Below are 57671 nucleotides of genomic sequence, written 5' to 3' on the forward strand. Positions count from 1 at the left end.
ACCGCCCGCTCGACGGCCCCCGCCCCTGGCAGCGCCGCCGCCCGCACCGGCCGGGCGCCGTGGCCGTGTCGGAGGTCATGGAGCACCTGGAGGAGCAGACCCAGCACGCCGACTCGGTGCGTCCCAGTATGTGATGCCGATCGCGGCCCCGCCCTCACCCGGAGGGCGGGGCTGCGCGTCTCACCCGGCGGCGGTGCGCCCGATCAGCTCGGGCACGGTTCACTCGGCGGCCGTGCGCCCGATCAGCTCGGGCACGGTGAGGCGCTGCCTGCGCAGTCGCCTGGCCAGCTCGCGATGGATGCCCGAGGCCCACAGCGGTCCCGCGTAGATCATCGCGGTGTACCCCTGGACCAGCGTGGCCCCCGCGAGCAACCGCTCCCAGACGTCGTCGGCGTTCTCGACCCCGCCCACGGACACCAGCGTCAGCCGATCCCCCACCCGGGCCCGCAACCGCCGCAGCACCTCGACCGAACGCCCCTTGAGCGGCCTGCCGGACAGCCCGCCCGTCTCGCCGTCGTGCTTGATCGTGGTGTTGGTGGCGATGATCCCGTCGAGCCCGAGTTCGAGTGCGAGATCGGCCACCGCATCCACGTCGTCGTCGGCCAGATCGGGCGCGATCTTCACCAGCAACGGGGTACGCCTCGGCGTCCCGTCGGCCACTTCCTTCACCGCGACGAGCAACGGCCGCAACAACTCGACGGCCTGCAGATTACGCAGCCCCGGCGTATTGGGCGAACTCACGTTGACGACCAGATAATCGGCCAGCGGAGCCAGCTCTTTCGCACTGCTCACATAGTCGGCGACCGCCTCGGACTCGGGCACGACTTTCGTCTTCCCGATATTCACCCCGACCACGACAGGCACCCCGCGAGTACGGCTCAGCCGCCGCGCCGCGGCCTGTGCGCCACCGTTGTTGAACCCCATGCGATTGACGACCGCATGCGCCTTCAGCACGCGAAACAGCCGGGGACGCGGATTACCGGGCTGTGCCTGCGCGGTAATGGTGCCGACCTCGACATGCCCGAATCCGAAAGCCGAAAGCCCTTCGGCGCACGCGGCGTCCTTGTCGAATCCGGCGGCCAGTCCCAAAGGCCCGGGGAAATGCACGCCGAAAGCACTGACCCGCAGGGCCGGATCACGCGGCGCGAGCACCCGGTGCACAAGGCGCTTGACGACCGGAAGGACCGACAACAGAGCCAGCGCCCTGACCGTCAGATGGTGAACGCTCTCGGCGTCGAAGCGGCTGAGAATCCAGGTGAACACGAGTCGATACATCGCGCCAAGGCTATCGCGCCCCCGCCTTCGGCTCACGCCCAACCCGCCCGCTACGGCACCAGCCCCGCCTCGTAGGCGATGATCGCCGCCTGCACCCGGTTGCGTACACCGAGCCTGGTCAGGATCGTGCTCACATACGCCTTGACCGTGCCCTCCACGATGAACAGCCGCCCGGCGATCTCCGCGTTCGACAGTCCGGCCCCGACCAGGGCGAGCACCTCGCGCTCGCGGTCGGTCAGCGCCTCGATCTGCTGCCGTGCCGCCGCCCCCTTGCCCATGCGGCCGTCCGCGAGCTGCCCGATGACCCGCTGGGCGACCTTCGGCGACAGGTAGGCGGCCCCTTCGGCCACCGCCCTGATCCCCGCGAGCAGCTCACGGGGATCGCCGGACTTCAGCAGGAAGCCGCTGGCGCCGACATCGAGGGCACCGGCGATGTAGTCGTCCTCGCCGAACGTGGTCAGCATGATCACACCGGTCCCCGGCACCGCACGCCTGATCTCCGCCGCCGCCGCGAGGCCGTCCAGGCGTGGCATGCGGATGTCCAGCAGCGCCACGTCCGGCCGGTGGGAGCGGCACACCTCCACCGCCTCGTGCCCGTCCGCAGCCTCGGCCACCACCTCGATGCCGGGATCGGCGGCCAGGATGGCCTTGATACCGGCCCTCATCATGGCCTCGTCGTCGGCCAGCACGATGCGAATCACGCCGTAACTATAGGTTTGGGGCATGACCCAAGTGAAAATCTACGGCCGCCGCGACATCTGGGCCGGGCGGCAGCAGGAGATCTCCGACCTCGTCCAGGCCGCCGTGCACACCGCCTGGCAGCTGCCCGCAGACAAGAGATTTCACCGGTTCCTGCTCCTCGACGCCGACGACCTCATCACCCCGCAGCGCGGCGAGCGCTATCTGATCGTCGAGATCCTCTGCTTCGAGGGCCGCTCGGACGAGGCCAAACGAGCGCTCATCCGCGACCTCTTCGCCCGGCTGTGCCCCGCCCTCGGCATCGGCGTCGAGGACCTGGAACTGACGATCATCGAAACGCCGAAGGTCAACTGGGGCATCCGGGGCGTACCCGGTGACGAGCTGGCCCTGACCTACCCGGTCTCGGTCTAGGACCGATCGGCCGGGACCCGTACGGCCGCGAGCTGGGTGGCCTGGGCGACGAGGTCCCCCTTGGCGTCCCAGGCCTGGGCGATCTCGTCCATCCGGTCGCCCGTGACATCGGAGGCCCGCAGCCGCACGCGCAGGGGCCCGGGCGCCGGGAGGCGGCGGATGTAGGCCGTGAGCTGGATCGTCGGCACCCAGCCTGGAATGCCCAGGTCGTAGGAGACCGGGGGCACCGGGTCGAGCGCGACCAGCAGCGACAGCGGGTCCCAGTCCGAGCCGTCGGCCAGGCGCTGCCACCCGGCGATGAGCCCGCGGCCCGACGGCGTGCCGAAGACGAAGCCCAGGTGACCCGGGTCGATCCGCTGCTCGACGACCTCCATCAGAGGCACGCGGAACCCCGCCCCCGGCGCGTCCGGCGGCGTGCGGAAGCACTCCTGCTCGTCGGGCAGCTCGACGGGCGTGTTGCCGCTCCACCAGGGACCGCCCTCCTCCAGGCGGCCCAGTGTGATCAGGGCCTCGACGCGGACCACGTCGCCCTGCACCAGCCGCGCCCTGGCCTGGGTCGCGCCGCGGCCCACCCGCAGCGGCTCGACGACGACCTCGGCGGGGCCCGGCTCGGGCGCGGTGACGAAGGTGCCGCTGACCGCCGTCACGTGCGGATGGTCGGCGCCGAGGCTCGCGACCGTCGCACGGCCCACGACGGCGAGCAGGTAGCCGCCGTGCAGCTTGGCGCCGACACTCCACTGGGCGTCCAGGACGGCCGCATAGGTGGCGGGCGCCTCGTGGACGAGGGTGACGGCTGTGGCTTCCTGGAAGGAGGGCATGGCTCTACGGTCCCTTCACGGATCGCGGGTCGATCCAGGTTGACACCGTTAAGCTGACGACGTCAACCTGGAGGCATGACGCCGACCGACAGACGGGTACGCGCCAGGCCCGGCGAAGGCGGGCGGCTGCGCGAGGAGATCCTCAAGGCCGCCGACGACCTGCTCGCCGAGACCGGGACCGAGGACGCGCTCACCATCAGGGCCGTGGCCGGCCGCACCGGGGTGTCGACGCCCTCGGTCTATCTGCACTTCGCCGACAAGGAGGCGCTGATCGAGGCGGTCTGCCTGCGCGCCTGGGACGAGCTGCACCGCCGCATGCGGGCACACGCCGAAGGCGTCGCCGACCCGTTCGCCGCACTCGGCCGGTGCGGGATCGCATACGGGCGCTTCGCCGTCGACCACCCCACGCAGTACCGGGTGCTGATGATGCGCTCGTCGTCGGCTCCCGCCGCGTCGGCCTGCTTCGGCTACATCGTGCAGGCCGTACGGGCCTGTGTGGACGAAGGAGTGCTCAAGGGCGATCCGGAGCGGCTCGCGCTGGGGTTGTGGTCGGCCGTGCACGGGCTGGCGTCGTTGCTCATCGCCCAGCCGTCCTTCCCGTGGCCCGACGACCTGGACGAGTTGATCGAGGACACCGTGCGGATGGCCGGGTTCGGCGCCGCACTGTCCTCACGCCTGCCCCGGCGCGCCCGCACACCCGCCGGGCTGGCCGGGGCACTCGACGACCTGGCCGAGCGATTGCGCTAGCCGGGCGTCTCCGTCCGGACGGCTTCCCTTTCTGTACGGCATGCGGATCGGTACGGCATTCGGATGACGACAGCACTCGGATCGACACGGCATTTCGGATGACGGTCGGAAAGGCTTTGGCCGACCCGGGCTCACAATGTCGCCCTGCCTGCCCGCCTGCCGCCCTTTGACGCTTCGCGAGTCGCGATTCGCGAAAGGAGGGCTGGAATGCAAAAAAGCCCCACACATGATGTGTGAGGCGATTTCGGAGTGCTTGTGGTGTGGTGGTCAGGGGCGGGGTCGAACCGCCGACCTACCGCTTTTCAGGCGGTCGCTCGTACCAACTGAGCTACCTGACCGAAGCGGTCCTGACGGGACTTGAACCCGCGACCTCCACCTTGACAGGGTGGCGAGCACTCCAAACTGCTCTACAGGACCTTGCTGTGCTGCTGTCTTGCTTTGCTGCCGTGTTGCTTTGGCTTGCTTAGCTTACCAGCTTTTCGGAGGTCTTCGACCCGCCGTTTCCCTGGATGAGCTTGCGCTTACCCGTGCCCCCAACGGGATTCGAACCCGTGTCGCCGCCTTGAAAGGGCGGTGTCCTAGGCCACTAGACGATGGGGGCTCAGGACTCGCATCCCTTGCCTGACGTCTTCCGTCGGAGACCTCTGAAGCATAGGGGACGATTGCCCCTAGTGCCAAAGTGGCGGTCCGGCGACCGGCGTCTGGCCACCTTCGATCGTTCCCGTTGGCGACGGGGCGTTCGTCGGTGCTGGGGAAATCATACGACTCGGCTCGTGCTCCAGGTGACGCTGGATGTAAACAGACTGCTCGCCGAGCCCGCCCAGAGTCACATCGTCCCAGGCCTGGAGCCTGTGGGTGTCGCGATCGAAGTACAGAACAGAGGCCTGGACGGGCGTCGGCTCGTCGTGTTCGAGCGCGCGCAGACCGGCTCCGCCGGTCGAACCCTGGACGAGTACCCGCGTGCCGGACGGCAGCAACGAGGTCGAGCGTTTGTGGGAGTGCCCGGCCAGCACCATGGGCGTGGCGCCGCTGAAGCCCTTGGCGATGTTCGGATCGTGCACGGCGACCAGGTCGACGGCCGCTCCCCCGACGACGGGACCGAGCCGCACCGCGCGCTCACGGCCGTACTCGACCAGCCGGGCCGGGTCGTTGTCCGACGCGACCGACTTGTCGGGGGTGAAGCGCGGATCGCCGAGCCCGTAGATGGTCAGGCCCGCGACCGTCTTGGTCGTGCCGTCCAGCACGACCGCGTTCTTCTGCCTGGCCACGGCGTCCTGCGTGACCTTGGAGTCGTGATTGCCGCGTACGAATACATACGGCACGCCGAGCTTGCCGATCTCGGAGACGAAGGCGTTCTCGGCCTTGGTGCCGTGGTCGGAGATGTCGCCCGTGTCGACGATGAGGTCGACCTTGAACTGGTCCTTGAGCGACTTGATGACATTCCACGCGATCGGATTGATGTGGATGTCGGAGACGTGCAGCACCCTGATGGAGGCCGGGTCGGCGTCGTAGACGGGCAGCGCCGAGACCGTGTCGTAGAGCTGCGAGACGTTCGTGACCAGCTTCGTCAGCTGGGCGCGGTAGCTCTCGAACTTCGTCACGATCGACTGCGCACTGCCCACCAGCGAGGGCGCGGCGGCCAGCAGCCCCGAGTACCTCGGCTCGACCAGGGAGCCCGGCCGGAACGTCATCGCGACGAGCGCCCCCGTCGCGGCCAGTCCGACCAGCCCCGCGAGCAGGCCGTACAGGGCGATCCTCGGTCTGCGGAACACCAGGAACGTGGCGATCAGGGCGCCGGCCGCCGCGCAGAGCAGTGAGCGGATGACCAGCGAGCGCACGCCGTCGCGCAGGTCGCGTTCGATCATGCCGGGCAGCCGGTCGGTCAGCCTGGGGTCCTCGATGAGTGCTTTGGCACGTTCCTGGTCGATGTTCTCCAGCGTTATGCGGAACTGCAGGGGCGCGTCGTGGCTGTCGAAGCGCAGCGTGCCGAGCGGTGAGACGTCGACGACGGTCTCGCCGCTCCACGAGGGCCGCAGCGACATCCCCGTCTCGACCGGGCCCACCTGGGCCTTCACCGTGCCGCTCAGCAGGATGCCCAGCCATGCTCCGGCCGCGGCGACGAGCAGCACCGCAGCCACCCACGCGGGTCGTCTAGTCCATCCCGAGAGCTTCATGCGACTTCATGCCTACCCGACGCAGGGCACAATGGCGAATGTGATCGAGGTCTCGCGACAGAAGTTCGAGGAACTCGTGGCCGAGGCGTTGGACACGATTCCCCCAGAGTTGACGCGCATGATGGACAATGTGGTCGTCGTGGTCGTCGACGACCCGCCCGAGCCCGATCTGCTGGGCCTGTACACCGGGATCCCCCTGACCGAGCGTGGCGACTGGTACGCCGGGGTCTTGCCCGATCGCATCGAGATCTACCGCTTGCCCATCTGTGAGATCTGCGACACGGAGGAAGCCGTGGTGGAGGAGGTGCAGATCACCGTTGTTCACGAGATCGCACACCATTTCGGGATCGACGATGATCGGCTGCATCAACTGGGGTGGTGACCGGGCTATAGCTTGGAGGCGGCAGCCCTGCTGACCTGGCGTAACAACCTGATATTTCACAATTTGTGATCGCCGTTTGCAAGAGCTTGGCTGCTTTCGGTTGCGAGTTGGCGCTCGGGCGGGCACCTTAGGTGACATACCGAACACTCTCAGTCAGGTTCAGCGAAGTCCTATGGGGGCCAGTCAGCCAGGACGGCTACCGGGGAGGCACCGCCGTGCGCCCGAACGCCAGGCGACCTACGGCGAGGTCATCGCCATCCGTGAGTTCCGCGCGCTCTGGTACGGCCAGGGCCTGTCTCTGCTCGGCGACCAGCTAGCCCAGGTCGCGCTCGCCGTACTCGTCTTCGAGCGGACGAACTCCGCGCTGGCCACGGCGGCCGTCTACGCGCTGACCTACCTGCCCTCGATCGTCGGCGGGCCGCTTCTGGCCGGACTGGCCGACCGGTTCGCGCGGCGCAGGGTGATGATCATCTGTGACCTGCTGCGTGCCGTGCTGGTGGCGGTGATGGCGCTGCCCATGACGCCGTTCCCCGTGCTGTGCGTGCTGGTGTTCCTCGTGGTGCTGCTCAGTGCGCCGTTCTCGGCCGCGCGTGCCGCGTTGCTGCCCGACATTCTGACCGGCGACCGCTATGTCGCCGGATCGGCGCTGCAGAACATGACGAACCAGGGCGTGCAGATGCTCGGCTTCGCGGCGGGTGGCGCCGTGATCGCCACCATGGGCCCGTACCGTGCGCTCGCGCTCGACGCGGCGACGTTCCTGTTCTCGGCCCTGATCCTCGTCTCAGGGGTGCGTCGCCGTCCCGCGATGGAGCGGCCCGAGGGCGCGCGGCCCTCCATGTGGACGATGACGAGGGCGGGAGCCGTTCTGGTCTTCGGGGATCGCAAGTTGCGGACGCTGGTGATGTTCGCCTGGCTGTGCGGGTTCTACGTGCTGCCCGAGGGGCTCGCCGCGCCCTACGCCGCCACGCTGGCGACGCCCGGGGGGCTGCCGCCCGAGGTGGTCACCGGGCTGCTCATGGCCGCGATGCCTACCGGCACGGTGATCGGCGCGTTCCTGTTCGGGCGGTTCGTCACGCCTTCGGGACGATTGCGGGCCATGGGGTGGATGGCCATGCTGAGCTGCGCACCGCTCATCGTGTGCGCGCTCCGGCCGCCGCTCCCCTTCGTGCTCGCGGCCTGGATGGTGTCCGGCATCGGCGGCGCCTACCAACTGGCGGCCAATGCGGCCTTCGTACAGTGCGTGCCCGCCGAACGGCGAGCTCAGGCGTTCGGGCTCGTGCACTCCGGCCTCATGGCCGTCCAGGGCATCGGCATCCTCATCGGCGGATTCGCCGCCCAGGCACTCGGTCCCGAGCCGGTGGTCGCGATCTCCGGTATCACCGGGCTGACCGTGGCCGCCGTGCTCGCGATGTTGTGGACCGAGTCCCGGGGCGACATCGTGGCCAAGGTCCGCGCCCAGGCGAGTGCCGGCTGACTCACGCCTGCGGCTTGGACTGCTCGTCCTTCGGCGCCTCAGGAGCCGCGGGAGCCTCAGGAGCCGCGGGCGGAGTGGCCGGGGCGGGCGGGGTGGCCGGCGGGTGGAAGGCCGGGCCCTGGTAGGTGGGCTCGTAGTAGCCGGGGCCCGCGGTGCTCGGCTCGTCGGCCTGTGACCAGGGGTTGCCCTGGTCGCCGTGGTTGTGCTGCTTCTGCTTCTGCTGGGCGATGAGATCCTGGGCGATGGAGTTACGCTTGCCCTCGTCCGGCATCAGCAGCCAGCCGACGGCGTAGACGCCGACGCCCAGACCGCCGAAGAACGTCGCGATGGCCAGGCCGATCCGCACGAGGTTCGCGTCGATGCCGACGTACTCCCCGATGCCCGAGGCCACTCCGGCGATGATCCGGCCCTCACGGGTCCGGCGCAGCTGCTTGGTGTTGGTTTCGCTCATGCCTCATACCCTGCCCTCGGAAGCGGGGTTGGCACATCGGGGATCCCCCCTGGTAGAACCCTGGTACGGCCCCGCAACCGAGAGGACGGCCATGGACGATCTGCTGCGACTCGACGACCGGCTCAGCGGCGATCAGAAACTGATCCGCGACACGGTCAGATCGTTCGTCGGCGACCGTGTCCTGCCCCACGTCGGCGACTGGTTCGAGGACGCCGTCTTCCCCGCGCGCGACCTGGCCCCCGCCCTGGGCGAGCTCGGCCTGCTCGGCATGCACCTGGAGGGCTACGGCTGCGCGGGCACCGACGCCACCTCCTACGGCGTCGCCTGCCGCGAACTCGAGGCCGCCGACTCGGGACTGCGCTCGTTCGTCTCGGTTCAGGGTTCCCTGGCCATGTTCCCGATCTGGAAGTACGGGTCGGAGGAGCAGAAGCGGGAATGGCTGCCCCGCATGGCCTCGGGCGAGGCCATCGGCTGCTTCGGCCTGACCGAACCCGACCACGGCTCCGACCCCGCCAACATGCGCACCACCGCCAAGCGCGACGGCTCCGACTGGGTGCTCAACGGCGCCAAGATGTGGATCACCAACGGCTCCGTCGCCGACGTCGCCGTCGTCTGGGCCCAGACCGACGACGGTATCCGCGGCTTCGTCGTCCCCACCGACACGCCCGGCTTCTCCGCCCCCGAGATCCACAAGAAGCTCTCCCTCAGGGCGTCCGTCACCTCCTCCCTGTACTTCGACGACGTCCGCTTGCCCGCCTCCGCCGTACTGCCCGGCGTCACCGGCCTGAAAGGCCCGCTCTCCTGCCTTTCGGAGGCCCGCTTCGGCATCCTGTGGGGGGTCGTGGGCGCCGCACGCGCCTGCCTGGAGTCGGCCGTCGACTACGCGAAGACCAGGGTCCAGTTCGGGCGGGCGATCGGAGGGTTCCAGCTGACGCAGCAGAAGCTGGCGTGGATGTACGTCGGCGTCGGGCAGTCGCAACTCACGGCGCTCCATCTCGGTGCGTTGAAGGACGCCGGCGAGTTGACTCCACGACAGGTCAGCTTCGGGAAGCTGGCGAACGTGCGTGCCGCCATCGACATCGCGCGGGAGGCTCGGGCGATCCTCGGGGGGAACGGGATCACGCTGGAGTACCCGGTGATTCGCCACATGAACAACCTGGAGTCGGTGCTCACGTACGAGGGAACCGAGGAGATCCACACGCTGGTGCTCGGGGAGGCGCTGACGGGGCTCGCGGCTTATCGGTAGGGGTGTCTCGTTCGCGCTGAGCGCTTGGTGTGCTTGGCGTATCGGAGGGGGACTCGCGTGAGGTATCGGCCGTCCTGGGTGCCAGAGTGCGTTATCGTGACCGGGCAGGCAGCCCGTCGCGTACCAGGCGGTACTCTCTGTACTCTTCCTCTATCGAGGGGCGTTAGCTCAATTGGCAGAGCTGCGGACTTTTAATCCGTAGGTTCCGGGTTCGAGCCCCGGGCGCCCTACCACCAAAAACCCCATCTGACCTGGGGTTTCTCGATGATCACAGGCTTCTGGGGCGGCCGAGATGGGGCGTTGGTTGTCCGGCGGTTGCTCTTCGGCACGGGTCCGGCACGCGGCCGACCGTTCCGCAGCCCGGATTGCCCCTGATTGTCATGCCAGACCCGCTAGAAGGCCAGGGGAACACCAAACCGGAAGACCTCACGAGGCACTCGATTCAGGTTGCGCCTGCGACCATGTCAAGAGTCGATCACGCCCTCGACCACGCCGAGGCGGCACGGCACCAGGGCCGTCGCCAGGCGGCTCGCGAGGCGCTCACCTCGCATGGGCGGCCTTTGCCGCCGCTTGACCAAGAGCCATCGGCAAAGCAGAGCTCCGGGCAAGGCCAGCGGAGTTTCACAGCAGGTCAATCAGGCGGACGCCCTCAACCGGATTGCCTTGCTCGCACACCCAAACGTTGATCAAACTCTCCGGCACGCCCACCTCCGGGACTCACAGTGGCTGACGTTCTGATCTCCTCTACGGAACGGAAGCTCAATGTTCATTCGCCTTACCCTGCTCGGCAGCGCCGTCCTGGCGCTGCTCGCATCCCCAGCCTCGGCCGGAACGCCTAACTCAGGCTGGACCAGCCAGTCCAACGAGGGATACGCCTACGTCTCCGCCGACCGCAAGCACATCACCGTGTGCGACCTGCGCGACGACGACAGGAAGGTCGACGCGGAGTACGCCACGTCCCTGCTCGACATCTACGCGGTGCCCGACCCGGACGGCCCACGGTCGGGGTGCGGGACCGACAGCACGTTCTTCTCCCGTATCGACGTCTTCAAGTTGTGCGTCACCGACGGCCTGAACCGGTATTGCCACAACCCCGTCTGGATCAAGCCGCAGTAGCCTGCGCTGCCCTGCCGGCCTGGCACGCTAAGCCTGAGCAGGTGGTGGTTCCCGGATGCTGCTGGGAACCTGTAACGCTTCAAAACTCGCGCACGTGGTCTGAGCTGGTGTTTCTTCAGATTAGTCAGGCGGCACGGTGGTACTCGCTGATGGCTCCGCTGAGCACCCTCCGGCGCTGAATCCGGCCTTCCCGCGGCATCACGACGTCCTCGTCTTGATCAGGTGGGCGTTGTTGGCGGGACTGGTGCGGGCGGTGCGCGTTGTAGTGCTCGACGTACTCGTTCAGAACCGAGCGAAGGTGGCGTTCGTCGTAGATCAGCATGCGGTCGGTGCATTCAGCTCGTACGGTGCGTACCCAGCGTTCGGCGTAGCAGTTGGCGCGGGGCGTTCGTGGCGGTGTCTTCATCACCGTGATGCCCTGACTGGTGAAGATCTCGTCGAAGGCGGCGGTGAACTTGGCGTCCCGATCACGGATGAGGAACCGAAATGACCTTGCCTGTCGGCCGAGATCCATAAACAGATTTCTCGCCTGCTGAGCCGTCCAGGCGCCTGTGGGGTGAGCGGTAACGCCCAGGATGTGCACACGTCGCGTTTCCACCTCCATCACGAACAACACGTATAAGCGCTTCAAGAAGACCGTGTCGACGTGGAAGAAGTCACAGGCGAGAAGCCTGTAACGCTTCAAAACTCGCGCACGTGGTCTGAGCTGGTGTTTCTTCAGATTAGTCAGGCGGCACGGTGGTACTCGCTGATGGCTCCGCTGAGCACCCTCCGGCGCTGAATCCGGCCTTCCCGCGGCATCACGACGTCCTCGTCTTGATCAGGTGGGCGTTGTTGGCGGGACTGGTGCGGGCGGTGCGCGTTGTAGTGCTCGACGTACTCGTTCAGAACCGAGCGAAGGTGGCGTTCGTCGTAGATCAGCATGCGGTCGGTGCATTCAGCTCGTACGGTGCGTACCCAGCGTTCGGCGTAGCAGTTGGCGCGGGGCGTTCGTGGCGGTGTCTTCATCACCGTGATGCCCTGACTGGTGAAGATCTCGTCGAAGGCGGCGGTGAACTTGGCGTCCCGATCACGGATGAGGAACCGAAATGACCTTGCCTGTCGGCCGAGATCCATAAACAGATTTCTCGCCTGCTGAGCCGTCCAGGCGCCTGTGGGGTGAGCGGTAACGCCCAGGATGTGCACACGTCGCGTTCCCACCTCCATCACGAACAACACGTATAAGCGCTTCAAGAAGACCGTGTCGACGTGGAAGAAGTCACAGGCGAGAAGCCCCTTCGCTTGCAGCCATAGAAACGTCCGCCAAGAAGTGTCGAAGGTTCGTGGCGCCGGCCGGTGTCGGCGTGAACGCAGGATCCGCCGCACGGTCGCCGCGCTGACCTGCAAACCAAGCCGAACCAGTTCACCGTGGACCCGCCGGTACCCCCATCTTGGGTTCTCACGGGCCAGGCGGAGGACCAGATCCCGGACCTCTTTGCTTGTTCCGGGACGGCCGGTGCGGTGGGGATAGGTCCAGGAGCGTTTGATCAAACGACGATGCCAGGCCAAGAGGGTGCCTGGAGTGACCAGCCGATGACCGCGCAGCACCGACGGCAGGAAGCGGGCCAAGGCCGCCAGGAGCGCCCGATCGGCCCAGTCCGGCCTCGGCCGCACAACCTGACGCTTCAACACGGCAACTTCGTGGCGGAGCACCATGATTTCGACATCCTTGGAAGCCTGGCCACGCCCCAGCAACACCAACCAGCCGAACACCCGGATCAAGGTCAAATACAGCAGACGAACCGACACGAACTGCGATCTTGCCCGTAGGGCCTGTGGAGGTCAAAGCCGCAGCTCAAGCATCACGCGATGAGTTATGAAGCGGTACAGGTCACGCCCAGGACGTGCACGCGCCGTGTCTCCACCTCCATCACGAACAACACGTAGAGGCGTTTCAAGGAGAGCGTGTCGACATGGAAGAAGTCGCACGCCAGCAGCCCTTTCGCTTGGAGGCGTAGGAACGTCCGTCAGGAGGTATCGATGTTCCTGGGAACCGGGGCAGGCCGACGGGCCCGCAGTATCCGCCGCACGGTCGCTTCGCTGAGCTGAATACCGAGCCCGACCAGCTCACCGTGCACCCGCCGATACCCCACGTCGGATTCTCCTGGGCCAGACGGACGACCAGGTCCCGAGCTTCCGTGCTCGTCGCGGGACGGCCAGAACGGTGAGGGCACGTCCAAGCGCGCTCAATCAAACGGCGATACCACGCCAGCAGAGTGCCCGGTGTGACAAGACGATGAGCTCTCAGCACGATCGGCAGGAAACGGGCCAGCGCCGACAGGAGCGCCCGATCAGCCCAGTCAGGCTTCGGCCGCGCGACCTGGCGCTTCAATACGGCCACCTCATGCCGGAGCACCATGATCTCGACGTCCTTGGACGACCGACTACGCCTCAGCAACACCAGCCAGTCGAACACCCGAATCAGGACCAGATACAGCAGACGAACCGACACAAACCGCGATCTTGCCCGTACCGCTCCCGTAGGTCAAAACCGCAGATCAAGCACCCCCGCGATGAGTTATGAAGTGGTACAGGGACACGGTGGCAAGACCACGGCCTTGTCTTCACCACCAAGACCGGCCTGCCGATGCAGCCCAGCAACGTCAACCGCGAGTTCCACCCGCTCCTGCGCGGTGCCGGACTCCGCAGAATCCGCTTTCATGATCTCCGACACTCATGCGCCACGCTCCTGCTGGAACAAGGCGTGGAGCTGGTCACCATCAAGGAGCTCCTCGGCCACGCCCACATCGCCATCACCGCCGACACCTACGGCACGTCCGGCTCCGCCTCCAGCACGACGCCGTCGAACGGATGGGCGACGCCCTGCGCCACACCGGACCGTTGCCGTCAGAAAACGATCATCCCTTACGTTGCCGTCAATGGCAGGAACTTTCCCGATTCACTTCTCCGATGAGGTACCGATTAGCCAGATGTCCGACCAATAGATCAGCTCAGTCCTCGGCTCATCGATAAGCGCAAGAGCGCACAATCCAGCGTTCAGATGGATTGAAATAAGGCGAACTTCATCTGTCGGATATTCATCTAGACACTGGATAAGCTTCTTGATTTCTTGGAACTTTATTGAGCCTTCATCTAGTCGACGCAACCTGTGAGCGTAGGTTCGTATTAGCTCATATGTAGAAATCGCCGGAGATGAGTCATCGACATGGCTAATCTCGCTCAGCAGCGGCAGGAGAGTTGGAGGCACAACCTTCCGCGCTATCGCCCGGACAGCCATAGCCTGGAAGGTCTCGGCCAACATCATCTTACCTCTCTAGCAGCCGGGTTGGCGCCACGGTCCATTGCCAATGCTGATCTCTGCACCGGGCAGAGGCCCAGAGATCAATATCTCCTTCTCATCGTAAATGTCGGGCGAGTCGAAGATTCGATCCTTGGGGACGGCGCTCTTCGGAATTCTCATGACGATACCTCTGGGCCCCATTTCTTCTGCTGCGTCTCGCGCAACTCCATCGAGGTCCGTTGTCCACGAGGTAAAGATACTGTGCGTATTTCCGCCGTTGTGGAGGCCAGGATCAGAATGACCGCCGCGCGGCGTCGCTATTCCTCGGAGCGCATCCCTATAGAACCAGTGGTTCTCTGGAACCCCTCTGTAGATATAGTCATCTTCGCCGTCATTATGAACCAGGATAGCCTGATCCCCGGCTACCACGTGGTAGGTGTTCAGGTCGTCTACGGTCAGGTTGTGGACACGTTGGGTGGCGGTCCGCTTTCCGACGGCCTGGATCTGGACATGAGTGCCTGCGGCGGTTCGAAGCCAGGTTCCCGGCTGAAGGTCTGTGGCGTTGACCCATTTGAAGAGTGCCGGAACCCAGAAGGGGTGCTCGGCCGTGGTGGTGATCGTGTCACCGGTTCGATTGCCGTTGCCGGGCGGGGTGATGGTGAGTTCGACGAGGGACTTCAGACCATCACCGGTGATGAGGGTCGTGACCGGGCGGGCAGCCGTGGTGTTCGTGACAGGATCGTGCGCGAGGACGAGGTCTCCGACACGAACGGATTCGATCGGTTTGGCCGAGCCGTCAGCCATGAGCACTCGGGTCCCGGCAACGAAGCTGTTGGGCGTGCGGCGGGTGGAACAGCCTGCGAGGTCCAAGCCGGGGATCTCGCCGATTGGAAGCTGAGGGGCGATGTTGTCGATGATCTCTTCGATGACCGACTCAGTGACGTCTTCGACGACGTCTTCGACGATTTCGCGTGCGCAGCCGTATCCGGAGCAGGTGGCGCTCGCCGTGGAGTCGCTCAGATCCGATCGAGTGCCGGGAGTTGAGTCCGCAGCCTCGTTGAGGCCATTCCTGACCGGATCATTGACAGGGTCCTTCTTGGTCGTCGGCTTGGCGGGGTCCCCTGCCTTCTTCGGTGGCTTCTTACCGTTGTCTCCGGCTTTCTTGGTTGGAGGCTTGGTGTCCTTGTCGCTCTTGGACGTCTTCTTCGGGGGTTTACCGGTGTTCGTCTTCTTAGTCGGCGGCTTGACCACGGCCGGCGACTTGGCCTTCGCCTTCGGCGGAGTCCATTTCGCCTTGACCGAGGGCTTGCTCTTCACCTTGGGAGAAGTTTTTGTTTTGACACCCGAGCACTTCTTTTTGCACGGGCCTGTCGGATTGGTCTTCAGTTTCCGTCCTACACCTTTGCCCTCAGCATTCCGAAGGCCCGCCGCCGCCTTCCGCATGTCCTCCCCCTCCATTCGGGCGCGGCGCTTGTCGAGCCAGCGATGGTAATCGATACCCTTCTGCTGCCCAGCACCAGCACTGGCAGTCAGAGGGGAGTCCTTTCTGATATAGCTCCCGACCGCTCTTCCGCCGGGGCCAGGTATTCTGCTCTCCAAGTGAGAGCTCGTAGCCTGCCCGATCCAGTCATTCCCTGAGAGAATCGGGTAGTTTCCGCTAGGGTCGACGTGGCCGAGCGGGTCTGCGTTGGCGTAGCCATAGCGATTGAGCTGGGCGGACGGATCAGCATCCAGTGCCATGTCGTCGCGTGATGTGAACCCCCCGCTGCCCGGCTGATACCAGCGGGCGTGCATGTTGACCTTGCCGGTGTCCGGGTCGGTGTACTCACCTTGATAGCCGAGGCTGGGTTTGGTTCCACTGGTAGCCATCACCTCGCCGAACGGGCTGTACGCGACGGAGTCGACGAGCGCAGAACCCGAGAACGTGCCCACAACGTCACCGTGTTGGTCGTTCATGACGCCGACAGCTGAGGCGGTGCCCTGCTTGATGCTGAGAACGCCTCCCATGGGATCGCGTCCGTACTTCGTCGATATCGCACCGGTGGCGTCGCTCACGCTGACCATGTCGTTGCTGAGGCCGGCGTAAGTGAACCGGGTCTCGGTCGTTCCCTTGACACGGCCTGACAGGCGGCCGAGGGCATCGTAACTGTAGGTGGCGTCACCGTCGGCGACCAGACGGTCGAAGGCGTCGAAGGCGAGGTTGCGAGTGCCGGTCACAGTGGTCTCGGTCGCCAGGGTGCCCCGTGGAGTGTAGGTATACGCGGCTCCGTTTCCAGAGCTGAGCCGGTTGCGCTCGTCGTAGGTGAACGTACTGGCTCCGGCCTGCACCCGGTTGCCGGCGGCGTCCCAGGTATAGGTGGTGGTGTTGCCGTTCGGAGCAGTCCATGACGTCAACCGGCCCGCGTGGTCATACCCGTAGGTGCTGCTCCCCGCGCCTGCTGTTCCCTGGGTGATCTTGGACAGTAGATTGTCGTCTTTGTCCCAGGCGTACGAGATCTTTGCGAGCTGGGTACCGCCGCTGTTCTTCAGTGTGTGAGTGGCGATTCGCTGGAGCGTGTCGTAGGTGTAGGCCTGGCTTGTCGCAGGGTTGGCCGACGTGAGGCTGGTCAGGCGGTCATTGTTGTCGAAGCCGTAGGTGTAGGTTCGGCCGCTGACCGGGTCGGCAGCGGTCGCCAGTCGGCTGTTAGCGTCCCAGGTGAAGGCAGCGTTACCGGAAGTGTCGTTGCGGGTCAGCGGGTTCCCGAGCGCGTCCCAGGTGAAGGCGGCGATCTGAGTTCCCTGCTTGCTGACCTTGGTGATCAGCCCGCGGTCGTTGTATTCCAGGCCGTAGTCCCCGATAGCGGTGCGCCTGCCCGACAGGTCATAGGTGTACACCCGCTCCGGGGTCGCGACGCTCGCCCCGGTGCCGGTCTCCCTGACGACACGCCCGAGGTGGTCGATCTCCCGTTCGACCTGAACACCGCCGGGCTCGGCGATGCCTGTGAGATATCCGGCGGCGTCATAGGAGCTGGTCCAGGTCCGATCGGCAAGATCGGGATAGGCGGTCGTAGTCGGCTCGATGAGCTTCTCCTCGAGCCCGAGGCTGTTGTACGTCGTCCACACCGCGTTACCGCGACCATCCGTGACACGCGTTTCGGCACCGGTGGCGTCATAGCCGAAGGTCGTTGTGATCGATTCGGTCGCCGACACCGGTTCCACCAGCTCGATCAGCTCACCGCTGGCGTCGAAACGCTGTCGGGTGACCCTGCCTTCACCGGAAGCGGTCTCGATCGGGTTCGAAGCAGCGTCGTAGGCGTACCCGACGGTGCGCGTCACGCCTCCGGCCACGTTCAGGTCCTTGACAGAGATCAACCGCCCAGCGAGGTCGTACTCTGACAGGCTGCCGTAGCCGAGCGGATCGACGCTCTTGAGGCTCCGCCCAGCCAAGTCGAATGTGGCCGTGGACGTGAGCTGCATGGGGTCGGTCAGCGAGGTGGTCTCACCGGCGGCATTGGTGACGTACGAGGTCACCTTGTTGCCAGGAAGGGTCTGCTTGACCAGGTCGTTCGCGTCGTTGTACTCCAGCTTCGTGGTGTACGAGGCTGTAGTGGGGCGTCGTTCGACCACAGTCCGGGTGATGGCGCGCCCCAGTCCGTCGTAGGTCGACTCGGTCCTCGCTCCGGTTGGGTCGGTCTGAGCCAGGAGCTCACCGACCAGGTCGTACTCACGCACCCAGCGCCCCGCAGTGCTTCCCGCAGGCGTGGGGTCCGTTACACGGACCGTATTACCTAGCGCGTCGTACTCGGCGCTGGTCTGGTGGCCTCGCGGATCGGTTGCTCGGACGAGACGACCCGCCGCGTCATACAGATAGGAGACTTGCGGCACCAGCGCTGTGCCACCGCCTGGCGGGGTGTAGGGGGCTCCGGTCACCGAGGACACCCGTCCTGCTCGGTCGAACGCGGTTGTGTTCGACCTACCTTCCGCATCGACCGTGTGTGTCTGCCTACCCACGCTGTCATAGCCATACTTGGTGACAGGGCGTCCGGCCTGCGCCGTCCCCTCCTTCTCGATCTGGACTTGTGGGCTGCGTACCTCGATCAGACGCCCGGCGGCGTCGTAGGCCAGGTCCGTAGTGAACGCGTCAGGATCTGCGCCGGCTACATGTCCCCGCGGATCAACGATCTCGACAACGTCGCCCCGATCGTTGACTGTCCAGCTGGTAATGAGGTCCTCAGCGCCATTCTCGACGGTTCTCCTGATCAGCCTGCCGTCGCTGTTGTACGCGTAGTCGGTGCGTTCGGTTCGCGGCGTGCCCAGCGCACTGCGGGTGGTGATCGTGATGTTGTTGTTCGCGTCGTAGACGTAGCTGATCTTGCGGCCCAAAGCGGTCGGATCGAAGGTGGAGCTGGTGATGCGGTTGGCCGCGTCGTAGACGTGGTCCGTCCGCTCCCGTCCGCCGCCTGCGATCTGACTGGTCAGATTCCCTGCAGCGTCGTAGGTATTGCTCTCAAGCACGATGTCACGTGTGCTGGTCGAGCCGTTGACCTTCACATCATCGGCGATGACCTGGGCCACTCGGTTGTCGCTGTGATAGGTGTACGCGGTCTTCCGCCCCATTGCGTCCACTTCAGCGGCGAGGCGGCCAGCGGGGTCATAGGACATGGCCCCCAGCACGATCTCCGCCGTAGGGGAGGGCGATACTGGGCTGCCCGTCCAGTTCTTCAGAGTTCGCGTGGCGAGCTCTCCGCGCTTGGTGTAGACGAAGCCGAACTGCGCACCCATCTCATCGGTTATCAAGGTGCGTGCACCGACGTGATCCCACGCGTAGCGGACCACGCCCCCTTCAGGTCCCGTGACCGTCTCCACACGTCCGTAGGCGTCGTATGTGTAGGTGTTGCCAGCTGTGGCGTCGCCTCCGGTCAGGTCGACTACCGCGTGCGTCAGGACGTTGCCGTCGGGATCGTAGGTGTAGCGGCTTTCGGAGGTGTGCGTAACGTCGGTCACCTCGTTCTTCACCGGAGCGCCTGTGTGGGTCGCGACCCTGCCCACATTGTCGTAGGCCACCGTCGTCCGGACGCCTGCCGGGAAGGTAGAGGAGAACACCGAGCGCGCCACCACGCGTCCCAGCGCGTCGTGCTCGAATCGGGTCACCTGACCACCCGGTTCCGCCTGCTCGGCGAGATCACCGGTTGCGGTGTAGCGAAGCGGCCACACTTCTCCCTTGGCGTCGCTCTGCTCCTTCACCAGACCGGCTGGCGTGGTTCCGCCTCCGACGGCAGGCTCGGTGCCGTCGGTATAGGTCGTCGTGGTTGAACGCCCGGCAGTGAAGTCCGGAGTTGCCGGGGTCGTCTCGCGTACCTGCTCGCCGTACTGGTCGTACTCGAAGGTGGTGCGGTAGGTGTTGTCGGCTTCGGAGGTTGAGCGCCCGTTGCGTATCGTCAGCACGCGGTCATTGCGTGGGTCGAACTCGTTGGTGGCGTTCAGGTGATGCGTGAACCACCGCTTTGCGGTGATCAGTGCTCCAGTCGAAGCGCCGTAATAGCAGTCATCGGGATTGGCCGGTTCGCTACCTACGGGCTGAGGCTTACAGGTGTACTCCAAGACGACGTTGCCACGTTTGTTTCGAGCTTGGCGGGTGACGATTCCGTTGGGATCGATACGGCTCACGCCGTAGCCCTTGGTGTCGTACTTGTACTCGGTTTTCTTCCCCAACTGGTCGACCTGTGAGACCAAGCGGTACCCACGCCAGGCGTCATGCTGGTAGGCAAGGGTGTTGTTGTGAGGGTCGGTGACTGTGGTGCTGGTCAGGCCCGTCTCAACATTGACGGGGGTAGGCGCGGCAAACTTCCAGAGGCCGCCGTTGTGGTCGGTGTGGGTTTTGATCTTGTCCTTGGCGGTGTCGTAGACGTTGTCGGCCCACACCCGCCCGGAGGGCAGCTCCACCTTGGCCAGCAGATGCGGTGCGGCCACACGGGCGTCGTAGTGCCCGGCCACCTCGGACGCGCCGAGCGGCCGATCGTAGACGGCGACCTCGTCGATGCGGCCGGTCAGCCCCCACCGGGTGGTCGTCTTCCCGGCGGCCGGGAGTTTGGCCGAGGGCCAGGCGGCGGTGCTGATGCCGTACCCGACGGAGGCATAGCGCAGCCAGTTGTGGTCGATCGTCCCGGCCAGCGTCCCGACGGCGGCCCCGTCCAGGTAGAGGGTCTGGGTGCTGCCGGAGCCGGTCAGCACGGCGTGGTGCCACTGGTCGTCGTTGACGGCTGCGGCCGTGGTGATGGGCGAGATCAGCGGGGTGCCGTTGGCCTGCAGGGTACGGAACTGGCCGCGCAGCTTGCCGTCGAGCCCGACGTAGAGCATCGGCGTGCCCGCCCGGTCGCCCACACCGTTCGAGCGGCGCTCCAGGAAGGTGGGGCCGACGTAGGCGAGGATGCCGGAGGTGGCGGTCTTGAACCACAGCTCCGCCGACAGAGCCCCGGCCGTCCTGGGAAACAGGTGGTCGGGCAGGATCACCTGCGAGTCGCCGTTGAAGCTCACAGAGGCGTCGGTGGAACCGCCCAGGGCGCCGCCCTGCTGCAGAGTCACCCCGTCCAGGCCACCCTCGCCGGAACCCCAGCCCAGATTGGCCGCAACGGTCGTCGGCACATCCGGGCACTGCTGCGGCGAGATCTCGCACAGTGTCGAGGGCGTCGGGGTCGGACCGGGCGACATGACCGGCTCGCCGAGCCGCCAGTAGCCGACCGGCTCGTCGTCCTCGACCAGGCCACGGTAGAGGGAGCCGTTGGTGTAGGTGTAGGCGGTGCACGCGGTGCCCGTGCCGGGGGCGCACACCTGGGTGAGGTTGTCGCCGGTGTAGGCGTACGTCCAGGTCAGCGGGGCACCGTTGACCGGATCGGTGGACACGGACGTCACGTGCGCGCCGGTCCAGGTGAACGTCAGCGACCTGCCGCCCACCCCGGCCGCCGTCGCCAGTTTGCCGCCGCCGTCGTAGGTGAGCGTCTGCTCACGCCCGCGCTGGTCGGCCACCTTCGTCAACCGCCCGGCGGCGTTGAAATGGTAGGTGGTCGACGACTTGTCCATCAGCTTCCACCCACCGCCCGCCACCTCGGCCAGCGTGGCGTACATGCCGGGCGGAGGCTCGAACAGGCCGCCCCCCTTGGGCGCGAACCGCAGCCTGCGCCCGTCCGGGTAGGTCACCAGCAGTGCACTGCTGGGCTCGGCCTCGACCTTCATGTCGAACCTGGTCGACCACCCCGCCCCGAACAGCCCGTCACGGCGCGCGTCCAGGCTGTTGTAGGAACGCACCACCGACAACGCCGGGCCCACCGTCGCCACCGAGGCGTCCTGCACTGAGGTCGTGTAGTTACCCGACAGCTGATGCACCTCCTGGCCCAGCTCACCCCGCGCCGCCAGCTGCGACCCGACCGTCGGCTGCCGCGAGCCGGTCACGAACCGCCGCTCCTCGGTCGTCCAACTCTCGGTCGCGGTGGAGATCGTCACCGCCCAGTCATAGGTCTTCCCCCACACCAGCTTGTTCGCCGGCACCTTCCACGTGTTCACCCCCGCGGCCAGCACCGGCGAATGCACCCACGGCATCCCCACGATCTCCGACTCATCACACTCGATCGGAGGCTGCAGCCCGTCCGGATACTCGTCCTCCGGTACCTCACACACGTGAAAGCGCAGGCTGTACGGCCCGCTGCCGCTGTCCACCACCACCATGGCCAGAGTCGGCGTCACCGACCCCACCTGCGCACCAGGCAACGGCCACCTATCAGCCACCGTCGGCGGATTCGAGGCCATCGCCGCGTCGAAGGCCTCGGCCCGCTCAACACCGGACGCCGGAGCAGATTCGGCAGGGGCGGGACTGGTCACCACCGAACGATCGTCGACACGGCTCACCCCGTCCGGACGCTCCACACCCGCCAGCTCTTCACCGGAAGGCTCGACAACCGCTGTCGTGGCAGCGCTGTCCACCAGCGTCGGCACACCCTCAGCCGAACCCGACTGCTGCTGCGGTACCTCCTCGCTGCCTCCCTCAACCGGTGTAGGCGACTCCGGAGGAGATGCCTGCGCCACCACGGCCCCAGCAGGGATCGCCACCAAGCTCGGCGCCAAGACAGCAGTGGCGGCAAACGCCACTGCCAACATCGAACGACTCAGCCGATCCCACAGGAGCCAGCGCATACGACTTCACACTCCGCACACAAGAAGACGACGCATCAAGAGGCTTGGAAGCGGTTCTCACTGGGCACAACTGGGGGCACATCCGCTATAGAACGCTCCAAAACACCCAAAACCTAGATCGGGCGCATTAGGCAGCACAAGATCCATTTTTGCTACCATCTAGGCACAGAAAGTCATAAAGTACGCATAAAGGGTCGTCCGTAGTAACTACAGAACCGACCTGGCCACACTTGGGGCCCAAGATCCAGTCCCTCAACGCTGCGCCTGCCGAAAACTACGTCCGTGCAGGTCATTCGTTCCAGAGCGGGCAGCGGTCCAGGAGTTCCCTGCAGCAGGTCTGCACCCACCGTCCATGAGGGAGTTCATCCGCGGCACCCGAATACCGGTGAACACGGCTTGGACACCGGCTTCGGCCGGATAGCGATGTTCAGCGCGTGCCGGAGAGTGGCGCGAATGCGGTGCATCGTGGTGGGCCCGACCGGACGCCCTGCACACGGGTGGGATCGCCGCTGGCGCGTTCGGTGGCGATGATCTCGTTGAACTCCTCGATCGCGTCGAACATGCCCACGATGTCGGAGACCTGGAGCCGGTCCAGCCGGATACCACCCAGGTACGGCTTCAAGTAGAGCCGGACATGAGACTCATACCCGCGCCTGGTGGTCGGCTCGATAGCCCGCTTGCGCTTAAGGAACTCCTCCAGCCACTCGGCCACGGTGACAAGGCGATGAGCTCGCCGCACCATCGTAGGTAGCAGGCCACCTGGCGCTTCACACAGCGATCTCGTGCCCGAGCATCATGATCTCGACGTCCTCGAACGCTTGGCTACGTTCCAGCAACACCAGCCAACCGAACACCCGAACACCCGAACAACGATCAGATACAGCAGACGAACCGACACAGTGCGCGCTCTTGCCCTCACCGCGCCTTAAGGTCCAAACCGCAGATCAACCAGCACGTGATGAGCAGCGAAGCAGTACAGGCCAGTCCTGATACGGAATAATCGCCCCCATCCACGAACCGCCGATCCGGGGGCGCGTCATGACTGAGCCTTTACCAGCGGGATGGTCCGGAATCGATGGGCATGGGTGGGCTGACCTCGCGGCGATCGGCGTCAGGCTGGAAGCGGGTGCCGACCCCAATGGGGGCGTCTACGCCTTCGGTGGTTACGAGGGAAGGCCCCTGCACTTCGTGGCCGAGTGGGGGACTCCTGAGACGGTGGTCGAGTTGGCCTGTCGTGTCGATGACGTCGATGCCGAGTTCGACGACCGGACCGCCCTGTGGGCGGCGGTGTTCGCCCGTCGGCTGGACAACGCCCGCGCCCTGGTGGCCGCCGGTGCGGACCCCTGGCGGGCCATGATGGCCGGGTGGTCTCCCGGGCGGCTCGCCCTCGCCGGTCCGGCCCCGGAACTGTTCCCGGTCCCCGCCGGGCACCCCGGCTTGACCCCCGGCGAGGCCGCGACGGCCGCGGAGGCGCACCGGTTGGTCGCCGCGCTGGCCGGCATCGACGACTACATGGGGGTGGCCTGCGTGGCGGATGTCACCACGGCCGAGGCTGTGCGGCGTCTGCAAGCCCTGCCGGTGGACGACACGACCATGGAGCCGATCCTGGAGGATCCTTGGGCCGATCCCGACGCCCGTCTGGGAATCGTGGGAATCACCGGCGTACCCGGAGGATGCGTCGTCACCCAACCCTGGGGGTACGTCCCCTCCACGCCTGAAGTGACCTTGCCGTTGTCGGAGGGAACGGTCTGCTACAGCCTGTTCGCCAATCCCAAGAGCGGCGACCAAGGACTCGTCAGCCGCGATGGAGCGATCGAGGACTCCGACACCCTTCCCGGCGGCGGCGACGCGGGCGGACATCTGACGGCCGACGAGATTCTGGCCGAATACCTCTACCAGGGCGAGGCTGTGGCATACATGTGCGCCAAGGCAGGGCTGCGACTGCTCGACGCCCGCGCCATCATCGGCCCGCCGGATCTGTGGGTGCGCCTGCCGGAGCGAGACCGCTGAAGCCGGATGATCAGGCCCGAGGTTCGAGGCCCACGGGCGAACCGGGCCGAGTCGATCATGTCGGCAGGACTTTGGGAGCTCGTCCTGCGTGGACACCCCCGAGACCATCTCCCGGGCGGGGAGATGCCGACCCTGCACGTTGCCGGCGCCGCTTCAGAGTCCGGTGGCGATGGCAGCCAAACGCCAGCCAGGATGCGGCATCGATGACCTCACGACGCAGCCTGCGCCACCCTCGCCTTCCTCGCCGGTAGGCAGAGCCAGCCGGACACGACCCCGCCGACGGCGCACACCGCCCACAGCGCCCATTCGTGCAACGCGTACACCACGCCGCCGACGATCGGTCCGAAGCCGGTGCCTGCTGTGATCGCTGCGCCGTACAGGCCCTGGTAGCGGCCGCCCATGCGGGGTGGGGCCAGGCCGCCGAGGTAGGCGCTGGCCATGGAGGCGTACAGGATCTCGCCCAGTGTCCACATGATCACTGTGGCGGCCAGCCAGCCCATGCCGCTGAACAGGCCGGTCATGGCCAGGCCGACGCCTGTCAGGATGTTGCCCAGGCAGAGTACGGGGCCGGGCTGCTGTTTGGAGACCAGGCCGGTGATCGGCAGTTCGAGTACCAGGACCAGTGCGCCGTTGAGGCCCATGAGCAGGCCGAAGTCGGCGGGCGACATCTGGTGCGCGTCGATGTGCAGCGGCAGGCCGACCGTGGACTGGATGTAGATGAACTCGGCGATCAACGTCATGACCAGGAAGCGGCGCAGGCGGCGGTCGGCGAGCGCCTGGCGGTAGTTCGGCTGCGGGCCGTCGTCGGCGTCGTCGCTCTCCTGCTCGGTGTGCGCGGGGGCCACGTCCCGCACCAGGATGACCGCGATCACCGCGAGCAACAGACAGGCGATCGCATTGCCGAGGAACAACGCCACGTACGAGACCGTGGCGAGGAAGCCGCCGAGCACGCCGCCGAGCGCCGCGCCGATGTTCATCGCGAACCGGTGTACGGCGAACGCGGCCAGCCGCTGCTGGTTGGTCGAGGTGGCGTCCACCAGCAGTGCCGCCGCGGCGGGACGGTAGATCTGGGAGGCCGTGCCCGCCAGGAACGCCAGGGCGATGAGCGTCGCCAGCAGGTCGAACATCGGGATGAGCGCCGTCGGCACCGCCGTGGCGACCATCGACACGACGATCGTCCAGCGCCGCCCGATCCGGTCGGCCAGGTATCCACCGATCCCGTTGCCGAGCACATTGCCGAGCCCGGCGGCGCCCAGCACCAGTCCGGCGGCGACGGGCGCGATGCCCTGGCCGGTCAGGTAGAGGACCATGAAGACCGGCAGGAAGTTGCCGATCCGCACGACCAGGATGCCGAAGCTGACGATCCACACGATGGGCGGCAGTTGCCGTACCGTCTGGTGGAAGCGGGGCTCGCTCTCGCCGGGTGGCGTCACGCTCACGAAGCCGCCTCGGTGCGGATGCCGATCCGGGCTGCCAGCCGCTCGCAGGCGGCGACGGCGTCCTCGGCCGTGTCGCCCCGGGCCAGGACGTGCGCGACGCGTTCCTCGCTCCAGGTGAGCGGCGAGACCTCGTCACCGACCTTGACCGAGATATCCAGTTCGACCAGTGCGGGGTCGTCCAGGATCTCGTCCACGCCGATGATCTCCACGACCCTGCCGGGCGGCGGGGTGAGGAACCGGATCGCGGCGCCGCCCTTCGGGCTCGGCGACTCCGGCAGCGCGTCGATCAGGCCGAAGCGCGAGCCCAGCGCATAGCGTTCCATGTCCACGCCGTAGGCGAGGTCGGTCAGTTCGTTGATCCGGTCGCCCCCGATGCGGGCATGGGATTCGACGATGCGCGGGCCCCGGCCGGTCAGCTTGACCTCCGTGTGTCCCGGGCCGTCTTGCAGGCCGACCGCGTCGAGTACCTGGACGACCAGGCGCGCGGCCTCCTCCAGCGACTCCCGCGCGATCCGGCTCGGCGAGGAGTGGCCGATCTCGAGGAAGCCGGGGCCGCCCAGCACCTTGTCGGTGAACCCGACGACGACGTGGCGACCGCCGAAGCTCAGCGTCTCCACACTGATCTCCGGCCCGTCCAGGTACTCCTCCATGAGGAACCGGTCGAGCGGCCCGGCGAGATCCTCCTTCGGGAAGGTCGCTTCGAGCTCCCGGAAGCGCCGCGGGACGGCGACCAGGTCGGCCTCGTCGCGGACGGCGAACACGCCGATGCTGCCCGCCTCGGCGACGGGCTTGACGAAGACCGGCAGGCCGTGCGCCTCGGCGAACGCACGCAGGTCCTGCTCGTTCTCGCCGATGGCGGAGGCGACCGGGCTGATGCCGAGGGCGTTGAGCCGCTGTCTCATCCGCCACTTGTCGAGCAGGACGTCCACGGTCTCCAGGGAGTAGCAGCCCAGTTCGAGCATCTCGTCGGCCTGGGCCGCGGGCTGGACGCCGAGTTCGTACAGCGACAGCACGCCGTCGAGGGGGTTCACCTGGTGCAGGGCCCGGATGAGCGGCAGCAGCTGCTCAGTGTCGGTGTAGTCCATGAGCAGCGCCTGATCCACGTACGGCCAATGATCTTGGCCGTACTGGTTGGGCTTCTGCACGTAGACCAGGCTCATGCCCAGTTCGTGCGCCTTGCGCAGAAGCTTGGGTTTGCCCCCGATCACGGCGATTCTCGGACGACCCGTCCGCCGTTCTGCGGTGTGCGCGACCTCGCGTGTCATCGTCGCTCCTCTTCAGTTGGCCGGTGACCGCACGAACGAAACGTTCGCGAGTGCCCGACGGTCGACCTTTCCGGGGCGGTTCAGGGGAAGACGGTCCAGCCACACATAGAAGCGCGGAACCATGTGGCTCGGCAATCGATTCCGGAGCAGGACCGCGATCTTGTCGTCGGGATGCTCCGCACCGACCAGGAAGGCGACGAGCGCCGCACCGCCCGGGGCGTCACGGCGCAGGAGCACCGCGGCGTCGACCACGCCGGGGACCTCGCGCAACGCGTGCTCGACCTCTCCGATCTCGACGCGGTGGCCGTCGAGCTTGACCTGGTCGTCGACGCGACCGAGGAAGACGTGGTCGCCCCCGGGCAGGCGGCGCACCCGGTCGCCGGTGGCGTACATGCGCTCGCCCGGGGTCACGGCGAACGGATCGGGCAGGAACACCGACCCCGTACGGCCGGGCAGCCCGAGATAGCCGCGGGCCAGTCCCGCACCGGCGATGTGGAGCTGGCCTTCCTCCCCGTCGGGCACGTGGTTCAGCTCCTCGTCGAGGACGTACGCGCGCACGCCCCGGTGCGGGCGGCCGATCGGCACCCAGGACGGCGTGGTGCGGTCGCAGCGGTGCCACAGGGGCGCGACCGTCGTCTCGGTCGGCCCGTAGCCGTTGTGCACCACGATCCGGTCCATCAGCTCGCCGAGCCCGGGCGCGTCGAGCTGGGAGCCGCCGGTGATCACCGCCCGGACTCCGGCGGCGGCCAGCCGTGGCAGCAGGGCCTGATGGTAGGGCCCGAGCACGGCGGAGGGGATCTCCAGCACGGTCGCGCCGAGCGTCCGCACCTCGTGCAGGATCCGGTTGGCCGCGAGCTCGCCCGCACCGGGTACGGCGACCGCGCCACCGGCGCACAGCGGCATCAGCACGTCGTGCATGGTGCTGTCCACGGTCGCGGCCAGTGTCCACAGCATCACGTCGTCAGGCCGGATCAGGTCGAGGTCCTCGATCGAGGCCGCCATCAGGTTGAGGAGCGCCTGGTGCGGCACTCCCACGGCTTTGGGCCGGCCGGTCGAGCCCGATGTGGTGATCGCGTACGCCAGGTCGAGCGGGTGCGGCGCCGGAAGGGGAACGATCGGCTCGTCATCGAGCGTGGGGTCGTCGATGAGCTGGGCGTCAGGCAGCCAGCTCGCGGGGGCGGCGACCAGCGTCTGGTCGCACCGGGTATCGGCGAGGATCTCGCGGACGCGCCTGGGCGGATCTCCGGGATCCAGCGGCAGGACCGCCGCACCGGCGCGCAGGACGGCGACGAACCCGATCAGCGCCTGCGGGCCGCGCGGAGCGATCACCCCGACGATGCCGCCCGGCCGGACGCCGCGACGCCTCAGCCGGGCCGCCAGCCGGGCTGTGACCAGGCCGAACTCCGCGTAGGTCCAGGTGCGGCCCGCGGTCCTGACCGCGGTGGCCTCCGGCCGGGTCGCCACCTGTCGTGCGAACAGGTCGCACACCGTACGGTCGGCCGTGTGCGCACGCCGCGCGTCGGAGGGAGCGGGGCCGTGTCCGTGCCGGCGCAGGCTCAGCGGCCGCATGTCGGTCCAGGTCGCGTCGATGTGGGCCAGGCACCGTTCCTTCGGCCCCGGCGGGCCGGTGACCTGCCATCCGTCGGGCGCGTCCCGGTCGGCGGGCCAGATCGAGTACTGCTCCTCGTGGTTGACCACGACGTGGAACTCGCCGTCATCCGACATCTCCAGCACGGTCCTCTCTCAGCGCCCAGGTGATGGCTCGCGGCAGCGCCGCCTCCCAGGCGGCGTAGGTGTGACCGCCGTCGCCGTACTCGCAACGCACCACGTGTCCCCTGGCGGCCAGGTCCTTTCCGGTACGTTCGACCGCTTCGACCAGGTTGAGGCCGTCGTCGAGGTCGATGGCGGCCTCCTCACGACCGGCGTACAGGAACAGGCGGGACGGGACGGCGTCCGCGGGGCCGAGCCGATGCTCACTCAGCGGGCCGGACAGGGCGAGCGCGCCCTCGAAGACGTCCGGCCTGGTCAGAGCGGCGCGGATGGCCGCCACCGCGCCGAGGCTGGCGCCCAGCACACTCGCCCGGCGCGGCAGCCGTCCGCCCAGCCACTCCCCCAGGTACGGGATCAGCTCGTCGGCGAGCAGGTCGGCGTAGGTCTCGGCGAGCAGTTCCCCCCGCCGGGCCGACCAGTCGGGCGGGCTGACGAAGAGCGCGGCGGTGGGCGGTACGCGGCGCTCGTGCACGAGCCGGTCCAGGATCGCCGGGAGCCGCATGATGTCCGCGAACTCCGATCCGTCCAGGACCACCAGGACGCGCCGCTCCCCTTCCGGCTCCCAGCCCGCCGAGAGGTAGAGGTCCACCCGCCGCTCGCCGCCCAGTGTGCTGCTGTGCCAGGTACGGCGCTCCAGGCGGGAACCGGCGTCGAGGCCGGGCACGGTCTCCGCCAGGAGGGCGGCGGTGTAGTCGGCGGCGGTGCGGTGGCGCAGCATGAGCCGGAGCGGGACCTCGCGGCCGAGCAGCCGCCGGATCGCCGCGGTCGCCCGGGGCACGAGCAGGGAGTGGCCGCCGCTGTCGAAGAAGTCGGCCGTCACCGGCAGTTCGGCGCCCAGGACCGCCGACCACGCCTGCGCCACGCGGGCCTCCAGCCCCGTCGCGGGAGGCGCCACCGGCTGCCGGTCCCGGTGCGCCGCGGTGACCGGTGGCAGCGCCGCCCGGTCCACCTTGTTGTTGGCCGTCAGCGGGACGCGCGGGATCTGGACGACGTGGCCGGGCACCATGTACGCGGGCAGTTCGGCCTGCAGACCGGCCCGCAGTCCGGCCTCGTCCACCGGGGTGGCGGCCACGACATAGGCGACCAGGGCGGGCCCGGTCTCCAGGTCGGCGCGGAGCACGACCGCCGCGCTGATGCCCGGACGGCGGAGCAGGGCGTGCTCGATCTCGCCGATCTCGATGCGGTAGCCGCGGATCTTCACCTGGCGGTCGGCCCGGCCGAGGAAGTCGATGGCCCCGCCGGGCAGGAAGCGGCCCACGTCGCCGGTGCGGTACATCCGCGCGCCTGGCGGCCCGTAGGGGTCGGGCAGGAAGGACCGGGCGGTCAGGCCTGGACGCCCGAGGTAGCCCCGGGCCAGCCCGTCGCCCGCCAGGTAGATCTCGCCCCGCATGCCGACCGGGGCCGGGTTGAGGTCGCGGTCCAGGATGTAGGCACGGGTGTACGGGATGGCGTGTCCGATGGGCACCCGGGCGCCGTCGTGCTCGCCGTCGAAGACGGTGGCCAGCACGGTGCACTCGGTGGGCCCGTACGAGGCCATGACGCGGCAGCCGGGCAGTGCCTCGCGGGCGACACGGAAGCTCTCGGGGTTGACCACGTCACCGCCCACGACGAGCGTATGCAGCGAGGACAGCGTGCCGACACCGCGTTCGACCAGCAGATCGAGCTGCGGTGACACGAGTTTGAGCGTGGTCACCCGGTGCTCGCCGACGATCGCGTCCACGTCTTCCAGGAGCGCGCCGGTGCCGGCCACCACCACGCGGCCGCCGTGGCACAGCGGTGTCCACTCCAGCACCGACACGTCGAAGGTCAACGGCCCGGCCTGCATGAACGTCGTGCCGGGACCGACGTCGAGATAGTCCGGCGCGCCGGCGACGAGCCGGGTCAGCGCCCGGTGCGGGATGGCGACGGCCTTCGGCGTCCCGGTCGAGCCCGAGGTCGAGATCAGGTACGCCAGGTCGTCCGGCCGGGCGACGAGGGGCGGGTCGGCGTCGTCGTAGGCGGACAGGTCGTCGTCGCCGACCACCAGGAGCGGTGTCGCGTCCGGTCGCAGCCGCTCGCGCAGGGCCGGGCTGACGACAGTGACGACCGCTCCGGCGTCCGTGAGCATGAAACGGAGCCTGTCGGGCGGAAAATCGGGGTCTATCGGGAAATAGGCGGCACCGCATTTGACGACGGCCAGCAGCACCACGAATCGCTCGACCGTGGCCTCCAGGCAGACGCCCACCACGCTCCCGCCGGTCACACCATGTGCCGACAGATGCCGCGCGAGCCGGTTGGCCCGCGCGTTCAGCTCCCCGTACGTGAGCGCGCCGCCGGTCCCGACCACGGCCTCGGCCTCGGGACGGAGGGCGGCCTGCGCCTCGACCAGCTCCACCACCGTGGCGACCGGCGCCGGATCCACGCGGGGCGCCGCGGCGACGTCGGCCAGTTCCAGCTCACCCAGCGGCCTGCCCGGCTCCCTGGCTCCCAGGCCGAGCAGCCGGATGTAGCGTTCGGCCAGCGCCTCGACCGTCGAGGCGTCGAACACGGCGGGCCGGTACACGAACGTGGCCCGCAGCCGCCCGTCCACCACCTGTGTGGTGAGCGACAGGTCGAACCGGGCGGTGACCGGCAGGTCCGGATACCACCAGACCGGTGCGCCCGGCGCCTCCGCCAGCGCGGCGCGGTCCCCGGCGTGGTTGACGACGACATCGAAGATCGGGTTGCGCCGATCCTCCGTACCGGCGTTCACCGCCCCGACGATGTGCTCGAAGGGCACGTCCTGGTGGGTGTCGGCCGCCATCCAGGCGTCGCGGGTGCGGACCACCAGATCACGGAAGCCGAGCTCCCGGCCGGCGGCGTCCACCCGCAGCACCACGGTGTTGACGAAGAATCCGACGAGGTCCTGCAACTCCGGCCGGGGCCGGTCGGAGACGACCGCGCCTAGCACGACGTCGTCCTGCCCGCTGAACGCGCTCAGTGCGGCCACCATGGCCGCGGTCACCACCACGGCCTGACTCGCCCTGGCCCGCCAGGCCACGGCCGTCATCGCGGCGGTGTCGTCCTCCGACAGCTCCACCACGACGCTCGCGCCGACGCTGTCGTCGGTGGCCGTGCGGGGCCGGTCGGCCGGAAGCTCCAGCCGTTCGCTGCCGGCCAGCGCCCGCTTCCAGTACTCCAGCTGCGGTCGGAGCCGCCCGGAGTCCAGCAGGGCGCGCTGCCAGCGGGCGAAGTCGCCGTACTGGACCGCCAGTTCGGGCAGCTTCGGCTCGCGCTTCTCCCTGGCGGCCTCGTACAGCTCGAAGAGATCGCGGGCGAGCACGTCCATCGACCACCGGTCGGTGACGATGTGATGCATCGCCAGGAAGATCGCGGGCCCGTCCTCCAGCTCCGCCACGACCGCCCGGATCAGGGGCGGCCGTGAGAGGTCGAACGGCTCGGCCGCGGCCCGGTCCACGGCGGCACGCCAGGCGCGTCCCGCCCGGACGACCTCGATCTCGACCTCGTCCACGACCTCCTGTGCCGTCGTGCCGTCCGGCAGCAGGGCGAACCCCGTGCGCAGGATGTCGTGGCGCCGGGTCAGACCGGCGAGCGCGGCGGCGAGCGCCGTGGGTTCGAGCCCCGCAGGAAACCGCCAGCCTCCTGTGATGTGGTACTGGTCGTGCGACGAGTCCAGCTGGCGAAGCCACCACAGCCGCTCCTGTCCCGCCGACAGCGGGAAGGCACGTGCCGTGGCGTCGCGCCGCAGCGGGTACGGATTCGTCGGGCGTGGCTCGAACCTGGGCATCCGTCCTTACACCTTCGTCCCGGACACGGGCCGCGCGGCGTCGACGGCCTTGGTGATCGTGCCGACCGTGCGGAACGTGGCCTCCTGGAGCGCATCTTCCGGCAGCTCGATCCGGAAGGTGTCCTCGATGGCGAGCATGAGGCCCATGCAGCTCAGCGAGGTCATGCCCAGCGACCACAGGTCGTCGTCGACGCCGAGGTCGACGCCGTGTGCCGACAGGTTGAGCTGCTTGTCGACGAGGCCGCGCACCGTCTCGACCAGCGAGTTCTGCGAGATGGTCATCCTCACGCCTCCTTCGCCACGGCGCCGACGGGGTGGGCGCCGTTCCTCGCCGCCAGGCGGTGGAAGTAGCGGGCGACGCGGCGCCCGCCGAGCAGACTGCCCTGCGCGTACCAGAGGATGTCGGGGCCGAGGCCGTAGTCGATGCCGACCGTGTCGTAGAACCGCACGGCCATGTTCCGGTAGTAGTCGGCGATCTGCTGGGTGGTCATCTGCGGCGCCGCCTCGGCGCCGGGCTCGAACCAGGCGGCGAGATTGTGCTCGACGTACTCGTTGATCGACCACTCGATCGTCCTGGTCTCGATCGGCGCCCGTGTCGGCTTGAACATCGGGTCGATCGTGCCCTCCTTGCCCTGCAGCTCGTTGGCGACGTGCTCGGCCAGCAGCGGGGCGCAGTGGAAGCCGTCGCGGTAGGTGCCCGTCATCAGGTACAGGCCGGACAGCGGCAGCCAGCCGATCAGCGGGAAGCCGTCGAGCGTGACCGGACGGTTGCCCGCCAGCCAGCTGACGACCTCGTGCGAGGCGACCCGCTCGTCGAGCTGCTGCATCGAGTACTGGGCCAGGAAGCGGACATCGGCCATCCACGTCACGCTGGAGATCTTGTCCACCAGCCGGTTGGTCGCGCCGTAGTACTCCAGGTCGCCGGGGCCGGGCACGACGTGCAGCCCGCAGGCGAAGCCCCGGTTGGGCGTGCGGACCACACTGCGGAACTTCTCTCCCCCGGTACGCCTGGCCAGCATCGCGAATCCGAGACCGGGGAACAACGGCACCGTGTCGAGACCGTCGAGCACGGTCTTCACCAGCGCCTCGCTGTGCGCGCCTACCGCGACGACCACGGAACCCGCCTCGATGACATGGCCGTCGTCCAGCTCGACGCCGGTCACCTCGCCGTTGTTCCTGATCAGCTTGCGTACCTTCTGGTCGACCAGCGTCGTGCCGGTGGCGCGCAGCCGGTTCTCCAGCGCGGACAGCACGCCACGCGCGTCGACGGCGCCTTCGGCGGGCAGGTGGACGGCGCGCAGGGCACGGGTGTCCGGCCTCGGGCGGTAGGCGGGGATCTCCCTGGGGTCGATCTCCTCCCACGGCTTGCCGTACTCGTCGAGCGCCTTGAGCATGGCGTGGAAGTTGACCGTGTCCAGGTCGGCGCCGATGGAGTTGAGGACCACGTGGGTATCGGGCGTGACGAGCAGCGGCGACCCGGTCTTCGAGTACGGCTCCAGCCGCTCCAGCACGCCGGGCCAGCGGTCGTGGGCGGCGACGCCGAGCTCGAAGCGTTTGCGTGAGGCATCGGTTCGCAGGGATTCGGTGGTGGCCTCGCCGAAGCAGCCGAGCATGGCTCCGGCGGCCTGGCTCGCGCCCGCGTCACGGTCGCTCGGTCCTACGACGACGACGGATCCGGCCTGACGGGCGGCCAGCTCGTCGGCGAGGAACAGCCCGAGCACGCCGTTGCCGACGATGACGAAGTCGGCCTGGGCAGGTGGTCCCACGCCGTTCGCATGTCCTGTTACCACAGGAAACCCCTTTCAAGAAATGGGTGGAGCAATTGCGATTTCACGAGCGTTCTGCTGGGGGACGTTTTTATCGCGGGCATGGGAAATCGCCCACGGTTCAGAATGAGGCGCCGTAGCGCAGGGGCGCCGCGAACGAATGCGTCCGCGGGCGTGAGGTCGGGAATTCAGACGCTCTTGGAATGTCGTGAGGTGCGGGCAGATCGCCGCACACGCCTCACGGACGGTGACAAAGTCCGGCTCCACCCCCTGTTTCGGCCATTCACCGGTACTACCGCCCCCGGCGACTCGGTGAATGGCTTCGATGGATTGAGCTACAACGGGTGTCACTGTAACCATGCCCCGAAGAATCATGCAAGGGCGCGCATTTCGGTCACTCGTCTAGTAAACGCCGCCCGTCCGCCATGAATGAGATGACACATATTCACGACCGAAATCAAAGCCCCAGGTCAAGACGCAACCGGAAATGATCCCCGGCGTGACGCCAGACGACCTGCGCAAGATCACACAAGATGGAAAGGATCACCCGGAAATGTCAGCGCTCAGCGATCGGTGGAGATCAACAACTCACGCATGGTGTCGAGTCCCGCGGGCCCGCTACGGAGCGCACGGGTATGGAAATCCTTCAGGTCGAACGCCGCCCCCCGGCGGGCCTTGTGCTCCTCGCGCAGTTCGAGCCAGAGCTTCTCCCCGACCTTGTACGAGGCCGCCTGCCCGGGCCAGCCGAGATAGCGGTTCACCTCGTCGGCCGCCCGCCGAGGATCGGTCAGCGTCCTCGTGGTCAGGAACTCCGTCCCGAGTTCGGGCGTCCATCGCTCGCCCTCGTGAAAGCCGGAACCGGCCGGAATCTCCAGCCGCAGATGCATCCCGATGTCGAGCACCACCCTGGCCGCCCTGAACAGGCTCTTGTTCAGCATGCCGAGCAGCGTGCCGTCATCGAGATAGCCGAATTCGCGCATCAGCCGTTCGGCATAGAGAGCCCATCCCTCGCCGTGGCCGTCGATGAAACACAGCAGTCGCTGGAACCGGTTGAGCCCGGGAGTGCCGACGGCGGTCCCGATCTGCAGATGATGACCCGGCGCACCCTCGTGATAGACGGTGCTCGCCTCCCGCCAGGTGGGGAATTCCGCCTTTCCCTCCGGAAGCGACCACCACATCGTCCCCGGCCGGCTGAAATCCTCGGCGGGATTGGTGTAGTACGCCCCCGACCCGCCGCCGGGAGGCGCGATCCGGCAGTCCAGGCGCATCAACTCATCGGGAATGTCGAAATGCAGGCCCCGTAAATCGTTCATCGCCTGCCCGGACAGCTGCTCCATCCAGTCACGAAAGCCGTCCCGCCCGCGTACGAGATGACGTGGATCGGCGTCCAGCACGGCCGCCGCCTCGGCGGGACCGGCTCCACGGCGAATCCGGCCGGAGACCTCGGCCATCTCCGCCTCGACACGGCAGAACTCCTCCCAGCCCCACGCGTACACCTCACGCAGGTCCGGCCGTGCGCCCAGGAACGTGCGCGACCACAGCCCGTACAGCTCCGCACCGACCGCGTCCTGGCTCGTGGCCGTCGGCCCCATCTCCTCGCGCAGGAACGCGCCCAGCTCGGCATAGGCACCGGCCGCCGCCCCCGCCGCCGCGTCCAGCTCGGCACGCAACGCGGCGCCCACCTGCGCGTCGTGCGGCAGCGTCGCGAAGAACCCGTCGGCCGCCGACCACGTCTCGCACTGGGAGACCACCTCCCGTACCTGCCGTACGGCGGGCACCCGCCCGTCGCCCGCCGCGGCCGACAACGCCTGCCGGTAGCCGCTCAGCGCACCCGGCACCGCGCGCAACCGCCGGGCGATGACCGCCCAGTCCTCGGCGGTCTCGGTCGCCATCAGGTCGAACACCCAGCGCACACTCTGCACCGGACTGGCGATCACATTGAGCGCCGCACCCGGCAGCCCCGCCTCGTGCAGCTCGACCTCCAGCCCGACCCGCTCGGCGAACACCGCCCGCGCCACGCGCTCGCTCTCGTCGGCCGCCTCGGCGGCGGAGATGTCGGCCAGCGCCCTCCTGGCCAGATCCGCGCGGGCACGATGGCCGTCAGGGGAAAGATCGGGAAGCTCGTCGTCGTGGCCGCCGATGCCCTGCTCCGTCGCGGCGACGGGATTCAGCCGCGTGTAGGCATCGACGTAAGCGTCGCAGATGGCGTGCACGTTTAAGCCGCTCATGCCCTGCACGATACCCAAGCGCCATTGGAATGGCGCGGAACGAAGACAGGGAGCAGGCCGCGCCCGGCTTGACCTGCGATGGCCGCCCTGCCGTACGGCAGCCGCCATGCCAGAGGGACGCGGCGGCCGCCCTCTCCGACTCTTCGACACCCCGCAGGCGGGACGGCGACCGTCCGACGTCACGCCGTTCCGAGAGCCGCAGCCGCCTGTCGCCCGACAGGGGCAACGGTGGTGTATCCCACGTCCACCTTGCCGGACCTATCGAAAGTCGATAGATTGCCATCGTAACTCGATGGGAGGACGGAGTATGGGAAAGCTGACAGTGCGGGCGCTGCGCGTCGTGCTCGTGGTGGTGTTCGCCGGGACCGTGTTCATCCAGGCGGGGATGGTGTGGGCGTCGTTCACCGAGCCGGAGGACGCGTCGCTCCCGCTGCGCCTGCTCGCGATCGCGGGCATGGTGACGGTCCAGGTGGGCCTGGTCTGCGTGTGGCGGCTGGTGACGATGGTGCGACGCGGCACCGTGTTCTCGCACGCCGCCTTCCGGTACGTGAACATCGTGATCGGCGCGATCGTGGCGGCCGCCCTCGTGTGGTTCGCGGCCACCGCCTTCAACGCACCGGACCAGCGGGACGACCCGGGCGTCACCGTCATCATGGGCGGAATCGGCCTGGCCATCCTGGGAGTCGCGCTCTTCGTCCTCGTCCTGCGCTCGCTGCTCGAACAGGCCGTCGCACGCGACGTGCAGGCGACGCGGATGCAGGACGAGCTGGACGAGGTGATCTGATGCCGATCGCCGTCGACATCGACGTGATGCTGGCCCGCCGCAAGATGTCCGTTGGCGAACTCGCCGACCGCGTCGGAATCACTCCCGCCAACCTGGCCGTACTCAAGAACGGCCGCGCCAAGGCAGTCCGCTTCACCACCCTCGCCGCCCTCTGCGAGGCCCTCGACTGCCAGCCGGGCGACCTGCTCCGCTGGGAGGACGACCACACCACGGAGGGATGACGATCGCCGCAGTACGGCACGCACAGCGCGGCACTTCGCCGCAACGGCGTCTGCGGATGGGACACCCGATGGGCGTCCGACTCGGCGGGGACGCTCTTTCGACGGTGATCAGAACGTCTCGAACTTGACGGCGAACAGGCTGGCGACCCCGTACCGGAAGTAGTCGTAGTTGCGGCGCCTGGGCATGTCCGGCCTTGTCGGCAGCGCCGGTTGCGAGCGGTCCAGCGCCTGGATCCGGGACTTCTCGTCCCCGGCATGAGACCACGGCCGGTTCGGGAGGGTTGTGATGCAAGCCAACGACGTCGACGACCTTCCCCACGAACAGTGGATCGGTCGACCGTTCGAAGGTGCCAGCTTGGTGGGACTTAAGGCCGAAGTCGCCATCAGGCTCTGTAACCGGAGCCAGACGAACGCCGACGCCATGTGGAGACCGTGTCACGGTGGACCTTCAGGGCGGCGGCGATCTCGATAGTGTCCCGGCCGTCCGCGTACGCCAGCACGATCTTCGACCGCAGGGCCAGGAACCGCGAGGGTTTCGCCTGCCGTGCCCACCGCTCCAGAGTGACCCGCTCGTTGGTGGGAGTGTCACCGGAGTCCTGGGCTGCCCATCCGCGCCATGAAACCCATTCCAGACCTAGCGGACGAATCCTCAGCGCGTCCCACTAGCCACAGGCGGTCAGCCGGTTTGTAGCGCACCCGTGGGCCCTGACGGTACAGAACTCGCGTTCTCACGCCTTGGCATCAGCGACTCCGCCCCCTGAAGAAGTCACCGCGAAACGGCAGCCCGGACTACGGCAGCAGCCGTCGCGTGACGGCGCACACCGTGGACACGAGCGCGAAAGATGATCCAGGCAACCCGGGCCAGCCGCTCGACGACCTAAGGGATGCCCGATCCCACGAGGCGAAGGACTTTCGCATCGGCGATGATCCGCGCTTCTGCACCCCAAAGAGCACGGTGCCTGGAGGTCAAAGCCGCAGATCAAGCATCACGCGATGAATTGCGAAGCAGTACAAGCGCTTGCGACCAAGCAGCAGCGCGATGGCGTGCTCGAGTTCCTCGGCCTTGAGACGGAGGCTTCGGAAAAGAATTCGACGTCCTTGAACACCTGGCCGCCGCCCAGACACCCTTCCGCCGAGCCGCCCAGGAGTCTAGGACGCCGTCGCATGAAAGGAAACCCCTAAATAATGAGATCACACATATTTGTTCTCCGCGAACAAAGTAGGCATAAGCGATAGCACCCACGACAAGGGCCCAATCAGCAGGATCGTCCGCAGGAAATAACGCGACCAGGGCGGCGACCGGCATCTATGACGGAGGGCGGCTTACCGGTCGCATAAATGATATTTACATTGCCTTTATAGGCTGCCACGATCGCCACGGTATGCCGTTATGCCTGAAAGGGTGAAAATGAAAACCACTCGATCGGCGTCCGGTCTATCCACCGCGACGCGCTGCGGGACCTTGTTCTTGGCCACTTTTGCGATCACTGCATCGACCCTGGTGGCACCTGCTGTCGCCGTACCCACCCCGCCACCCGAACCGGCTTCCACAACTGCACCGGCTGGGCCGAGCTACGTCGATCTCGCCAAGACCGAGGCCAAGCGGACGGGCAAAGAAGTGGAGATTCCCAGCCTCCACACCGAGAACATGACCACCGTCGCCATGCCCGGCGGCAAGACGGTCAGAACCTATGTGTCGAGCACCGTCATTCGCGTCCAGCGCGACGGCACATGGCACAAGGTCGACCCGACACTCATCGTGGAGAACGGCGTCGTCAAACCCCGCATGGCCAAGCTGGACCTCAAGCTGTCCAACGGCGGCGGCACCGCGCCATTGCTGACCGCGAAGGGCGAATTCCTCGGCCCTCAGCAGGGCAAGACCGGCGAAATCAGCATCGCCCCGCCCGGCACGTTGCCTGTGCCCGAGCTGTCCGGCCAAACCGCGACCTACCGGGCCGCCTACGGTCGCGGCATCGACCTGGTCGTCACCGTGACTCCCACTGGCTACCAGCAACAGATCGTGATCCGCGAACGACCTGCCCAGCGCCTCAAACTACCCGTGCGGATCGACCCGCCCTCCGGAATGAGCCTCGGCAAGGCCTCCGACGGCAAGCCTGCGGCGCTCGCGGGCGGCAAGGAGATCGCCGACCTTTCGGCGCTTCCGATCATGGATGCCAAGGAGAGCGCCCGACCGGGCAGCGGCAAGGCGGGCAGCGCAACGACGACCCTCACGGGAAGCGGTGACAACGCCACCCTCGTGCTCTCCCCAGACCCGGCCTTCCTGTCCGACCCTACGGTGACCTACCCGGTTACGGTGGCCGCCGGTAACCCGACGCCGTGGCACGGAGCCGGCGCTCCCGCCGACACGTTCATCGCCAACGGCGGCGCCTACGTCAACGGCAGCTACTCGGCCAACAGCAACGCGCTCTTCGCCGGACGCCGGGACGGCTACAACTACCGTTCCTACCTGAAGTTCGATCTCAGGAATGCGCCGTTCTTCGGCCGTCAGATCATCGACGCGAACATCACACTGTGGAACTACATCTCCAGCGCCTGCGGCGAAGTCGGCGGCATCTCCATGCACCGCGTCGCCGCCGACTGGACCCCCACTACGATCAAGTGGTCGGATCAGCCGCTCGCCGTGGCCGACGGCCACGTGGTCAACCCTTACGGCAAGGACGCGAACTGCTCCGACTGGATGGCGGAGGGCGAGCTCTGGTACTCCATCGAGCAGATCGCCCAGGCCTGGGCGGACGGGACGCCCAACCACGGCTTGATGGTCCGCTCGGTGGCCGAGTCCGGCGCGAACAACTGGCGCCAGTACCTGTCGGGCAACTACCCGGAGACCGCTCCGGATGGCAGCCACCACCCCTACTTCTTCCTCGAGTACGAGGTTCCCGCTCCTCCCAAGGTCGATGGCTTCACGTTCATGTCACCCGACCCGATCACGAGCCTTCCGACGTTCGAACAGGCCCGCGCCCAGTCGATCTACGAGCCGGAAGGCAGTGAGCGAACCGGAATCGACAACACGTTCTCCGGCCAGATCGCCGGTCAGCGCGACGGAGAGCCCTTCGAGGCCATACCGGACGAACTCGACCGCCGTCCCGAGGGCAGCGACGACGAGGACGGCACGGGCGAGGACACTCTCGGGCCACGTGTGGTCAGCGTCGAGCCCTCGAACGGCGCGGCCGACGTCCCTCTGAACACGAAGCTCAAGGTCACCTTCTCCGAGTCGGTCAACGAAGCCGCCGTGATGCTGAAGGACGCCAGTGGCGTCGAGGTGCCGGCGGCAGCGGCATACGACAACTCGGGGACGGTCGTAACGTTCACGCCGGAGCGTGCGCTGAGCGCGGGAAGCACATACACAGCGGTGCTCTCGGACGCGGCCGACGAGGCGGAGAACAGGATGATCACCTACACGTGGTCGTTCAGCACCCCGAAGCAGGCCGCGGGTCATTGGACGTTCGATGAGGGCTCAGGCGATACCGCCGGCGACTCGTCGGGCAACGGGCACGATGCGAAGCTGAACGAGACGGCTTCGTGGACGCCGGGCAAGCATGCTACTGGGCTGACCAACACGCCCACTGCCGCGCCCACGCCCATTGCCGCGTCACCCTCCCGGCAAAACATCATGGCGGCCGCCGCTCCCACGGTCACCGGGCTCAGCCTGTCCCCGGCACAGACGGTCGGCGGCGGCATCGTGACGTCGTCGTTGACGCCGACGCTCAAGGCGACGGCGACCGATGCCACGTCGGGCGCCTCGACGGTCGAGTTCCGCGTGCTCAAGTACTCAGACGACAGCCACGTGTGGTCAGGCTCGGTGCCCAATGTGCCCTCGGGTACGGCGGCGTCGATCGCCGTGCAGGCGGGCAAGCTGCTCGACGGCATCAAGTACGAGTGGCAGGTACGCGCGACGTCCGCAGGTGGTGCTTCCGCGTGGTCGTCGTACCAGTTCTTCACGGTCGACGTGCCCGAGGCCGTGCTGGACCAGTTCCAGCTCAGCCCCTCGACAGGTGTCGGCGCTGACATCAGGAGTTCGTCACTGACCCCGACGGTGAAGGCCAGAGTCACCGATCCGCTCGGCGGCCCGGCCACGGTCGATGTCCAGATGTCGCGCTACGTCGATGATGTGGTCGTGTGGTCGACCAGCCTGACCGGCGTGGCATCGGGCTCGCAGATCTCCGTGACGGTTCCGGCCGGGAAACTGCTCGATCTCACGAAGTACGAGTGGCGGATCAAGGCCACCACACCGGGATCCACCCCTGCCTGGACGCCCTATCAGTTCTTCACGGTGGACGCCGCTCCCGCGGTGGACCAGCTTCAGGTGACCCCGGCGACGGGCACCGGGACCGACATCATCACCTCCAAGCTGACGCCGACGCTGCTGGCCAGGCTCGTCGACAAGCTGGGCAACAGTGGTGTGGTCGACTTCCAGGTGGCGCGCTACGTCGACGACGTCGTCGTGTGGTCGGGTTCGGCGACGAATGTCGCCTCAGGTGCTCAGGCGTCGATCGTGGTGCCTGTCGGCAAGTTGCTCGACGGCACCAAGTACGAATGGCGGGTGAAGGCCACCTCCAGCGGCGCCACCTCGGCGTGGACGCCGTACCAGTTCTTCACCGTGAACGTACCCGAGCCGGTGGTGGACCAGTTCCAGCTCACCCCCTCATCGGGCTCCGGCTCCGGCACCGTCACCAGTTCCCTGACCCCGACCTTGCGCGCCCGGGTGACCGATGCGCTCGGCGGTCCGTCGACGGTCGAATTCCAGGTCGCCGACTGGCTCACCGACACCGTGAAGTGGTCGCTCTCGCTGAACAACATCCCGTCGGGGAGCAACGCCACAGTAGTGGTGCCCAGTGGCGTCCTGATCGACGGCGTGAAGTACGAGTGGCGGGTCAAGGCCACCACACCGGGTTCCACTCCGGCCTGGTCGTCCTGGCAGATCTTCACCGTGAACGTGCCCGAGCCCGCGGTGGACCAGTTCCAGGTCACGCCATCGGAAACGGTCGCCACGAGCACGGTGACACCGTCCCTGACCCCGACCTTGCTGGCCCGCGTCACCGACGCGCTAGGCGGCGCGTCCGCGGTCGAGTTCCAGGTCGCCGACTGGCTCACCGACACGGTGTTCTGGTCGACGACGGTCACGAACGTGGCCTCCGGCTCGTTGGCGTCGACGACAGTCCCCGCTGGGCGGCTGTCCGACAAGATCGACTACGAGTTCCGGGTCAAGGCCACCACGCCTGGCTCGACGCCTGGCTGGTCGTCCTGGCAACGGTTCCGGACCGACATCTTCGATCCAGCCACCGATCCGGCGGTCAGCCAGCTCCAGGTTGTTCCTTCGCAGACCCAGGACGGAGTGGTGGTTTCCACGTCGCTCACTCCTGAGCTGAGGGCCCTCGTGTCCCATCCGCAGGGTGGCGCCTCGCGGGTGGAGCTCGAGTTGGAGCACGACCCGGCCGCGCCACAGGGTCAGGGCAGTGGCCAGATCTGGGCCACCGCACTGGACAACGTGGCATCCGGTACGGCCGTCGCGGTGCCCGTCGCGGCAGGCATGGTGGCCGACGGCTGGCTGGTGCGCTGGCGGCTGCGCTCGCTGGCGGGCGCCAACTCTTCCACTTGGACCGCCTGGCGGCAGGTGAAGGTCGCCGTGCCGAAGCCCGGTGTGAGTCAGTTCCAGGTCACGCCGTCGCAAGTGGTCGACGGCAAGACCGTCACCACCGTGCTCACCCCGTCGTTGCACGCGCAGGTCACCTACGCGCCCGGCGGTAACCTGCGGGCCGAGTTCGAAATCGAGCACGACCCCGCAGCCCCCGAGGGCCAAGGGGCCGGGCAGATCTGGGCCAGTGCCGCCGACAGTGTCCCGGTCGGGACCCAGGCGTCGGTGACCGCGCCGGCAGGCAAGCTGACCGACGGCTGGGCCGTGCGCTGGCGCGCGCGATCCGTCACGGGCACGATCGCATCGGCGTGGTCGGACTGGCAGCAGTTGCTGGTGGACCAGCCGGACTCGGCTCCCGCCGTACAGGAGTTGCAGGTCACTCCGTCGCAGCAGGTGGACGGCCGGACGGTCACGCACACGTTGACCCCGCAGATGCGGGCCACCGTGCTCGATCCTCGTGGTGAGGCGCTCACCGCAGAGTTCGAGATCGAACACGACCCGGCCGCTCCCGCCGGTCAGGGCAGCGGGCAGATCTGGACGGCCAACGTCTCCGAGGTGCAGCCCGGCGCCCAGGCATCCGTCGCCGTCCCCACTGGAAAGCTGACCGACGGCTGGCTGGTGCGCTGGCGCGTCCGTGCGGTGTCCCCCAGCGCGGCGTCGGCCTGGTCGGGCTGGCAAGTGCTTGCGGTCGTGATCCCCAAGCCCGAGGTGGATCAGCTTCAGGTCAGCCCGTCAGAGCAGGTCGACGACAAGACGGTGACCCCGGTGCTGACGCCGTCGCTGCAGGCACGGGTCATCTACGGTCCCGGCGGCAACCTGCGGGCCGAGTTCGAGATCGAGCACGACCCCGCAGCCCCCGAGGGCCAAGGGACTGGGCAGATTTGGACGACCTCGGTCGAGGGAGTCGCGGGCGCGCAGGTCGCGGCTGCCGTACCTGTTGGGAGGCTGACCGACGGATGGACGGTGCGCTGGCGTGTCCGCTCGCATGCCGGCACGTTGCCCTCGGCTTGGTCGGATTGGAAGCAGCTCGTCGTGGATCGACCGGACTCGGTGCCCGCGGTGAACGACCTCAAGGTCACGCCGTCCAAAAAGATCAACGGTCAGACGATCACGCGGGTCGAAACGCCAGCACTCTCCGCGACCGTCACCGATCCCCGGGGCGACGCGCTCGCCGCGGAGTTCGAGATCGAGCACGATCCCTCCGTTGAGGGTCAGGGGACCGGGCAGATCTGGGCAGGCAACGTCGCCGACGCCGAGGTCGGCTCCCCGGCCGTCCTCGCCGTACCTACCGGAAAGCTGATCGACGGCTGGCTGGTGCGCTGGCGCGTCCGTGCGGTGTCCCCCAGCGCGGCGTCGGCCTGGTCGGGCTGGCAGACGCTCAAGGTCGACGTCATCCACCCAGGTGAGGAGCCGCTGGCGCAGACCACCGGCCCGGTGATCCAGACGGACGAGAGTTTCACCGTGGCTTCCTGGCTGCGGTGGAGCGATGCCAACGGCGACTACGACGTTGTCGCGCAGAAGGGTGAGCATCAGGCGCCCTTCCGGCTTGGCAACGATACCGAGGACGGGCTGGTGTTCACCTTCACCAGCGCGGACGCTGCCGGCGCGACGGTCGAGGGTGCTCTCTCGGGCACGCGGGCACCGGTCGACGAGTGGTTCCACCTGGCGGGTGTGTACGACGCGGAGGCCAAGACCGCCTCCTTGTACCTCAACGGTGTTCTGGTCAAGCGCTCGCCCGTGAGCTTCACCACCTGGAACTCCGCCACGGCCATGGCGCTTGGTATGCGACTCCAGGGCACGCTGGACGAGGTCCAGGTCTTCCAGAGAACTCTGGACGCCACCCAGATCCTCGCCCTGCTGACGGCCCCGGCCGCTCAGCCGGCATCCCCACCGTCCTCGCAGCCTTTCTCACCGGTCTCTCCGCGGACGCCCGCTCAGGCGAAGGCGTCCGCGGCGCCCGCGATGGTCGGCAACTTCCAGTACAACCATCCGTCGTTGGAGACCTGCTACGCCACCCAAAGGGCGCCACGGCTCCTCGACGCCTACTCGCGGATGCAGGAGCGCCCGCATTCGGCCTGCTGGACCACCTGGATCGGGCACGGCGGATGGGAGGAGGTCGACGAGAACGGCGTCAAGAAGCGCAAGAACCGGACCGCTTGGTGGGTCAAGCTCTTCCCCGGACCGCTGCGGATCCCGGCGGCTTTGCTGGACAAGGTGACCGACGACGACGTGTTCACCTTCCGCGCGACGTGGGTGGCGCACTCCTACATCGGCAACCACACCGGACAGAGCGTCTACAAGGGCGGTTCCGCGGCCAACGGCCTGAAACCGCAGGACATCAAGTTCTTCCTGAAGCTCTCAGATTTCGGCATCTGGAACAGAGGCGTCAGGCAGACCCATCTGGATTCCGATCTGAACAATGTCCAGATCGAGTTCGAACTCGGTATCCAGGGCGGTTGCAAGGTGTCGAGTGACAGCCCCAGCCGCACCCAATTGAAGACGATCTCCAACTGGCGTTCCACGGCGTACCTCCAGTACCTGATCAACACGACCAAGCCGGCGAACCATGACAGGGAGGTCTGCCAGCTCCAGCCCGCGATCACCAAGTACGAGGCGAAGCGCGGCCGACTTCCCCTCTGGGACCAGGACATCCTCAGCGACGCAGGCAAACGACTGGGCGTTGTGCGGTGGGGACAAGGCATTCCGGTCTACCCTTTGTGGTCGCCCAGCTTCCGCTGCGACTGGAGGGAGCTCGGAGTCCTCGGCGAGAACGGGAACACCGGCGGGTGCGTCTACATCAGAGCCGACCGGGTGTTCACGATGTCCAAGAGCAGGGATGACGAATTCCTGGATGTCATCAACCATATCGAGAAAGCCCTGGACCCGGCGCGGAACCATCTCACCTACCCGCCCTATCGCCCTGGAGACACGACCGCGGGCCGAATAAAGAGCCGTCCACCGGTCAAGGGGCCACTGCACAACGAACTACCGAAGGTCATCGGGGGCAACTACACCGCAGCCCCGGACAGCAAGGAGGGAGAAGCATTGTGGAGAGCTGCGATAGGCGTTCCCAAGAAGAACAGGAGAGTGTTCGGCGGAACTCCCTACGCGGTGCCTGAGGACAACTGGGATCTACCCTTCGGAGGGTCCTACTGCAGGTACTACACCAAGGAGGTCTACCAGCAATGGGGCTACCGGAACGTGGAGTGCGACGAATACCCCTTCGCGTCGACCGAGCAGGGAGCAGCGAAGGACAAGATCCACTATTCGATTCAAGGAGTTCGAGAAGCGCACAACCAGGATCACGGAGATGCGCTGAAGGCGTTCTACGGCCACTATCGCCTTCTCGACTACGACCCTGAGAACACCATCACCAAGGTCAGCGACAGCCCATTCTGGGTGAAGATCGTAGACTAGCCGGACATCGAATGCGGGGCTGGAGTGCGCAGCCCCGCATTCCCGTTGGACAACAGGATGTGAACCATGACGAACACGGAACAGGCCCTCCCCGCAGCCAATCAGTGGGACTTATTGGTCGAGCACGGCCGTGGACTCCAACGGGGCTTCCATGCCCTCTGGGTGGAGAGCGACGACCCGGAAGAGCTGGCCGGCCGATTCCGCGTGGATCCGGGCTCACGCCTGGAGTGCGATGTGGAAACACTCGTCGGCACGTACAAAGGCCCTCCGGCGAAAGCGATCTGGGTCGGCCCGCACGCACCAGGCTGGACTCATGTCTTCGTCTTCGGGATGACCACCGCCTATCCCGGGATCGACAATCTCGGAAAACAGCGAGTTCTTCAGATGAAATACACAGGGGAGGTGGGTGAAGGACTCGGCCCGCTGAACCTTCTCTACGACGGGGAACTGCTCGGCGACGTCAATCCGCCGTACGAGGAGGGCGGCTACATGTCCCTCCCCGACTACCGGCCCTTCACTGAAGGGCTGGCGCTCGACCCCGAAGCTGACGAAGGGCACGATGTCCACACCTTGTGGTGTGTGGCCGGGCGGATCACCGGGAGGTTCGCGGACCGGGAGTGGTGGGGGCGGGCTCGTACCTTCTACACCATCCCGGCGAACGCTTGGTAACGCCGACCCGGTGTGCTTTTCGGAGGAGTAGGCGGGATCTGCAAGCCTGGCGAACGGTCAGGGTGATGGGTTTGCGGCCAGTCGGGACGTCGCCGCCGGCTTGGGGCTGGATTCGGATCGGGCAGTCGATGACCTTGCGGGCGTGTGGACTGTCGGGTGCGGGAATGCCGAGCCGTGGTCGCCCTCGATCACGCTGATGCTCCGCCGGGCCACAAGACCCGGCGGAGTCTTGCCAGGACGTCGGCCGGTTGGGCGAGATGCTCCAGGGCGAAGCAGGCGAACGCCTGGTCGAGGGGGTTGTCGGCGAGCGGCAGCCGGTACAGGTTGGGGTGCTGGAAGCGGACGTCCGCAGGCGGGGCCGATGCGGTGAGGTGTTCGCGAGTGCGGGCGTGTTTCAAGGACGTGGCGTCGCGGTCGACGGCAGTGATGTGGATACCGGGACTACGGCCGACCAGATAGGCCGTCTGCGCATCTCCCCCACAGCCGACCTCCTACATCGGGCGAACCTGTCGTCTCGATCCCTGCCGCCAAAAGCGCCTGACCTGCGGGTTCTGGGTCCTAGTCGTCGGTGATCCGGTCCTCGTTGGCCAGGTGTGGGAATCCCGGTCCTCCGCAGGCTTCAGGTGCGCGAGGTTCCATGACAAGAACCCTCGATGGGGCCGTCACCGCAGCAGTCATCACCGCCCCCCTGACAACACCGCAGGTCCGCGCCGATCCTCCGCCCGGCGCCACCGCACCCACCCCCCGCAGGTTTCACCGTGCGGAACTCGCGATCCACTCCCCTCCCACTCCGACCTATGCTCATCGAAACCCAGGGGCGGTTCGTCCGCATGGTCATGGTTTCGGTGCGTTCAGGCGGGATCGCAGCGGAGTCCGGTGGCGCCCTCATCCCGTCGGAACAGAAGTGAAAGCAGGCGATCCCGTGTCGGCGACAGCACCACACGCACAGATCATCGGCGCGGGGCTCGGCGGGCTGACCGCGGCCGCGGCGCTGGCCCAGCGCGGCTGGACGGTACGCCTTCATGAGCGCGATCAGGAGATCAGGGCGATCGGCGCCGGTATCTACCTGTGGAGCAACGGCCTGTCGGTCCTTCGCGCGCTCGGCGTCTTCGACGAAGCGGTCGAAGGGGCCCATCTCGGGCCGCTGATGGAGAGCCGCGACCGCAACGACCGGGTCGTCGAGAGCATCCCGATCAACGGTGAGCACGGCCCTGAGCTGTACACGATCCTGCGCAGGCGGCTGATCGACGCGCTGACCGGAGCCGCCGTACGCGCGGGGGTGGAGATCGTCACCGGTTCCACCGCGGTCACCGCGACGCCCGACGGCGAGGTGGTCTTCGCCGACGGCACCCGCTCGCGCAGTGACCTGGTGGTCGCCGCCGACGGCGTCAACTCGCGGTTGCGCGACTCCCTCGGCCTGCTGCGCCGCCGGGTCCGGATGCCGCAGGGCGCCGCCCGGCTGCTCATCCCCCGCCGGGCCGGTTTCGTCGCCCCGGCCGACGACGCCAAGTACATCGAGTACTTCTCCGGCAGCCGTCGCATCCTCTACACCCCGTCCAGCGCCGACCAGCTCTACATCGCACTGGTCTGCTCCACCGGTGACGAGCGCGCCCAGCGCGTGCCGATCGACAAGGACACCTGGCTGCGTTCCTTCCCCCTGCTGGAGGAGCTCATCCAGCATCTCGACGGGGAGAGCCGCTGGGACCAGTTCGAGTACCTGGAGCTCAAGCAGTGGTCGGCGGGTGCGGTCGCCGTACTCGGGGACGCCGCGCACGCCCAGCCGCCCTACCTGGGCCAGGGCGGCGGGTGCGCGATGATGAACGCGCTCGGGCTCGCCGAGGCGGTCACCTACGGCGCGGGCGACCTGGCCACGCAATTGCGCAGTTGGGAGGCGGCGGAGCGGCCGGTGATCCAGCACACCCAGCGCTTCTCGCACCGTCTCGGCCACCTCAACCCGCTGCCCGACCGCCCGCGCTCGGCGCTGCTGGCCGTACTGAACCGCTCGCGCACCCTCGGCAGGATGCGCCTGCGCGCCGCCACCACCGTCCCCACCGGTATGAACCGTTTCCCGGCGTGAACCGGACTCCCGGCACCAGCACACCGGCGGAAGGAAACACCATGAAGACCTTGAACCTCAACGGCAACCCGATCGACTACGACGTCACCGGTACGGCCGGCCCCACGCTGGTCCTGCTCAGCGGGTGGTGTCAGGACCATCGGCTCTTCGACGCCGTGCTCCCGTCTCTGGCCGAACGGCATCAGGTGATCCGGGCCGACTGGCGTGGGCACGGCGCCGTGCGTACGGTCGAGGACGACTTCGGGCCCGCCGAGCAGGCCGACGATGTGATCGCACTGATGGACGCGCTCGGTGTGGAACGTTTCATACCGGTCTCCACCTCGCACGGCGGCTGGGCCAACATGGAGGTCACCAACCGCCTGGACACCGATCGGGTGCCCGGCTCCGTGGTGATCGACTGGATCATGGTCGAGGCGTGGCCGGAGTTCATCCAGGACCTGCGTGACATCCAGGACCCGCAGGTGTGGAAGGCGGGCAGGCAGCGGCTGTTCGACTTCTGGCTCGGCGGCACCGCGCACCCGGCGGTCGCCCACCACCTCGACGACGAGATGGCCTCGTTCGACTTCGACATGTGGGCCCGTTCCTGCCGTGTCATCGAGCGCGCGTACGCCACCTGGGGCTCCCCGATGCGCAGGATGGCGGAGATGGCGCCGCAGCGGCCGATCACCCACCTGTTCTCCCAGCCGGACCGCCCGGACTACGAGGCCCTCCAGCGGGAGTTCGCCGCAGCCAATCCGTGGTTCGCACCCCAGCACATCCCCGGACGGACGCACTTCCCGACGCTGGAGTCGCCCGCCGTACTGGCCGCGCACATCGAGACGTTCGCCGCCTCGGCCATGCGATGAGCCCCAGGGACGACGCCGACCGCGCCTACAACGTACGGGCGACCGTACCCGTTGCGGTTTTCGACGAGAACATGCACCGCTACCGGTCGTGGTCGGACTCGGCGGTGCGCGGTCTGCGCGGGTACCCGGGCCTGGTCTACGACGAGGTCAGCGGTGAGCGGCTCGACATCTGGGGGGTGGGCGACCGGCCCCGGCCGGTGTTCGTGTTCGTGCACGGCGGGTACTGGCGGGCGCTGTCGCGGGCGGACTCGGCGTTCATGGCCGCCATGCTCGACCAGCAGGGCATCGCGACCGTCGCCGTCGACTACACCCTGGCCCCGCACGCGACGCTGGAGGAGATCGTCCGCCAGGTCCGCGCCGCCGTGGCCTTCGTGCACCGGCACGGCGAGCGGCACGGGCTCGACCCGAGCCGGATCGTGGTCGGCGGCAGTTCGGCCGGAGGGCATCTGACCGGCATGCTCATGCTGCAGGACTGGCAGGAGCCGCTCGGCCTGCCGCTCGACGTGGTCAGCGCCGCGATGCCCATCAGCGGGCTGTTCGACATCAGGCCGCTGGTCGACAGCTTCGCCAACGACTGGCTCGGACTCGACCTCGAACGGGCCGCCGCGCTCAGCCCCGCCCTGAGCCTGCCCGCCCGGCGGGTTCCCGCGATCTTCGCCGTCGCCGAGCACGACGGCGCCGGCTTCCACACCCAGACCGAGCAGTTCCATCACGCCTGGTCGCAAGGGTCCGCCACCCGCTCCGAACTGCTGGTGGCGCCCGACACCCACCACTACGACGTCGTGCTGGACCTCGCACGACCGGACTCGGCCATGAGCCGCGCCCTGCTCAGCCTCTTCGCCTGAGCCCTCCGTATCGAAAGGCCCCGCACCGAAACCCCCCATCCCTTTTCGCATGCCTTCGGAGAACACATGGACGACAATGTGACACCCACCGACCGCCGGTCCACACCATGGTGGATGCTGGCGATCATCTCGGCCGGTTTCGTCGTGATGACGATCAACTGGTTCAACATCGCGGCCGGCTTCGGCCAGATCAGCGAAACCTTCAAGCTGGAGATCCCGCAGGTCGCGGGGCTGATCTCGGTCTTCGTCATCGGCTACGGCATCTTCCACATCCCCGGCGGCCTGCTGGCCACCCGTATCGGCATGCGGTGGGTCCTCGCACTCGGCCTCCTGCTCGAAGGCGCGGCCGCGGTCCTTTCGGCCACCGCCGAGTCCTACACCATGCTGGTCGTCTTCCGTGTGCTGTGCGGCATCGGCGCGTCGGTGTTCGCCGCCGTGGGCGTCGCGGCGGTCAGCGTATGGTTCCAGCACCGCCACCACGCCCTGGCGCTCGGCATCACCTCCGCCTGCTTCAGCATCGGCTCCGCGGCCGGGCTGTACATCTGGCTCGACCTCACCGAGGCCGTCGGCTGGCGCAACGCGCTGATCGTCGGTGGCGTGCTGTGCGCCGCGGTCGGCCTGGTCACCGCGTTCGCCTTCCGGGTCCCCACGGGCAGCCAGCAGCTGAAGGGGGTACGCCTGACCCGGCACGACATTCGCCAGGGCCTGCTCAACCGCAGCATCTGGCTGTACGGCCTGGCCTTCCTCGGCGCCTACGGCGCCTTCATCGCCGGCTCCCAGCTGATCGCCGGGTACGGCGCCGACCAGAAGGGCATCGGCGTCGGCGAGGTCGCCCTGGCCGCCTTCCTCATCGGCATCGCGGGTGTGCCCGGCAGCATCGCGGGCGGCTGGATCAGCGACCGGCTCTCCAGCCGGCGCAATGTCTTCGTCGCCGCCGCGGTCGCCGAAGGCGTGTTCCTGCTGCTCGTGCCGCTGAGCGGGCCCGGCTGGTTCTGGCTGCCCGCCCTCGGTATCGGCTTCATGTTCAACTTCGCGCTGGCCGTCTGGCAGACCATTCCCGGCGACTGGCCCGGCCTGTCGCAGGAGAACATCGGCACCGCGTTCGGCCTCATGCTCACCATCTCGGCGGTCGGCGGGTTCGCCCTGCCCTTCGTCTTCGGCGAGCTGGCCCCCACGGGCGGCTACGCCCTGGCCTGGACCGTACTCGGCGTGATCAGCATCGGCTGCGCGCTCCTCGGCCTGCTGAACCGCGAAACCTCGCGTACCGAACCCCAGCACCGGGCCACGGCCTCCACGCCCGGCGCCTAGCGAACGGCACTGCGGCCCGAACCATGACGCCATAGTTCGGGCCGCTTTGCGTTGGGCGCTGTTAACATCGCAGCAACCGAGCGTCCTAGTGCCCTGGTGGCGACATGGCGAATTCAGCTGACCTGGCGGTTCCCGCACTGCCCTGGAGATTCAGCACTCGCACACTCGACCTCGATCAGGCCAGCGAGCAAGGGGCTCTCACGTACTACCCGCTCCGCATGGATATTCTCCGGAACGCCGGTCAGTTCAGGATGTCGATCGACGCGATGCAGATCGGGCCGATCCTGGTCGGGGACTGCCGGTTCGATGCGGACATCAAGATGGACTTCGCCGAACTGCACAAGTTCTATCACTTCAATATTCCGCTCTCGGGCCAGCTGACCTCCGCGAACCTGGGCAACGAGGTCACCGCGACCTCCGAACGCGGCGTGCTGTACGGGCCCACCGGGGACGTACGGCTGACCCGATGGAGCGCCGGTAGCCGCATCCTGTGCGTCAAGATCAGACGCGAGGCCCTGGAGGCCGAGTTGGAGCGGCTCCTGCAAAGGCCCATCCGTTCGCCGATCGTTTTCGCCCCGTCGATGGACCTGACCCGGGGGTACGGGCGGATCCTGCGGGAGCTGGTGTGCATGCTCGCCGAGCAGGCCGGGCGCGAGGAGCCCCTGACCAGGCACGAGATCATCGGCCTGCCGTTGTGGCACAGCGTGCTCACCCACCTGCTGGCAGCGGCCGACCACAACCACCGGGACAGGCTGATCAGCTCCGGTCCCCCGTGTCACCCGCCGACACTCAAGCGCGTCATCGACGCGATGCGGGCGGCCCCGGCGACTCCGTTCACCGCCGCCGGGCTCGCCGAGATCGCCGGTGTGCCCATCCGTACGCTCCAGGAGGCGTTCCGGTCGCACGTCGATGTGTCGCCGATGGCCTATCTGCGTAACCTTCGCCTTGAGCGGGCACACGCGGACCTCATCGCTGCGGAGCCGGGCCATACCAGCGTCACCGATGTGGCTCATCGATGGGGCTTTCCCCACCAGGGGCGTTTCGCAGCCGTCTATATGAAGAAGTACGGAGCGAAACCCTCCGACACCCTGCGGTCGGTCGGCGGATAACAGCCGATTCGCCGCCTTTCGGCCCTCCGGATTACGGCATTTCACTTCCGTTGCGCAAATCGGCTATTCGCCGCGCAAATGGGATCGCGATCACCTTGAGACGGCACTACCTTGAGGCCGGAACGGTCGCGCTATGAGACTGCTTGCCGGGAGAACGAGACATGAACAGGAACCAGCTCATCCGGACGATGGTCGCGGGCCCGGCGCTGCTTCTCGTGATCGCACCATCGTGCACCACGGGCTCCACACAGCGGGACACGACATGCGCCCTGCTCCTCGACGCGAGCGGGTCCGCCGTGAAGCAGGTCAAAGAACTACTCAAAGGCAAGCTCGGTCCACGCCTGACGGAGGAAGGCTGCGCCACCCTCGACCTGGTCCCGGTCAACCAGGAGCCGCTGATCGCCTCGTGCCGGCAGGAACGCCTGAAGCTCGAGTCGGACGAGAACGGGGACATTGTGCGCGAGAGCCACGAGAAAGAACTGGCGGAAACAGCCGACGAAGCCGCCAAGCAGTTCCTGAACTGCCTAGCCGAAACCGGCGAAGGACAGCAAAGGTCGCACGTGTTCGGCGCCCTCGCAGTAGCCCGCCAGAAACTGGGCGGACCACCGACCAAGCGCACGATCATCGCCTACACCGACTTTCTGCAGTCCCACAAGGACCTCCAGCTCTGCACAGCGTTGGAGAACAGCACAGCAGAAGAGGTGCTGGCGAAGCTCCGCAATCAGAAGAACCTTCCCGACCTGGAAGGCATACGTGTGCGCGCACCGATGTTCCTCGCCGCAGCGAAATGCAACGGGGTGGCGTTGAACACCCTTTCGGAGTTCTGGACCCTCGCCATGAAAGAGATGAAAGTCAAGGACGGAGATTTCATCAGATCATGAGCAACGAGCGCCGTCGCCGTACGGCTGGGCACCTCTTCCACATGGCGCCGGTCGAGGAGATTCCCTGCCCCTGCTCCACGCTCCCCGACCTGCCGGACGTCGCCACGACGATGCCGGTGGCCGTACAGGACGCTCAGCACAACGGGGAGATGGACGGCAGGCTGGGTCTCGGCGACTCGAACCCTCCGGGCGACAGCCCCTACCTGCGTCAGCTGGACGCCTGGCGCGACGCAGAGCTCGAGCGGTGCGAAACGGACGCGGCGCGGAGGCGGGAGCAGGAGAAACGTGCTGTCGACGAGCACCGCCACCACGAGGGCTGGGCGCAGAACAAGCTCGCCGCGGCGGAGCGGGACCTGGCCGCCGCGCAGGAGGCCGACCGGAAGTCTGACGGCCACGGGCCGCTGCACACGAAGGCGACCCGGGTACTCGGCTGGACCGCCCTCGCCTTGATCGGCCTCGCCGACATCTGGATCAACTACACCGTCTTCGCCAACCTCGCCACCGGGGGCATCGTCATCGAGCTGGGTGAGGGCGGTGTGCGCATCGAGCTGCTGACGGTCCTGTTCACCCTTTCGGTGGCGACCGCGATCATCGCGGTTCCGCACTTCTGCGGGCTGTGGATCCGGCAGCTGACGCGGAAGCGCCCACCGGTCGGCGAGCTCGTCGTCAGGGTGGCTGCGATCGCCTTCGCGCTGATCACATGGTCGGTCTGCGCGTACCGGATCGGGGATCTGCGCACGGTCGTGTCCAATGCCGATCTCAAGCTTCTGGGGATCGATGCGACGGCGGTGACGCCTTTGTTCATCGGCCTCCTTTTGTTGTCCGGGGCCTTCGCCTTCCTCATGGGCCTGTCCTCGGAGGCCAAGAACAACACCGGATTCGCCGAGGCCACCGACAATGTCGATCGCTACACGCGCATGCTCGCGCACTACAGGGGCCACACCGAGGCCGCCGACATGCGACAGGTATGGGAGGCCAGAAAGCGGGAGATCACCGCGATGTACGAGGCGGCTTCGCATGCCTATCTCCACGGCATGGCACGTGGCCGGGCCCAGGCCGTACTGAACGGGGCGGCCCAGGGCAGTGAGAGGGGGCGAATCCACGATGATGCCATCGCCCGAGCGCCTCGGTAGTCTCACGCCGAACGAACAGCGGGTATGGGACGGCTTCTTCCAGGGCGAGCGCGTGGACGTCACGGTCTCGAAGGATCCGGGCAACAGCAGCCGGTCCGCTGCGGGCCAGATCCGCCCCACGGCCTCCTCCATCCAGGCGAAGGTCATCGCGACCCTGCTCACCATCGACACCACTGTCCTCGCCGAGGACGCGAAAGGCCTGCCGTACCCGGTTCCGGCGCTTCGGTTGAAGGGCGCGCATGTCATCGGACGGCTGGACCTCAGCAATGCCGTCGTCGGGTTCTCCGCGGAGTTCATCGACTGCACCTTCGAGTTCACGCCGCTGTTCAAGTACGCGAGGACCAGGTCGCTCTCCTTCACCGGGTGCGAACTCCCCGGTGTCGAGGCCGAAGGGATCACGGTCGAGGGAAAGCTGACACTGCGCGGATGCGTGGTGGCACAGCCGGGCGCCTTCCACGTAGGGGCCGACCGTGAGGAACTGCTCACGACCATGGGCGAACTCCGCTCGGCACGGCTCGACGAAGAACTCGCCGAACTGGACGACCGGCGCGGAAGGCTGGAGCGTCTCACGACGGCGATCGCCGCGCAGGCCACTGTGGCAAGGGAGAAGAGTCCGGAGAAGGTGCGGAAGTACACGGGCGGTCGAAACTGGCGCGCGGTGTTCGACGGTCCGGATGAAGGCGGTCGCGCCCCGACCAAGCCCGATCAGGACGCGGCACCCGCGAAGGACCTTCCCCATCTCAAGGCGATCCATCGCGAACTCGGCCGCATCGAAGAAGCACTTCAGGAGGTCGGCGCCCGCCAGGAGAATGCGAAGCAACTTCTCGCGGACCTCAGGCACGTCAGTTCCGCCCTCACGGATGTACGAACGACCGTCAAGGTCACCGGCTACGACACGGAGAAACTGCGCAGGCAACTCGACGACGAGATCGTCCTCCTGGACCGGATCAACCTGCTGAGTGCGAAGATCACCGGGCCGCTCGTCCTGAACAGAAGCACGATCAGCGACGACAGAAGAACGGCCGTGAACGCCGATTTCGCCGTGGTAGAAGGCGGGATATTCGCCATGGAGGGCACTGAGGTCATCGGCCTGTTCCGGCTCGGCGGAGCCAGGGTCACCGGCGACATCAACCTTTCGGGCGCCACGCTCGGCAAACGCACGGCGGAGATCGAGGCCAGGGCGGAACCGGCGCCGGCCGAGGCGCCCACACTGGAGCCCGCTCCCCGGCCGCAGCCCGAGACGTCGGAGGCCATGACGTTGCTCGCCGACGGGCTGGAGCTGGCCGGGGACCTCATCTGCAGGCCCGACAACGATCGCCGTTTCACCTGCGCGGGAACGCTGTCGCTCAACGGGGCGGTCATCAGCGGCAAGACACACTTCGCCGCGGCCGTACTGGGCGACGGCTCCGACCACGCGCTGCATGCGAACGGCATCACCGTGGGCGACGGCCTGCACCTGGAGGGCTGCGAGGCCAACGGCACGATCGACATCGACAATGCGAAGATCACCGGCGGCATCGCCCTCAAGAACCTGACCGTACGCCCGGAACGACATGGCGAGAGCGACGAGCCCGCCGTACTGCGAGCGGACAACATCACCGTCGAGAACGGGCTGGTCCTCATCAGCCAATGCGAGATCACCGGGCCGATCTCGATGCGCGGGGCCGGGATCGGTGGCGCCTTCACCATGGAGGACACCACGATGCGCTCCGTGGCGGCCGACTCCGTCTTCGCCGCCGACGGCAGCACCGTCAACGGCGATCTGCGCATCACCCGGTCCTCGTTCAGGGGGACCACCGTGCGGCTCACGGATGTCACGGTCAGCGCACAGCTGGAGATCTCCTCCACGGCATTCACCCTCCACCAGGACAAGACATCGCTGCCTCAGGACTCCCTCGTCGTCCGCCGGGCGAGCGCCACCGCGCTCGTGATCGGACCTGGCGTGGGACCCGCAGGGCCGATCCACCTCGACCACACGGTCACCTCGCAGCTGGAACTCCACGTCGATCCGTGCTGGAGCACGCTCTCCCTCGACGGACTGAAGTACGACACCCTCGTGCGCATCAAGCGCGACGCTCACCCCGGCAAGGAGGCCGACCTGCGGCTGAAGGCCTGGGGCCTGACGTCCTCCTCCTCCACCTATCAGCCGCAGCCGTACGAGGAACTCGCCGCGTTCTACCGGAGGGTCGGCCACGAGCCTGACGCCAAGCGGGTGCTGCTGATGAAGTTCCGCAGGCACCGCAAGAGCC

The 57671-nt window shown here is 67.4% G+C and carries 38 protein-coding genes, 4 tRNA genes and 2 pseudogenes (2 of these 44 only partly in view); 22 read left to right on the forward strand and 22 right to left on the reverse strand.

Translation table 11 applies throughout. The features are described 5' to 3' along the window. A protein-coding gene (locus ACTWNK_RS40165; RefSeq protein ID WP_474310171.1) for a beta-N-acetylhexosaminidase crosses the window boundary here: on the forward strand, positions 1 to 134 show its 3' end. The gene continues 1480 nt to the left of window position 1, outside the view; the window shows 134 of its 1614 coding nt (coding positions 1481-1614); the start codon falls outside the window, past its left edge; the stop codon is at positions 132 to 134. An 85-nt stretch (positions 135 to 219) separates the two neighbouring features. Here ACTWNK_RS40165 and ACTWNK_RS40170 read toward each other — a convergent pair whose 3' ends face one another. Both ACTWNK_RS40170 and ACTWNK_RS40175 read right to left on the reverse strand, forming a co-directional pair. Beyond that, a complete protein-coding gene (locus ACTWNK_RS40170; RefSeq protein WP_474310172.1) occupies positions 220 to 1275 on the reverse strand; it encodes a quinone-dependent dihydroorotate dehydrogenase in 1056 nt (351 codons plus the stop codon). A 50-nt stretch (positions 1276 to 1325) separates the two neighbouring features. Further along, positions 1326 to 1976 (reverse strand): response regulator, encoded by a 651-nt coding sequence (locus tag ACTWNK_RS40175; RefSeq protein WP_474310173.1) that lies wholly within the window; start codon positions 1974 to 1976, stop codon positions 1326 to 1328. 22 nt (positions 1977 to 1998) lie between these two features. On the opposite strand from ACTWNK_RS40175, the gene ACTWNK_RS40180 reads away from it, so the two are divergent. Next, on the forward strand, positions 1999 to 2385 hold the full coding sequence (locus ACTWNK_RS40180) for a tautomerase family protein (RefSeq protein WP_474310174.1): 387 nt from the start codon (positions 1999 to 2001) through the stop codon (positions 2383 to 2385). Here the strand turns inward: ACTWNK_RS40180 and ACTWNK_RS40185 are convergent. Continuing rightward, positions 2382 to 3203, reverse strand: a complete 822-nt coding sequence (locus tag ACTWNK_RS40185; RefSeq protein ID WP_474310175.1) for a thioesterase family protein — start codon at positions 3201 to 3203, stop codon at positions 2382 to 2384. The two genes, ACTWNK_RS40180 and ACTWNK_RS40185, sit on opposite strands and share 4 nt — an antisense overlap. Before the next feature lie 75 nt (positions 3204 to 3278). On the opposite strand from ACTWNK_RS40185, the gene ACTWNK_RS40190 reads away from it, so the two are divergent. Beyond that, on the forward strand, positions 3279 to 3950 hold the full coding sequence (locus ACTWNK_RS40190; RefSeq protein ID WP_474310176.1) for a TetR/AcrR family transcriptional regulator: 672 nt from the start codon (positions 3279 to 3281) through the stop codon (positions 3948 to 3950). A 261-nt stretch (positions 3951 to 4211) separates the two neighbouring features. Here the strand turns inward: ACTWNK_RS40190 and ACTWNK_RS40195 are convergent. From ACTWNK_RS40195 to ACTWNK_RS40210, 4 genes are all read right to left on the reverse strand, one after another. Further along, positions 4212 to 4288, reverse strand: a tRNA-Phe gene (locus ACTWNK_RS40195). Positions 4289 to 4292: 4 nt separating this feature from the next. Continuing rightward, positions 4293 to 4367: transfer RNA gene (locus ACTWNK_RS40200), tRNA-Asp, on the reverse strand. A gap of 111 nt (positions 4368 to 4478) precedes the next feature. Then, positions 4479 to 4551 (reverse strand) — tRNA-Glu (locus ACTWNK_RS40205). A 67-nt stretch (positions 4552 to 4618) separates the two neighbouring features. Beyond that, positions 4619 to 6079: a metallophosphoesterase family protein gene (locus ACTWNK_RS40210; RefSeq protein ID WP_474310177.1), complete on the reverse strand. Its 1461-nt coding sequence runs from the start codon at positions 6077 to 6079 to the stop codon at positions 4619 to 4621. A 76-nt stretch (positions 6080 to 6155) separates the two neighbouring features. Between ACTWNK_RS40210 and ACTWNK_RS40215 the strand changes: the two genes are divergently transcribed. Then, entirely contained in the window at positions 6156 to 6506 is a 351-nt protein-coding gene (locus ACTWNK_RS40215) for a metallopeptidase family protein (RefSeq protein ID WP_474310178.1), read from the forward strand. Positions 6507 to 6678: 172 nt separating this feature from the next. After that, on the forward strand, positions 6679 to 7980 hold the full coding sequence (locus tag ACTWNK_RS40220) for an MFS transporter (RefSeq protein WP_474310179.1): 1302 nt from the start codon (positions 6679 to 6681) through the stop codon (positions 7978 to 7980). Between the two features lies 1 nt (position 7981). On the opposite strand, the gene ACTWNK_RS40225 is transcribed toward ACTWNK_RS40220, so the two are convergent. Beyond that, positions 7982 to 8431 carry a PspC domain-containing protein gene (locus tag ACTWNK_RS40225; RefSeq protein WP_474310181.1) on the reverse strand — a complete coding sequence of 150 codons (450 nt, stop codon included), beginning with the start codon at positions 8429 to 8431 and terminating at the stop codon, positions 7982 to 7984. Positions 8432 to 8522: 91 nt separating this feature from the next. On the opposite strand from ACTWNK_RS40225, the gene ACTWNK_RS40230 reads away from it, so the two are divergent. The 3 genes from ACTWNK_RS40230 (at position 8523) to ACTWNK_RS40240 (ending at position 10793) form a co-directional block, all read left to right on the forward strand. Further along, complete coding sequence (locus ACTWNK_RS40230) at positions 8523 to 9677, forward strand: acyl-CoA dehydrogenase family protein (RefSeq protein WP_474310182.1); 1155 nt, start codon at positions 8523 to 8525, stop codon at positions 9675 to 9677. Positions 9678 to 9834: 157 nt separating this feature from the next. Continuing rightward, positions 9835 to 9910 (forward strand) — tRNA-Lys (locus ACTWNK_RS40235). A gap of 529 nt (positions 9911 to 10439) precedes the next feature. Further along, positions 10440 to 10793 (forward strand): hypothetical protein, encoded by a 354-nt coding sequence (locus ACTWNK_RS40240; protein ID WP_474310183.1) that lies wholly within the window; start codon positions 10440 to 10442, stop codon positions 10791 to 10793. A 124-nt stretch (positions 10794 to 10917) separates the two neighbouring features. Here the strand turns inward: ACTWNK_RS40240 and ACTWNK_RS40245 are convergent, their stop codons facing one another. Beyond that, entirely contained in the window at positions 10918 to 11478 is a 561-nt protein-coding gene (locus tag ACTWNK_RS40245) for an integrase core domain-containing protein (RefSeq protein ID WP_474310184.1), read from the reverse strand. A 41-nt stretch (positions 11479 to 11519) separates the two neighbouring features. After that, complete coding sequence (locus ACTWNK_RS40250; protein ID WP_474310185.1) at positions 11520 to 12581, reverse strand: integrase core domain-containing protein; 1062 nt, start codon at positions 12579 to 12581, stop codon at positions 11520 to 11522. 808 nt (positions 12582 to 13389) lie between these two features. Here ACTWNK_RS40250 and ACTWNK_RS40255 point away from each other — a divergent pair. Further along, a pseudogene (locus ACTWNK_RS40255) lies at positions 13390 to 13746 on the forward strand (tyrosine-type recombinase/integrase); the annotation flags it as partial. A 360-nt stretch (positions 13747 to 14106) separates the two neighbouring features. Here ACTWNK_RS40255 and ACTWNK_RS40260 read toward each other — a convergent pair. Further along, entirely contained in the window at positions 14107 to 22038 is a 7932-nt protein-coding gene (locus ACTWNK_RS40260) for an RHS repeat-associated core domain-containing protein (protein ID WP_474310186.1), read from the reverse strand. Positions 22039 to 22663: 625 nt separating this feature from the next. Beyond that, the gene (locus ACTWNK_RS40265) at positions 22664 to 22948 is read right to left on the reverse strand and encodes a tyrosine-type recombinase/integrase (protein WP_474310187.1); all 285 of its coding nucleotides are present in this window, start codon (positions 22946 to 22948) and stop codon (positions 22664 to 22666) included. 503 nt (positions 22949 to 23451) lie between these two features. On the opposite strand from ACTWNK_RS40265, the gene ACTWNK_RS40270 reads away from it, so the two are divergent. After that, positions 23452 to 24246 (forward strand): ankyrin repeat domain-containing protein, encoded by a 795-nt coding sequence (locus ACTWNK_RS40270; RefSeq protein ID WP_474310188.1) that lies wholly within the window; start codon positions 23452 to 23454, stop codon positions 24244 to 24246. Positions 24247 to 24455: 209 nt separating this feature from the next. On the opposite strand, the gene ACTWNK_RS40275 is transcribed toward ACTWNK_RS40270, so the two are convergent. The 7 genes from ACTWNK_RS40275 to ACTWNK_RS40305 all read right to left on the reverse strand — a co-directional run bounded on the left by ACTWNK_RS40275 (position 24456) and on the right by ACTWNK_RS40305 (position 36480). After that, complete coding sequence (locus tag ACTWNK_RS40275; RefSeq protein WP_474310189.1) at positions 24456 to 25685, reverse strand: MFS transporter; 1230 nt, start codon at positions 25683 to 25685, stop codon at positions 24456 to 24458. Further along, positions 25682 to 26950, reverse strand: a complete 1269-nt coding sequence (locus ACTWNK_RS40280) for an ATP-grasp domain-containing protein (protein WP_474310190.1) — start codon at positions 26948 to 26950, stop codon at positions 25682 to 25684. The genes ACTWNK_RS40275 and ACTWNK_RS40280 overlap by 4 nt, the downstream gene beginning before the upstream one ends. Before the next feature lie 12 nt (positions 26951 to 26962). Beyond that, positions 26963 to 28675, reverse strand: a complete 1713-nt coding sequence (locus ACTWNK_RS40285; protein WP_474310191.1) for an amino acid adenylation domain-containing protein — start codon at positions 28673 to 28675, stop codon at positions 26963 to 26965. Further along, complete coding sequence (locus ACTWNK_RS40290) at positions 28665 to 32486, reverse strand: non-ribosomal peptide synthetase (RefSeq protein ID WP_474310192.1); 3822 nt, start codon at positions 32484 to 32486, stop codon at positions 28665 to 28667. The genes ACTWNK_RS40285 and ACTWNK_RS40290 overlap by 11 nt, the downstream gene beginning before the upstream one ends. A gap of 6 nt (positions 32487 to 32492) precedes the next feature. Further along, a complete protein-coding gene (locus ACTWNK_RS40295; RefSeq protein WP_474310193.1) occupies positions 32493 to 32768 on the reverse strand; it encodes a phosphopantetheine-binding protein in 276 nt (91 codons plus the stop codon). Positions 32769 to 32770: 2 nt separating this feature from the next. Then, complete coding sequence (locus tag ACTWNK_RS40300) at positions 32771 to 34252, reverse strand: NAD(P)/FAD-dependent oxidoreductase (protein ID WP_474310194.1); 1482 nt, start codon at positions 34250 to 34252, stop codon at positions 32771 to 32773. A gap of 563 nt (positions 34253 to 34815) precedes the next feature. Next, a complete protein-coding gene (locus tag ACTWNK_RS40305) occupies positions 34816 to 36480 on the reverse strand; it encodes a DUF885 domain-containing protein (RefSeq protein WP_474310195.1) in 1665 nt (554 codons plus the stop codon). A gap of 307 nt (positions 36481 to 36787) precedes the next feature. Here ACTWNK_RS40305 and ACTWNK_RS40310 point away from each other — a divergent pair, with 307 nt between their 5' ends. Further along, the gene (locus ACTWNK_RS40310; RefSeq protein WP_474310196.1) at positions 36788 to 37264 is read left to right on the forward strand and encodes a DUF2975 domain-containing protein; all 477 of its coding nucleotides are present in this window, start codon (positions 36788 to 36790) and stop codon (positions 37262 to 37264) included. Next, positions 37264 to 37485, forward strand: coding sequence for a helix-turn-helix domain-containing protein (locus ACTWNK_RS40315; RefSeq protein WP_474310197.1), 222 nt, complete (start codon positions 37264 to 37266; stop codon positions 37483 to 37485). Before ACTWNK_RS40310 ends, ACTWNK_RS40315 begins: the two co-directional genes overlap by 1 nt. Positions 37486 to 37593: 108 nt before the next feature. Here ACTWNK_RS40315 and ACTWNK_RS40320 read toward each other — a convergent pair whose 3' ends face one another. Both ACTWNK_RS40320 and ACTWNK_RS40325 read right to left on the reverse strand, forming a co-directional pair. Further along, positions 37594 to 37782 carry a hypothetical protein gene (locus ACTWNK_RS40320; RefSeq protein WP_474310198.1) on the reverse strand — a complete coding sequence of 63 codons (189 nt, stop codon included), beginning with the start codon at positions 37780 to 37782 and terminating at the stop codon, positions 37594 to 37596. Positions 37783 to 37868: 86 nt separating this feature from the next. Continuing rightward, the gene (locus ACTWNK_RS40325) at positions 37869 to 37985 is read right to left on the reverse strand and encodes a helix-turn-helix domain-containing protein (protein WP_474310199.1); all 117 of its coding nucleotides are present in this window, start codon (positions 37983 to 37985) and stop codon (positions 37869 to 37871) included. A gap of 908 nt (positions 37986 to 38893) precedes the next feature. On the opposite strand from ACTWNK_RS40325, the gene ACTWNK_RS40330 reads away from it, so the two are divergent. Both ACTWNK_RS40330 and ACTWNK_RS40335 read left to right on the forward strand, forming a co-directional pair. After that, positions 38894 to 46555 (forward strand): DNRLRE domain-containing protein, encoded by a 7662-nt coding sequence (locus ACTWNK_RS40330; RefSeq protein ID WP_474310200.1) that lies wholly within the window; start codon positions 38894 to 38896, stop codon positions 46553 to 46555. A 66-nt stretch (positions 46556 to 46621) separates the two neighbouring features. After that, positions 46622 to 47224, forward strand: coding sequence for a hypothetical protein (locus ACTWNK_RS40335; RefSeq protein WP_474310201.1), 603 nt, complete (start codon positions 46622 to 46624; stop codon positions 47222 to 47224). A gap of 188 nt (positions 47225 to 47412) precedes the next feature. On the opposite strand, the pseudogene ACTWNK_RS40340 reads toward ACTWNK_RS40335, so the two are convergent. Then, a pseudogene (locus ACTWNK_RS40340) lies at positions 47413 to 47703 on the reverse strand (class I SAM-dependent methyltransferase); the annotation flags it as partial. Between the two features lie 443 nt (positions 47704 to 48146). Between ACTWNK_RS40340 and ACTWNK_RS40345 the strand changes: the two are divergent. The 8 genes from ACTWNK_RS40345 to ACTWNK_RS40380 all read left to right on the forward strand — a co-directional run. Then, complete coding sequence (locus tag ACTWNK_RS40345; RefSeq protein ID WP_474310202.1) at positions 48147 to 49301, forward strand: FAD-dependent oxidoreductase; 1155 nt, start codon at positions 48147 to 48149, stop codon at positions 49299 to 49301. A gap of 41 nt (positions 49302 to 49342) precedes the next feature. Beyond that, entirely contained in the window at positions 49343 to 50146 is an 804-nt protein-coding gene (locus ACTWNK_RS40350) for an alpha/beta fold hydrolase (protein WP_474310203.1), read from the forward strand. Beyond that, positions 50143 to 50991, forward strand: a complete 849-nt coding sequence (locus tag ACTWNK_RS40355) for an alpha/beta hydrolase (RefSeq protein WP_474310204.1) — start codon at positions 50143 to 50145, stop codon at positions 50989 to 50991. Before ACTWNK_RS40350 ends, ACTWNK_RS40355 begins: the two co-directional genes overlap by 4 nt. Positions 50992 to 51057: 66 nt before the next feature. Beyond that, entirely contained in the window at positions 51058 to 52299 is a 1242-nt protein-coding gene (locus ACTWNK_RS40360; RefSeq protein WP_474310205.1) for an MFS transporter, read from the forward strand. A 104-nt stretch (positions 52300 to 52403) separates the two neighbouring features. Then, positions 52404 to 53408, forward strand: coding sequence for an AraC family transcriptional regulator (locus tag ACTWNK_RS40365; protein ID WP_474310206.1), 1005 nt, complete (start codon positions 52404 to 52406; stop codon positions 53406 to 53408). 161 nt (positions 53409 to 53569) lie between these two features. Continuing rightward, positions 53570 to 54289, forward strand: coding sequence for a hypothetical protein (locus ACTWNK_RS40370; RefSeq protein WP_474310207.1), 720 nt, complete (start codon positions 53570 to 53572; stop codon positions 54287 to 54289). Positions 54290 to 54330: 41 nt separating this feature from the next. Beyond that, positions 54331 to 55422 carry a hypothetical protein gene (locus tag ACTWNK_RS40375; protein ID WP_474310208.1) on the forward strand — a complete coding sequence of 364 codons (1092 nt, stop codon included), beginning with the start codon at positions 54331 to 54333 and terminating at the stop codon, positions 55420 to 55422. A 52-nt stretch (positions 55423 to 55474) separates the two neighbouring features. Next, positions 55475 to 57671: the 5' portion of a hypothetical protein gene (locus tag ACTWNK_RS40380; protein ID WP_474310209.1), read on the forward strand. Its footprint extends 359 nt past the window's final position; the window shows 2197 of its 2556 coding nt (coding positions 1-2197); it begins with the start codon at positions 55475 to 55477; its stop codon lies off the right edge, out of view.

It is taken from the genome of Nonomuraea sp. IBHARD001, from assembly GCF_056106265.1.

What these genes read in the sequence shown, in the direction of transcription:
- ACTWNK_RS40170 (WP_474310172.1), bottom strand. Translation starts at nt 1,275, where the DNA reads ATGTATCGACTCGTGTTCACCTGGATTCTCAGCCGCTTCGACGCCGAG.
- ACTWNK_RS40185 (WP_474310175.1), bottom strand. Translation starts at nt 3,203, where the DNA reads ATGCCCTCCTTCCAGGAAGCCACAGCCGTCACCCTCGTCCACGAGGCG.
- ACTWNK_RS40365 (WP_474310206.1), top strand. Translation starts at nt 52,404, where the DNA reads ATGGCGAATTCAGCTGACCTGGCGGTTCCCGCACTGCCCTGGAGATTC.
- ACTWNK_RS40335 (WP_474310201.1), top strand. Translation starts at nt 46,622, where the DNA reads ATGACGAACACGGAACAGGCCCTCCCCGCAGCCAATCAGTGGGACTTA.
- ACTWNK_RS40190 (WP_474310176.1), top strand. Translation starts at nt 3,279, where the DNA reads ATGACGCCGACCGACAGACGGGTACGCGCCAGGCCCGGCGAAGGCGGG.
- ACTWNK_RS40285 (WP_474310191.1), bottom strand. Translation starts at nt 28,675, where the DNA reads ATGTCGGATGACGGCGAGTTCCACGTCGTGGTCAACCACGAGGAGCAG.
- ACTWNK_RS40360 (WP_474310205.1), top strand. Translation starts at nt 51,058, where the DNA reads ATGGACGACAATGTGACACCCACCGACCGCCGGTCCACACCATGGTGG.
- ACTWNK_RS40315 (WP_474310197.1), top strand. Translation starts at nt 37,264, where the DNA reads ATGCCGATCGCCGTCGACATCGACGTGATGCTGGCCCGCCGCAAGATG.
- ACTWNK_RS40280 (WP_474310190.1), bottom strand. Translation starts at nt 26,950, where the DNA reads ATGACACGCGAGGTCGCGCACACCGCAGAACGGCGGACGGGTCGTCCG.
- ACTWNK_RS40220 (WP_474310179.1), top strand. Translation starts at nt 6,679, where the DNA reads ATGGGGGCCAGTCAGCCAGGACGGCTACCGGGGAGGCACCGCCGTGCG.
- ACTWNK_RS40330 (WP_474310200.1), top strand. Translation starts at nt 38,894, where the DNA reads ATGAAAACCACTCGATCGGCGTCCGGTCTATCCACCGCGACGCGCTGC.
- ACTWNK_RS40240 (WP_474310183.1), top strand. Translation starts at nt 10,440, where the DNA reads ATGTTCATTCGCCTTACCCTGCTCGGCAGCGCCGTCCTGGCGCTGCTC.
- ACTWNK_RS40310 (WP_474310196.1), top strand. Translation starts at nt 36,788, where the DNA reads ATGGGAAAGCTGACAGTGCGGGCGCTGCGCGTCGTGCTCGTGGTGGTG.
- ACTWNK_RS40350 (WP_474310203.1), top strand. Translation starts at nt 49,343, where the DNA reads ATGAAGACCTTGAACCTCAACGGCAACCCGATCGACTACGACGTCACC.
- ACTWNK_RS40370 (WP_474310207.1), top strand. Translation starts at nt 53,570, where the DNA reads ATGAACAGGAACCAGCTCATCCGGACGATGGTCGCGGGCCCGGCGCTG.
- ACTWNK_RS40305 (WP_474310195.1), bottom strand. Translation starts at nt 36,480, where the DNA reads ATGAGCGGCTTAAACGTGCACGCCATCTGCGACGCTTACGTCGATGCC.
- ACTWNK_RS40225 (WP_474310181.1), bottom strand. Translation starts at nt 8,431, where the DNA reads ATGAGCGAAACCAACACCAAGCAGCTGCGCCGGACCCGTGAGGGCCGG.
- ACTWNK_RS40290 (WP_474310192.1), bottom strand. Translation starts at nt 32,486, where the DNA reads ATGCCCAGGTTCGAGCCACGCCCGACGAATCCGTACCCGCTGCGGCGC.
- ACTWNK_RS40180 (WP_474310174.1), top strand. Translation starts at nt 1,999, where the DNA reads ATGACCCAAGTGAAAATCTACGGCCGCCGCGACATCTGGGCCGGGCGG.
- ACTWNK_RS40375 (WP_474310208.1), top strand. Translation starts at nt 54,331, where the DNA reads ATGGCGCCGGTCGAGGAGATTCCCTGCCCCTGCTCCACGCTCCCCGAC.
- ACTWNK_RS40355 (WP_474310204.1), top strand. Translation starts at nt 50,143, where the DNA reads ATGAGCCCCAGGGACGACGCCGACCGCGCCTACAACGTACGGGCGACC.
- ACTWNK_RS40230 (WP_474310182.1), top strand. Translation starts at nt 8,523, where the DNA reads ATGGACGATCTGCTGCGACTCGACGACCGGCTCAGCGGCGATCAGAAA.
- ACTWNK_RS40295 (WP_474310193.1), bottom strand. Translation starts at nt 32,768, where the DNA reads ATGACCATCTCGCAGAACTCGCTGGTCGAGACGGTGCGCGGCCTCGTC.
- ACTWNK_RS40215 (WP_474310178.1), top strand. Translation starts at nt 6,156, where the DNA reads ATGGCGAATGTGATCGAGGTCTCGCGACAGAAGTTCGAGGAACTCGTG.